55 protein-coding genes and 1 tRNA gene (2 of these 56 only partly in view) are annotated in these 57671 nt (G+C 40.0%); 21 read left to right on the forward strand and 35 right to left on the reverse strand.

All coding sequences use genetic code 11. The annotated features are described in order from the left end of the window. The 3 genes in view from TOL2_RS12760 to TOL2_RS12770 are tightly spaced (at most 18 nt apart) and all read left to right on the forward strand, a layout consistent with a single transcriptional unit that may run on beyond the window. Nucleotides 1–868, forward strand: the 3' portion of a protein-coding gene (locus TOL2_RS12760) for a vWA domain-containing protein (RefSeq protein WP_014957844.1). It extends 488 nt beyond the left edge of the window; the window shows 868 of its 1356 coding nt (coding positions 489–1356); its start codon lies beyond the left edge, outside the window; its stop codon occupies nt 866–868. Between the two features lie 18 nt (nt 869–886). Beyond that, nucleotides 887–2719 carry a sensor histidine kinase gene (locus tag TOL2_RS23655; RefSeq protein WP_014957845.1) on the forward strand — a complete coding sequence of 611 codons (1833 nt, stop codon included), beginning with the start codon at nt 887–889 and terminating at the stop codon, nt 2717–2719. Beyond that, on the forward strand, nt 2716–3525 hold the full coding sequence (locus tag TOL2_RS12770; protein WP_014957846.1) for a response regulator transcription factor: 810 nt from the start codon (nt 2716–2718) through the stop codon (nt 3523–3525). Before TOL2_RS23655 ends, TOL2_RS12770 begins: the two co-directional genes overlap by 4 nt. A gap of 17 nt (nt 3526–3542) precedes the next feature. Here the strand turns inward: TOL2_RS12770 and TOL2_RS12775 are convergent, their stop codons facing one another. The 28 genes from TOL2_RS12775 to TOL2_RS12900 form a co-directional block, all read right to left on the reverse strand. Beyond that, complete coding sequence (locus TOL2_RS12775; RefSeq protein WP_014957847.1) at nt 3543–5612, reverse strand: PAS domain-containing hybrid sensor histidine kinase/response regulator; 2070 nt, start codon at nt 5610–5612, stop codon at nt 3543–3545. A 153-nt stretch (nt 5613–5765) separates the two neighbouring features. Continuing rightward, nucleotides 5766–6239, reverse strand: a complete 474-nt coding sequence (locus TOL2_RS12780; protein ID WP_014957848.1) for a Crp/Fnr family transcriptional regulator — start codon at nt 6237–6239, stop codon at nt 5766–5768. Between the two features lie 33 nt (nt 6240–6272). Next, on the reverse strand, nt 6273–6758 hold the full coding sequence (locus tag TOL2_RS12785; RefSeq protein ID WP_014957849.1) for a Crp/Fnr family transcriptional regulator: 486 nt from the start codon (nt 6756–6758) through the stop codon (nt 6273–6275). 40 nt (nt 6759–6798) lie between these two features. Beyond that, nucleotides 6799–8589 carry a Na(+)/H(+) antiporter subunit D gene (locus TOL2_RS12790; RefSeq protein ID WP_014957850.1) on the reverse strand — a complete coding sequence of 597 codons (1791 nt, stop codon included), beginning with the start codon at nt 8587–8589 and terminating at the stop codon, nt 6799–6801. Beyond that, nucleotides 8579–8851, reverse strand: coding sequence for a hypothetical protein (locus tag TOL2_RS12795; RefSeq protein ID WP_014957851.1), 273 nt, complete (start codon nt 8849–8851; stop codon nt 8579–8581). Before TOL2_RS12795 ends, TOL2_RS12790 begins: the two co-directional genes overlap by 11 nt. 19 nt (nt 8852–8870) lie before the next feature. After that, nucleotides 8871–9008 carry a hypothetical protein gene (locus tag TOL2_RS24900; RefSeq protein ID WP_158406112.1) on the reverse strand — a complete coding sequence of 46 codons (138 nt, stop codon included), beginning with the start codon at nt 9006–9008 and terminating at the stop codon, nt 8871–8873. An 8-nt stretch (nt 9009–9016) separates the two neighbouring features. Beyond that, nucleotides 9017–10498: a monovalent cation/H+ antiporter subunit D family protein gene (locus TOL2_RS12800; protein WP_014957852.1), complete on the reverse strand. Its 1482-nt coding sequence runs from the start codon at nt 10496–10498 to the stop codon at nt 9017–9019. Nucleotides 10499–10536: 38 nt separating this feature from the next. After that, entirely contained in the window at nt 10537–12021 is a 1485-nt protein-coding gene (locus TOL2_RS12805) for a complex I subunit 5 family protein (RefSeq protein ID WP_014957853.1), read from the reverse strand. 3 nt (nt 12022–12024) lie between these two features. Next, complete coding sequence (locus tag TOL2_RS12810; RefSeq protein WP_014957854.1) at nt 12025–12420, reverse strand: cation:proton antiporter subunit C; 396 nt, start codon at nt 12418–12420, stop codon at nt 12025–12027. A gap of 8 nt (nt 12421–12428) precedes the next feature. Then, nucleotides 12429–13253 carry a Na(+)/H(+) antiporter subunit B gene (locus TOL2_RS12815; protein ID WP_014957855.1) on the reverse strand — a complete coding sequence of 275 codons (825 nt, stop codon included), beginning with the start codon at nt 13251–13253 and terminating at the stop codon, nt 12429–12431. Continuing rightward, nucleotides 13250–13495, reverse strand: coding sequence for a Na(+)/H(+) antiporter subunit B (locus tag TOL2_RS12820; RefSeq protein ID WP_014957856.1), 246 nt, complete (start codon nt 13493–13495; stop codon nt 13250–13252). Before TOL2_RS12820 ends, TOL2_RS12815 begins: the two co-directional genes overlap by 4 nt. 2 nt (nt 13496–13497) lie before the next feature. Then, a complete protein-coding gene (gene mnhG, locus TOL2_RS12825; protein WP_014957857.1) occupies nt 13498–13821 on the reverse strand; it encodes a monovalent cation/H(+) antiporter subunit G in 324 nt (107 codons plus the stop codon). Between the two features lie 64 nt (nt 13822–13885). Beyond that, complete coding sequence (locus TOL2_RS12830; RefSeq protein ID WP_014957858.1) at nt 13886–14173, reverse strand: monovalent cation/H+ antiporter complex subunit F; 288 nt, start codon at nt 14171–14173, stop codon at nt 13886–13888. Further along, the gene (locus TOL2_RS12835) at nt 14170–14721 is read right to left on the reverse strand and encodes a Na+/H+ antiporter subunit E (protein ID WP_014957859.1); all 552 of its coding nucleotides are present in this window, start codon (nt 14719–14721) and stop codon (nt 14170–14172) included. Before TOL2_RS12835 ends, TOL2_RS12830 begins: the two co-directional genes overlap by 4 nt. Before the next feature lie 51 nt (nt 14722–14772). Then, the gene (locus TOL2_RS12840) at nt 14773–15243 is read right to left on the reverse strand and encodes a response regulator (RefSeq protein ID WP_014957860.1); all 471 of its coding nucleotides are present in this window, start codon (nt 15241–15243) and stop codon (nt 14773–14775) included. 162 nt (nt 15244–15405) lie between these two features. Further along, nucleotides 15406–16287: a universal stress protein gene (locus TOL2_RS12845; protein ID WP_014957861.1), complete on the reverse strand. Its 882-nt coding sequence runs from the start codon at nt 16285–16287 to the stop codon at nt 15406–15408. A gap of 34 nt (nt 16288–16321) precedes the next feature. Beyond that, nucleotides 16322–16714: a response regulator gene (locus TOL2_RS12850; RefSeq protein WP_014957862.1), complete on the reverse strand. Its 393-nt coding sequence runs from the start codon at nt 16712–16714 to the stop codon at nt 16322–16324. Between the two features lie 16 nt (nt 16715–16730). Continuing rightward, nucleotides 16731–18266 carry an ATP-binding response regulator gene (locus TOL2_RS12855; RefSeq protein ID WP_014957863.1) on the reverse strand — a complete coding sequence of 512 codons (1536 nt, stop codon included), beginning with the start codon at nt 18264–18266 and terminating at the stop codon, nt 16731–16733. 11 nt (nt 18267–18277) lie between these two features. Next, the gene (locus tag TOL2_RS12860) at nt 18278–20359 is read right to left on the reverse strand and encodes a PAS domain-containing sensor histidine kinase (RefSeq protein WP_014957864.1); all 2082 of its coding nucleotides are present in this window, start codon (nt 20357–20359) and stop codon (nt 18278–18280) included. 49 nt (nt 20360–20408) lie between these two features. Beyond that, nucleotides 20409–21920: a sodium:proton antiporter gene (locus tag TOL2_RS12865; protein ID WP_014957865.1), complete on the reverse strand. Its 1512-nt coding sequence runs from the start codon at nt 21918–21920 to the stop codon at nt 20409–20411. 463 nt (nt 21921–22383) lie between these two features. Next, nucleotides 22384–23742 (reverse strand): tetratricopeptide repeat protein, encoded by a 1359-nt coding sequence (locus tag TOL2_RS12870; protein ID WP_014957866.1) that lies wholly within the window; start codon nt 23740–23742, stop codon nt 22384–22386. Nucleotides 23743–23891: 149 nt separating this feature from the next. Further along, entirely contained in the window at nt 23892–25424 is a 1533-nt protein-coding gene (tnpC, locus tag TOL2_RS12875) for an IS66 family transposase (protein ID WP_014957867.1), read from the reverse strand. A 44-nt stretch (nt 25425–25468) separates the two neighbouring features. Continuing rightward, on the reverse strand, nt 25469–25816 hold the full coding sequence (gene tnpB, locus TOL2_RS12880; protein WP_014956143.1) for an IS66 family insertion sequence element accessory protein TnpB: 348 nt from the start codon (nt 25814–25816) through the stop codon (nt 25469–25471). Then, the gene (gene tnpA, locus TOL2_RS12885) at nt 25813–26133 is read right to left on the reverse strand and encodes an IS66 family insertion sequence element accessory protein TnpA (RefSeq protein ID WP_014956142.1); all 321 of its coding nucleotides are present in this window, start codon (nt 26131–26133) and stop codon (nt 25813–25815) included. The genes tnpB and tnpA overlap by 4 nt, the downstream gene beginning before the upstream one ends. A gap of 272 nt (nt 26134–26405) precedes the next feature. After that, nucleotides 26406–26585, reverse strand: coding sequence for a transposase family protein (locus TOL2_RS26010; RefSeq protein ID WP_083863618.1), 180 nt, complete (start codon nt 26583–26585; stop codon nt 26406–26408). A 487-nt stretch (nt 26586–27072) separates the two neighbouring features. Then, nucleotides 27073–27149: transfer RNA gene (locus TOL2_RS12890), tRNA-Pro, on the reverse strand. A gap of 101 nt (nt 27150–27250) precedes the next feature. Next, nucleotides 27251–27907: a response regulator gene (locus tag TOL2_RS12895; RefSeq protein WP_041279485.1), complete on the reverse strand. Its 657-nt coding sequence runs from the start codon at nt 27905–27907 to the stop codon at nt 27251–27253. Next, nucleotides 27894–30098: an ATP-binding protein gene (locus TOL2_RS12900; protein ID WP_041279486.1), complete on the reverse strand. Its 2205-nt coding sequence runs from the start codon at nt 30096–30098 to the stop codon at nt 27894–27896. Before TOL2_RS12900 ends, TOL2_RS12895 begins: the two co-directional genes overlap by 14 nt. Before the next feature lie 261 nt (nt 30099–30359). On the opposite strand from TOL2_RS12900, the gene TOL2_RS12905 reads away from it, so the two are divergent. The 6 genes from TOL2_RS12905 (at nt 30360) to TOL2_RS12930 (ending at nt 34414) form a co-directional block, all read left to right on the forward strand. Further along, nucleotides 30360–30746, forward strand: a complete 387-nt coding sequence (locus TOL2_RS12905; protein WP_014957870.1) for a roadblock/LC7 domain-containing protein — start codon at nt 30360–30362, stop codon at nt 30744–30746. A gap of 61 nt (nt 30747–30807) precedes the next feature. Continuing rightward, nucleotides 30808–31413, forward strand: coding sequence for a GTP-binding protein (locus TOL2_RS12910; RefSeq protein ID WP_014957871.1), 606 nt, complete (start codon nt 30808–30810; stop codon nt 31411–31413). 10 nt (nt 31414–31423) lie between these two features. Then, nucleotides 31424–33064 (forward strand): hypothetical protein, encoded by a 1641-nt coding sequence (locus tag TOL2_RS12915; protein WP_014957872.1) that lies wholly within the window; start codon nt 31424–31426, stop codon nt 33062–33064. A gap of 17 nt (nt 33065–33081) precedes the next feature. Further along, nucleotides 33082–33612: a hypothetical protein gene (locus tag TOL2_RS12920; RefSeq protein WP_014957873.1), complete on the forward strand. Its 531-nt coding sequence runs from the start codon at nt 33082–33084 to the stop codon at nt 33610–33612. After that, nucleotides 33599–33940 (forward strand): hypothetical protein, encoded by a 342-nt coding sequence (locus tag TOL2_RS12925; RefSeq protein WP_041279488.1) that lies wholly within the window; start codon nt 33599–33601, stop codon nt 33938–33940. The genes TOL2_RS12920 and TOL2_RS12925 overlap by 14 nt, the downstream gene beginning before the upstream one ends. A gap of 198 nt (nt 33941–34138) precedes the next feature. Further along, nucleotides 34139–34414, forward strand: a complete 276-nt coding sequence (locus TOL2_RS12930) for a hypothetical protein (RefSeq protein WP_014957875.1) — start codon at nt 34139–34141, stop codon at nt 34412–34414. A 27-nt stretch (nt 34415–34441) separates the two neighbouring features. On the opposite strand, the gene TOL2_RS12935 is transcribed toward TOL2_RS12930, so the two are convergent. After that, nucleotides 34442–35668 (reverse strand): DUF4388 domain-containing protein, encoded by a 1227-nt coding sequence (locus TOL2_RS12935; protein WP_014957876.1) that lies wholly within the window; start codon nt 35666–35668, stop codon nt 34442–34444. Nucleotides 35669–36009: 341 nt separating this feature from the next. On the opposite strand from TOL2_RS12935, the gene truA reads away from it, so the two are divergent. Then, nucleotides 36010–36753 carry a tRNA pseudouridine(38-40) synthase TruA gene (gene truA / locus TOL2_RS12940; RefSeq protein ID WP_014957877.1) on the forward strand — a complete coding sequence of 248 codons (744 nt, stop codon included), beginning with the start codon at nt 36010–36012 and terminating at the stop codon, nt 36751–36753. Here the strand turns inward: truA and TOL2_RS12945 are convergent. The 3 genes from TOL2_RS12945 to TOL2_RS12955 all read right to left on the reverse strand — a co-directional run bounded on the left by TOL2_RS12945 (nt 36744) and on the right by TOL2_RS12955 (nt 40281). Further along, the gene (locus TOL2_RS12945) at nt 36744–38528 is read right to left on the reverse strand and encodes a chloride channel protein (protein WP_041279489.1); all 1785 of its coding nucleotides are present in this window, start codon (nt 38526–38528) and stop codon (nt 36744–36746) included. The genes truA and TOL2_RS12945 overlap by 10 nt on opposite strands. A 5-nt stretch (nt 38529–38533) precedes the next feature. Continuing rightward, nucleotides 38534–39844: an aminotransferase class I/II-fold pyridoxal phosphate-dependent enzyme gene (locus TOL2_RS12950; protein WP_014957879.1), complete on the reverse strand. Its 1311-nt coding sequence runs from the start codon at nt 39842–39844 to the stop codon at nt 38534–38536. 164 nt (nt 39845–40008) lie between these two features. After that, complete coding sequence (locus TOL2_RS12955) at nt 40009–40281, reverse strand: PxxKW family cysteine-rich protein (protein ID WP_014957880.1); 273 nt, start codon at nt 40279–40281, stop codon at nt 40009–40011. 215 nt (nt 40282–40496) lie between these two features. On the opposite strand from TOL2_RS12955, the gene TOL2_RS12960 reads away from it, so the two are divergent. After that, complete coding sequence (locus tag TOL2_RS12960; RefSeq protein ID WP_014957881.1) at nt 40497–41480, forward strand: KpsF/GutQ family sugar-phosphate isomerase; 984 nt, start codon at nt 40497–40499, stop codon at nt 41478–41480. Further along, entirely contained in the window at nt 41477–42796 is a 1320-nt protein-coding gene (locus TOL2_RS12965; protein ID WP_014957882.1) for an ATP-dependent 6-phosphofructokinase, read from the forward strand. Before TOL2_RS12960 ends, TOL2_RS12965 begins: the two co-directional genes overlap by 4 nt. Here TOL2_RS12965 and TOL2_RS12970 read toward each other — a convergent pair. Together TOL2_RS12970 and miaA are read right to left on the reverse strand one after the other, a co-directional pair. After that, a complete protein-coding gene (locus TOL2_RS12970) occupies nt 42786–44447 on the reverse strand; it encodes a penicillin-binding protein activator (protein WP_051012380.1) in 1662 nt (553 codons plus the stop codon). The genes TOL2_RS12965 and TOL2_RS12970 overlap by 11 nt on opposite strands. 139 nt (nt 44448–44586) lie before the next feature. After that, nucleotides 44587–45498 carry a tRNA (adenosine(37)-N6)-dimethylallyltransferase MiaA gene (gene miaA, locus TOL2_RS12975; protein ID WP_014957884.1) on the reverse strand — a complete coding sequence of 304 codons (912 nt, stop codon included), beginning with the start codon at nt 45496–45498 and terminating at the stop codon, nt 44587–44589. Nucleotides 45499–45654: 156 nt separating this feature from the next. On the opposite strand from miaA, the gene TOL2_RS12985 reads away from it, so the two are divergent. The 8 genes from TOL2_RS12985 to TOL2_RS13025 all read left to right on the forward strand — a co-directional run bounded on the left by TOL2_RS12985 (nt 45655) and on the right by TOL2_RS13025 (nt 53890). Continuing rightward, nucleotides 45655–48747 (forward strand): CoB--CoM heterodisulfide reductase iron-sulfur subunit A family protein, encoded by a 3093-nt coding sequence (locus TOL2_RS12985; RefSeq protein ID WP_014957885.1) that lies wholly within the window; start codon nt 45655–45657, stop codon nt 48745–48747. Between the two features lie 15 nt (nt 48748–48762). Further along, on the forward strand, nt 48763–49185 hold the full coding sequence (locus tag TOL2_RS24640) for a hydrogenase iron-sulfur subunit (protein WP_014957886.1): 423 nt from the start codon (nt 48763–48765) through the stop codon (nt 49183–49185). Nucleotides 49186–49198: 13 nt separating this feature from the next. Beyond that, complete coding sequence (locus tag TOL2_RS13000; protein ID WP_014957887.1) at nt 49199–50158, forward strand: 4Fe-4S dicluster domain-containing protein; 960 nt, start codon at nt 49199–49201, stop codon at nt 50156–50158. 16 nt (nt 50159–50174) lie between these two features. Next, nucleotides 50175–51227 (forward strand): 4Fe-4S dicluster domain-containing protein, encoded by a 1053-nt coding sequence (locus tag TOL2_RS13005; protein ID WP_014957888.1) that lies wholly within the window; start codon nt 50175–50177, stop codon nt 51225–51227. 19 nt (nt 51228–51246) lie between these two features. Further along, nucleotides 51247–52092, forward strand: a complete 846-nt coding sequence (locus tag TOL2_RS13010; RefSeq protein WP_014957889.1) for an FAD/NAD(P)-binding protein — start codon at nt 51247–51249, stop codon at nt 52090–52092. A 123-nt stretch (nt 52093–52215) separates the two neighbouring features. Beyond that, complete coding sequence (locus TOL2_RS13015; protein WP_014957890.1) at nt 52216–52533, forward strand: TusE/DsrC/DsvC family sulfur relay protein; 318 nt, start codon at nt 52216–52218, stop codon at nt 52531–52533. A gap of 92 nt (nt 52534–52625) precedes the next feature. After that, nucleotides 52626–53081 carry a siroheme decarboxylase subunit alpha gene (gene ahbA / locus TOL2_RS13020; RefSeq protein ID WP_014957891.1) on the forward strand — a complete coding sequence of 152 codons (456 nt, stop codon included), beginning with the start codon at nt 52626–52628 and terminating at the stop codon, nt 53079–53081. Further along, a complete protein-coding gene (locus tag TOL2_RS13025; protein WP_014957892.1) occupies nt 53078–53890 on the forward strand; it encodes a nitrilase-related carbon-nitrogen hydrolase in 813 nt (270 codons plus the stop codon). Before ahbA ends, TOL2_RS13025 begins: the two co-directional genes overlap by 4 nt. Nucleotide 53891: 1 nt before the next feature. Here TOL2_RS13025 and TOL2_RS13030 read toward each other — a convergent pair whose 3' ends face one another. Continuing rightward, nucleotides 53892–54752, reverse strand: a complete 861-nt coding sequence (locus TOL2_RS13030) for an MlaA family lipoprotein (RefSeq protein ID WP_148278113.1) — start codon at nt 54750–54752, stop codon at nt 53892–53894. A gap of 435 nt (nt 54753–55187) precedes the next feature. Here TOL2_RS13030 and TOL2_RS13040 point away from each other — a divergent pair, with 435 nt between their 5' ends. Further along, nucleotides 55188–57671, forward strand: partial view of an acyl-CoA dehydratase activase gene (locus TOL2_RS13040; protein WP_014957894.1) — the 5' portion only. Its footprint extends 1755 nt past the window's final position; only the first 2484 of its 4239 coding nucleotides appear in the window; it begins with the start codon at nt 55188–55190; the stop codon falls past the right edge of the window.

Genomic DNA, 57671 nt, shown 5'->3' on the forward strand with positions numbered 1-57671 from the left:
CCTTGAAAATGAATATGTCCACCGCATTGTCCTTTTATCCGACGGGCTTGCCAATGTGGGCCCAAGCACACCCGAGGATCTGGGCCGGATGGGAGCTGCCCTGATCAAGGAAAACATCTCCGTCACCACTGTTGGTGTTGGAGTGGACTACAATGAAGATCTCATGGCACGGCTCTCCCAGAAAAGTGACGGCAACACCTATTTTGTTGAGTCAGAATATGATCTGCCTGCCATCTTTGCAGCGGAGCTGGGAGATGTACTCAATGTGGTGGCGAAAAATGTAAAAGTCATTATCACCCTGTCCGATAATATTACGCCTGTGGGCATCATCGGTCGGGAAGGCAGGATAAGAGGCAACCGGATAGAGCTGTCCATGAACCAGCTCTATGGAGGCCAGGAAAAATATGCCCTGGTGGAAGTGAGACTGCCGGCATCCAAGTCTGGATCAAAACAAACTATTGCCAGGGCTGATGTATATTATGAAAATCCGTTCACCCAAAAACAGGCTCAATCCACAGGCACCAGCCAGGTCAAATTCAGCAACAACCCCAAACAAGTGGCTGAATCCGCGAATATTGATGTGGTTAGGGAGTATGAGCGTAACCTCAATGCCATGGCCCAGGAGAAAGCCATTGAGTTCTCCGACAAAGGACAAAAAAAAGAGGCTGTTGCAGAACTGAAAAAATCTGCAGTCAAGCTCAAAGCTGCTGGTGCAAGATACCAGGATGAAGAACTGCTTGAAGAAGCAAAAGCAATTGAAAACCAGGCCCGGCAAATAGAAGCCGAAGGAATGAGCAAAAAAAGCCGCAAGGTTCTGCGAACCCAATCCTTTCAAATGAAGAATCAACAGCTTTTAAAAAAAGAATAAACATGGTACTGGATTAACATGACAAGCAAACGGACCATTCTCTTCTTCTGGGCACTGTTTTTAGTGCCCACTTTGATTGTGGCCGGCCTGGCCTTCAAACTGCTGTTCCATGAACAAGAACGCCTTAACCGATTGGCTCTGAACACATTATCCAGTCAGGCGCAAACCATTGCCGACACCATTCATATAACAGCCCAGGCCGTTCAGGACAACATGGGACTGTCCCTGCTACAACTTGCCCCTGACCGGCTGTCAATGCAGCTCAAATTCTGGGAAGCCTCCAACCCTCTGGTTCGCAACTTTTTTGTGCTGCAAAATGACAAGGGGCTGGCATACCCTGTTCCTGGTATGGGGTCAACCCCGGAGGAGAGGCGGTTCATAGACAGATATGAGGCGCTGTTTTCCGGCAGACTTGCCTTTGATTATAATGATATGCCGTCCAAAGATGAGGCCGGGTTTTTTTTTGAAAAACCACTGGCACCTGTCCATAACGATCTTTACTCTGGAAAAACACCTCTTGTATCTGCTGCATCAAAGAATACTGCTGAACAGCAAAGCCCCTCTGCAAGACAAAACCTTGTGACCCTGTCAAGATCCCCTCTGCGGGAAGTGCCTCGGCAGGAAGATGAAAAATCCCTGAATAAAAACAATACAGACAAAAAAAACTTGTTCGAAAAAGACCGGATTGAAAAAACCGGTTGGATTCCCTGGTTCAGTGAAAACCGCCTGTTTATTCTGGTGTGGGCACAGCAACAGAAAAATGATGACGTATACGGTGTGGAACTTGAATTAATGACCCTTTTATCACGGCTGGTGGTGGATTTTCCCCCTCTGCCCCAGGAGAATGCAGCACTGGTACTCATGGATGGCAACGGCAATGCCCTTCATCAATCCGGAAATTTCCAGATACCGGCAATTAAAAAACCAGATATTTCCCTTGCAGTATCACCTCTGTTGCCCCACTGGAAAATCACGGTATTCATGAATGACAAAAAAATGGGGAACACCCTGGGATTTTTTTATCTCTCCTGCGTTCTTCTGGGTATTTTTCTTGTTGCCATCATCTCCGGCGGTGCCCTACTCACACATATGACCCTGAAAAACATGAAAGATGCCCGTCAAAAAACCTCATTTGTTTCATCAGTGTCCCACGAGCTGAAAACCCCTCTGACCAGTATCCGCATGTATGCTGAACTGCTCCGGTCCGGACGGATTACTGCTCCTGAAAAAACAGACCGCTACCTGTCGGTGATGGTGACAGAGACCCTTCGCCTAACACGGCTGATCAACAATGTACTGGATTTTGGAAGGCTGGAACAGGGAAAAAAACAATATCACAAAACAACCTTTGATCTTGGGATGCTTCTAAAGCATATCATTGATGACCACAGTATCAGGATACAAAAGCACGGCCTTGAAATAATCCGCCAGTTCCCAGCCTGCACTGCCGACGATTTCATGATCTTTTCCGATGCAGATGCACTCAAACAGGTTATTCTCAACCTCATTGACAATGCAATAAAATATGCAAGACAGGGTGGATTCATCCGGTTTGTTCTGGAAAAAGCGCGTACTAAAACAACGGGTATAGCTGGAACAACTGGTATAAAAGAGAAGATGATTTTATTAAAAGTTTGTGACAATGGTCCGGGAATTCCAAAAAAACACCACAACACCATATTTGAAAAATTTCACAGGGTGGACAACTCATTAACTGCAACTCATCCGGGTTCTGGTCTGGGTTTGAGCATTTCCAGACAAATCATGCACAGCCTTGGAGGAGATCTGGTGCTTGAACAAAACCAAACCGGTACAGGATGCTGTTTTACAGCAAGGATAAAACCCGCATGACAACCATACACATACTTGTGGCAGAAGATGACGACAATATCCGCATGGGACTTGTGGATATTCTGGAAAGTGAATCCTATCAGGTGACCCAGGCACAAAACGGTGAAAAAGCTCTGGCACTATTCCGGAACAATACCGTGGATCTGGTACTTCTGGACATCATGATGCCTGAAAAAAACGGTTATGATGTTTGCCGTGATATCAGGGCCATGGATAAGCAGGTCCCCATCATAATGCTCACGGCAAAAGGCGAAGAGATGGACAAGGTAATCGGACTTCACTCCGGGGCTGATGACTACATCACAAAACCATTCGGTATCCATGAGCTTCTGGCGAGGATCACTGCGGTCTTAAGACGCGCCGGGCTTCAAAAGAACGCTGTAGCCCATGCTGAGACCACAAAAGATGCGACCACAAAAAATTTTGATGCCTGCAAAGAAATCTTTATGTTTGGCGGATACCGGGTAAATCCCAAAACATTCAAGCTGACTACAAGATATTCAGAAGAACCTCTATCTTCATCACATGACGGTAAATTGGACATGAAAGCCCCTGTTGAAATTGTTGAAATTGAAATTTCCAAGCGGGAATTGAAATTAATTCAATTTTTTTATCAACACACAGGACAGGTTTTAAGCCGGGACACCCTGTTGAATGAAATATGGGGGATCAACTATCTGGGCACCACCCGGACTCTTGATCAGCACATTGCCAAACTGAGAAAAAAGATAGAAAACACACCGTCCTCCCCGAAATTTATCACCACCGTCCACGGGGTCGGATACCGATATTCAGAACAATCTTGACACATTTTAAATCATTTTCAATCCAAAATATTTCGAATTGCCTGTGCAAGATCTTTCATGCCTACAGGCTTCATCAATAATCCTTTGCCACCCAACTCTTCCACATTTTTTTGTGTTATGGTTTCACTGAATCCAGTACAAATCAAAATGGGTATATCAGGCCTTATCTTTATCAATTCAGAAGCAAGTCTATCTCCGCTGAGTATAGGCATCGCCACATCTGAAATCACAAGATCAAACTCATTAGGCGCGGCCCGAAACACTTCAAGAGCCTCAACACTGCTGGTCAAAGAGGTGACTTGATACCCCATCCGGGTCAATACTTTTTTTTCAAATGCAATAATGGCAGCCTCATCATCAACAAGCAAAATTCGTTCAGTTCCGCCTTGAATGCTTGACAATGGAATCTGAATTCTTCTATTTTCAAATATTTTTTTTTCTTCCGGAAAAAAGGCCTTAAACTCCGTACCTTTACCGGGTTCACTATATACTTTAACTGTACCCCCCATTTCCGTAACAATGCCATGTACAATCGCCAACCCTAATCCAGTGCCTTTTCCCTTTTTCTTGGTGGTAAAAAAAGGATCAAAAATTTTTTCAATGATATTTTGTTGAATACCCACACCGGTATCCTTTATTGTTAAACAGACATAGCTACCGGATTTTATTTCCGAATTTTCCTGTTTTCCTGAATTTATCGGGCCAGCATCTTCAGATTCAATCCTTTTGAGACTTATTGTTAACACTCCGCCTGTCTTTTCCATAGCATGATATGCATTGGTTGTAAGGTTCATGATAATCTGATGCAGTTGTGTAGGGTCGGCTTTTACAGCCCCACACATATTGTCAATATTTTGTCTTATTTCAATGGTAGACGGTATTATGGATCTTAAAAGCTTTAAAACTTCCTTTACTATATGTTGTATTTTAATGCTTTTTAATTCAGCTGATTCCTGGCGGGAAAAAGTAAGAATCTGTTTCACAAGATCTGCAGCCCGTTTTGCACTATCATGAATTTCATTAATACTTTCTCTAAACTGGCTGTTTTCCGGCATATCCGTCAATAAGATTTCCGCATGACCCAGGATTGGGAAAAGAATATTGTTAAAATCATGGGCAATTCCTCCGGCAAGCGTGCCAATGGCCTCCATCTTCTGTGACTGTCTCAGCTGGGCTTGAAGGCGTTCTCTTTCCGCCTCGGATTGCTTTACCGCAGTCAGATCAATATCTATGCAGAACATTTCTTTTCCAGCTTGAGTGCTGTTCATCACATGAGAAGAAAAAACAGGAACGTCATTTCCAAACTTATCCACAAGCACCAGTTCCCCTGCCGGTATTTTTTCGTCTTTTTCAATCCAGAGTCCATGCAGCCGCTTGACCTCATTTTTCATTGCAGGCGGTATGACAAGGTCTTCAAGCTTTTTTCCCAAAGCTTCTTCTTTGGTATAGCCATATAATTTTTCGCTGAACCTGTTCCAGAATGTAACCCGTCGTTTTTCATCATATCCCTGGATGGATATTTCTGATACTTCTTCAATAATCTTACGAAATCGTCTTTCACTGTTTTTTAATGCATTGTTGACTTCAATGTCTTTTGTGACATCACGACCACATCCAACCGTACCGATCATTTCTCCGGATTTACTGTAAAACGGAGCTTTATGAACATCAAGAACTATATATTTTCCTCTTACCCGGCCGTCTTCCAGAAAACGTCCGGGCTTATTGCTCTTTTTCACCACTGCATCCGAATCCAAACAAATTTTACCAAAGGTATGGTCAAAGCCATTTTCTTTTTCACGGTGAGCAAAAAACAGATCGGTTTTTCCCAGGGGCTCACTGGTTGATTTTCCATGCAGCAGGTTATCGCAAATTGACTGGTTCGCAAAAAGATATCTGTCTTCCATATCTTTTGCCCAGATCATATCAGGAACATTATCCGTCATAAGTCGCAAAAGTGCGTGAAGCTCCTGAAACTTTTCTTTATCCTTAACCAGACTCTTTATTTGATTTTTCTGATCAGAGACTTCACGTTTCAAAAGAAACAAGTGTTGTTCCAATTCTTCATAGGTTGGTTTTTTTATCATGGAATTCACCCTTTCGTATTTTCCCGTCAAAAATGCGTCAAGAGTATTATCCGTTTATAAAAAATTTAAACGAAATTACTTGTCTTTTGGTCCGTCCACTGCGTTGCAGCAAAAATCGAATAGTCAAAGACTGTTAATTAAATTAACTATCAGTTATAATTGTTTAATTTCAGGATACGATGCCAGGGTTTTTAAAAACTGGCGGGTATGCCGTTCAATTCTTAACTTAAAAAGCTGAGCTACCTTAAACATCAAGGTGTGCCCGATTTTAAAATCTTCCACAAACAATTTATGCAGTTGGTCAGACGGAATGGTAACAATCGAACATTTTTCAGCACAAACTGCAGCAAAAGAACTGGAAGGATCCTCAGTTAAAGCAGCCACCCCAAAGGTTCTTCCAGGCATTACTTTGTCCAGGGTCAAGGTTTTTCCTGAAGCGGTTTTAATGCTTAAATAAACCTTGCCGGAAACCAGCATATATAAATGCGTCAGTTTATGATTCTCGTCAAACAGGACTGTGTGTTCATCAAATGTTTCAAGATTTGCAATCATTCCTACTTTTTCAAATACAATATCAGGCAGATCCTTAAAGAAAAGTATTTTTTTCAATACGTCTTTTTCAACCATTTTAAAGGCCCCAGCTAAAAATATGTTGTTCTATTAACTATCGGAGATATCATCTTCTATATCCCGGTGTTTACCAAGCGTCTTCAGGATCATCCCGGCCCGCACGTCCATGTATCGTTTGTATTGTTCTGAAACTTCCAGCATCATATAATATGCCAGTTCATGATTTTCTTCAAACAATTGAATCATCCTCGGCCCGGAAATGGTAATCAGTTCGCAGGGTTCCTGGCAAACCGCAGTATAAAAGGCATTTGATCCTTCAATGATTGAATACACACCAAAGCAGGCTCCGGCCTGGATATAATCAATAATAACATCTATCTCGGGCGTGAGTTCTTTTTTGACCGCCACCTGTCCCATAAGCAGCATATAAAATGTATCAACTTTCTCGTGTATGGTTATCAGCTGGGTATCGGTCCCGAAAATACTCAATTGCGCCTCTTTTGCAATAATCTCAAGTAATTTTTCAGACACATTCTTGAATATGTTAATGCGTTTCAAATCTTCTATTTTTACCATTTAAAGCCTCGGTTCTTATATTAATTAATACTGAAAACACCTAAATTAACACATAAAGAAAAAGAATAAACGTAACGGTCACGGCAGCACCAATACCAATGGGCAATGTCCCCTGAAGCACATCATTATACAGCCTGTACTTTTTTATCTCCAGCCGCTTATCACGATAACCGATGAGCAGCCAGAAATTCACGGCAACAAATAAAGACACATTTGCACCGGCTCCCCCGAAAAAACGGGCAACCCCTGATGCACTGCTTCTGACAATGGCTTCACACCAAGCATTTAATGGATTTAGCCACTTGTCAAGGGTAGCATAAATTGATCTTCCCAATTTTCGGTAAATCCAGTCTGAATCCACATTTATTGCCCGCATTTCTGCGGGATAAATTCCGGAAAGAAGCAGCAGCGTAAAAGCAAGTGCCGAGAAAAAAAGCAATTGTGTCTGGGATAAAACGTGAGAAATGGTATAAGGATGGTAATCCACGGGAAAGGGCAGAATATCATACAAAGGTTTGGGATATGTTCCTATGCCCACGCACAAAACAGCTGCAATCCCCATTGCAATCAACATGTTTTTGGGCGCTTCTTTTACCCGGTGCCCGGCATCATGGCCGAAAAAAGCAAAAAACGGTATTTTTATTCCTGCATGGTGAAACACACCTGCCGACGCAAACAAAAGAACCAGCCAGACAAAAACATAAGCACCCTGCCCTGCAATGTGCGACCCGCTTGCAGCAGCTTCCATAACCATTGATTTACTTACAAATCCTGAAAAAAGCGGAAACGCTGAAATGGACGCAGCCCCTACACAACAAAAAAGACAGGTCCAAGGCATGCTCTTGTAAAGCCCTCCAAGATCCGTGGCATTGATCTTGCCTGTGCGGTACATCACAGCGCCCATGGACATGAACAAGAGCCCTTTAAACAAAACATCATTGAAAACATGGGCACAGGCCCCGTTAATGGCCAACTCCGTGCCTATACCGATCCCCACTACCATAAAACCGACCTGGTTGATCAGGCTGTAGGCCAGAACCCGCCTTAAATCATTTTCAATCACCGCATAAAAAATCGGGAATGCCGCCATGCCCACACCGATCCAGATCAACGCCTCTGTACCTGGAAAGAGTCTTGCCAAGGCATAAACAGCGGTTTTTGTTGTAAATGCACTTAAAAAGACTGTTCCGCCAATGGTGGCTTCGGGATAGGCATCCGTTAACCATGGATGAAGAACAGGCCAGGCACAGTTAATGCCAATGCCAAAAAAAATCATATAGGATGCCGGGCTGGACAAGGTCAATTTTAACATTTCAAGAGAGCCTGTTTGTGTCACATGAAATACAATGCCGGCAAGCAGAACAAGACCGCCAAAGGCATGAACCAGAAGATATCTGAAGCCTGCGGCCTGGGCAGATGGTGTCTTTCTGGCCCAGATCAGCAGAACCGATCCTATGGTCAGCATTTCCCAGAAAACAAAAAACGAAAACAGATCACCGCTGAAAACAGCGCCAAGAGCTGCTCCTGCATAAAAAAAACCAGCCACATACTCCACGTTATTTTTAAAATTGAGAATATAAATAACCGTGATAAATGAAATAATATGGAAAATATAGCCAAACAACAGGTTCAGCCGGTCAATATGCAGCAAAACAAGCTTAAACTCACCAAAACCGATCAGGTGCATATCACCCATGGGAAGATAAAGAAGGTTGATAAACCCGGCAACAGGTAGCAGCAACATATATATGGATTTTGCCTTGCCCCTGAACAAAGGAATAAAAAAACCGCCGATCATAAAAATAAAGGCCGGGAGAATGCTATTTGTCATAATAATCCTCCTTTCTTTTTACCAGGGGTCTTAACACATATTTTGACACCAGTACCAGTATCACACAGGCCACAAATCCGTAAAATGCATAAAAGCCCCAGAATTCCTCCCATTTATAATTCACATGCCGGTGAATCACATGAGCCTTGGCAAGGAAAATATAAAAAACATCCAGAATCAGAAGAATGACCACAAAACTGAAAAAAAATGTTAACAGTCTTTTCACGTTCCGAGGATTATCAAACAGATGCTTTTTTTCCATGAGCAATACCCCCGATTCTTTAGAAGCAAGGTTGAAATAAAATATAGGCCATATATAAAAGGCTTACGCCAAACACAACTCTGAACACGCTTTTATAGCCGGGTACAGGGTCATGTTTAAGTTCCATGAGTTCTTTTTTGTCTTTGAGGTTTGTCATAAACGAAATCAGCCTCCTAAAAATCCTTTGACGGCAAGTTGTGCCAGGTTTAAAAACGGTTGAGGAGCAAAAAAGAGAACAAATGAAATAAGTGCTGTAATCACAAGTGGCACCACACACATCATGGGTGCTTCATCCATCTTATCCTCAAACATTGATTCCTCTTTTGTGCAGAAAAACGCTTTATAAAAAACAGGCATAAAATATGCTGCATTCAACAATGAACTGGACAGAAGAACAAACAGCATTATCATCTGATCTCCCTCCAGGGTTCCTAAAACCAGATACCATTTACTGATAAACCCACCTGTGGGCGGCAGCCCGATAATGCTTAATGATCCGATAAAAAATGCGGTCATTGTAATCGGCATTCTTTTGCCCACCCCCACCAGCTGACTGATATACTTTTTTCCCGTGGCCACAAAAATCGCACCAGCACAAAAAAACAGGGTGATTTTCCCAAAGGCATGCATGGCAATATGCAGCATGCCGCCGGTCATTCCCTTGGGTGATAACAATGTCACCCCCAGGATAATGTAGGATAATTGCCCAATGGTGGAATAGGCCAGCCTACGTTTAAATTCATCCTGGGTCAGTGCAATGCAGGAACTTACCAGAATTGTAATGGAAGCAACGGCCGCCACCACAGCGCCCAAATTAAAGGATAAAAGAAAATCAATACCAAAAATGCCCGTGATTACCCTGACAATTGAAAAGGCACCAACCTTGACAACTGCCACTGCATGCAAAAGCGCACTCACGGGTGTGGGTGCAACCATGGCAGCCGGGAGCCATGAATGAAACGGCATGATACCGGCCTTGGCAAAGCCGAAAACAAACATCAGCAGCAAAACTGTTGCCGAAGGTTTGCTGATCTGGTCCGTAAAAATTCCTCCGGCAGCAAATTCAAGGGTTCCTGTCACATGATAACAATAAATCATGGCTGGCAGAACAAGGCCGATGGAGGTTCCTAAAATAAAAATCAAATACTTGCGGCCCGATATTTTTGACTTGGCATCCTGGTGATGGGTCACCAAAGGATAGGTCGCAAGGGACAGCATTTCATAAAAAAGATACAATGTCAGCAGATTTGCGGAAAAAGCCGCACCAATTGTAGCCGATATTGCCAGGGCAAAAAAGGACACAAACCGGGTTTGCCCATGTTCATTAAGACCTCTCATATATCCTATGGAGTATATGGAGGTGATAATATATAAAGATGAGGCCACCAGGGCAAACAGCATTCCCAGGGCATCGACCCGAAAAGCAATATCCGCACCAGGTGCAATTTCAAACAAAGTCAATACAATCTGCTTTCCTTGTAAAATCTGGGGAAGCATGGAAATGACAATCAAAAATTTTATGGTTCCTGCAATAAATATCCATGATTCCCTTACATTGGGTTTTTCCGAAGAAGAGAGCAAAAGGGGTATGACGCAAAGAGAAACTAAAACTGCCAACAGGGGTTTAATTGAGATAATGGTTTCCATTTATTGATTTGCCTTTTTTATAATCATTTCATTTAACTTTATTTTAGAAAAGGGAGGATAACCGTATTTACAATTGTTCCTGAAAAGAGTCCGACCACAATCAGGGAAAGACTGACAAGACCGGATACAATCAGCATGGATACAGGTGCTTCTTCAAGTGTGACTTCGCCATAAGAGTCACCATGTCCATGTTCTTCAGACATGGACTCAAAAAAGCAGATTTCAAAAACCTTAAAAAACAGGACAGCACAGATCAGGCTGGATATGATCAGGGCGGCGGCAAAATGATACGCGCCCGACTCAAATGCGCCCAAAATCAAATACCATTTGCTGAAAAATCCACAGGTTGGCGGCACTCCTATGATACTGAATGCTGCCAGAACAAATCCTGCCATGGTCCACGGCATTTTTCCGAACAGACCCTTTAAATCAACCAGATCAACGGTTTTTAACCGACAAACCATATTGCCTACAGCAAGAAAAAGGGCAAAGGTCATCAGGGCATCATTTAATATGTGCAAAACAGCACCGGTCATACCAAGCTGGTTCCCCATCCATGCCCCGCCAACCATGTAACCGATTTCACATACAATGATATAGGTGAGCATTTTTTTTAAATTTGTCTGGGCAAGTGCCATTACACCACCTGCCAGGACTGCCAGAGTAGCAAGCCACACAACGGCATCGGCAAGGTTCAGGGTTTTAAAAATATAATCAAGACCGAATACCGTTATCATCAGACGTATCATCACATAGACCATGACCTTTGTCATCAAAGGCGCCACCACCCTTGAAAAGGCAACGGGTGAATAGGCATAAGCATTGGGCAGCCACACATGCATGGGGAAAAGTGCCATTTTGATCCAGACACCGATCATGCACAAAATAAAGGCAACCAGTACCGTGGATGATCCATTAATACCTGTAAGGATATTGGCAACGTCCGCCATGTTCAAAGACCCGGTTTTAAGATACAGGTATCCCACTCCCAAAAGATAGAAGCTGGCACCAATAACCCCGATAAAAACATAGTTCAAACTTGCCAGAGGCCCTCTGTCCCTATCTCCAAGGGCAACCATGGCGTAACTGGTTAATGAAGTGATTTCTATGAGAACATAAAGGTTGAACAGATCCCCTGTGGCGCTTACGCCTAAAAGTCCTGTAACAAACAAGAGATAAATGGTGTAAAATGATCCGGTCCTGTCCGATGTTTCCTGTTTCACGCTTTGATAGCTTGCCACCATATTTAAAAAAGCTATGCCGGATACCAGCAGCAGCACCATGGCATTCAACAGGTCAATTGAGTATTCAATCCCCATGGGAGGTGCCCAGCCGGCCATCCTGTAATGGATGGGTCCAAAAGCAATGATTTGCATCAACACCTTGAATGCAAAAAACATTGAAAGGGCAAGTCCTGCAAGGGCAATGGGGTATGATAACCGTTCTTCGATCCAGACCGCAAGCCCGGCTAAAAGGGCGGCTAAAAGCGGCGTAATAACAATGAGTGCTGGGTAATTATCCATAGTTTATTCTTCCGATATGCGCATCCTGAGTTCATCTTCTTCCAGAGTCTGATACCGCTGGTATATTCTGACAGCCAATGCCATGGCAACGCCAAATGTCGCCACAGAAACAACAATGGCAGTCAGCATGAGAACATGGGGCAAGGGATTTATATAATCCGCCGCATGGATGGCCGCCCCGTGTCCGCCATGAGCATTTTGAATAATCGGTATGGTGGCATCTGTCTTGAATCCTATGGAAACATAAAAAAGGATAATGGCAGTTTGAAAAATATTCATACCCACCAGTTTCTTGATCAGATTGTTTTTTGCAATCATGGCATAAAGGCCGATCATCATTAAAATCACATACAGCCAATAGTTGTATTTTGCCACGATAAGGGGAAGTAAATCCGTCATAGCCTAACCTATAATCCTTCCTCAAGCCTGCCTTCGGAGACGATATTAATATAAATAATTGCCATGACTGCTGTCACAGCAATCCCCACACCGATTTCAACCCCAAGCATACCCAGGGCCCTTACATGATGGGGATCTCCCGGCAACAAAGGTGCAAGACTTGAATAATCCAGAAAATTGCCCCCCATGAGCATGCAGAGAGAGGCAATCCCCACATAGATTAAGACACCGACAGCAGCAAAAATCCCAAGGACTTTTTCTTTAATTCTTTTCACAAGAATTTTAAGGTCATAGGAAATGGCTAAAAGAATAAGGCTGGAACCGAAGATGACCCCGCCCTGAAATCCACCGCCAGGAGAAAAATCGCCATGGGCCACCACATACATGGCATAAATCTGGATAAAGGGAATGAGTATCCGGCAGACCGTTTTAATAATCAGATCCGAAGGTACCCAGTCTCTATCCATATGTTCAAATTCCTTTCCCACCGGTAAAACCTTTTTGCTGTCTTTCACATGCAGGATAACCCCTGTGGGGACGTGGCGGTAAAACCGTTGTTTTTTCTCCCGAAAATCCCTTAGCAAAAGAAAGCAGGCTAATCCGGCACAAAAAATAACAGCTGTCTCAAACATGGTGTCAAACCCACGGTAATCGGCCAGTACAGCTGTTACCAGGTTGGGAACCTGTGTTTGCTCAACCGCGTTTTCAATATAATAGTTTGAAAGGTGAAGCGAAGCCGGGGATTGAGGGTCTCCCCAATCGGGAAAATCTGCTGTCCCATACAGCAAAAAACCGCCTGTCAGACAAACAACAATAAATCCTGTAAATTTCAATCTTTTGTCCTCCTGCTAGTCCTGAAAACAGCTGCAACAAAAAAAACCGTGCTGACACCGGCACCAACAGATGCTTCTGTAAAGGCAACATCCACTGCCCCCATAACAGCCCAGAGCAGGCACATCATAAATGAATATGCACCAAATAAAATGGCTGTTCCCAACAGATCTTTGACGGAGATGGCAGCAATGGCACAAAAAATCACAAAGGTTAACACGATCAAATCAATCAGCCAGTACATGATTAACCCTTTCCTTTCTTCCTGGTCCAGTGTCGTAACCCTGCCCGCATTCCGGCATCAACAATGGAATGTGTTGCAGTGGGACTGGAAAGAAACACAAAAAATACAATTAAAAAGATTTTAATGGAAAGCAGGAGGGATTCAAAGGAAAAATGGTGCAGGTTATACAGGGCAAGCCCCATGACCATTACAAGGATTCCCATGGTATCCAGTATGCCAGCCGGATGAAGTCTGGTGTAAAACCCGGGCATTCTGACAATTCCAACAGCGCCTCCCAGAAAAAAGAACAAACCGATAAGCAAAAACAAAACAACAAGTAGGTTCATGGTCTCTCCAAATTTAACAGTCAATATAACATTCAGTCAGTATATAACATTCAGTATATAATAATCAGTCCAGAAAGGATTCTTCGTATAATCCTTTTCTTTTATGGAAATAGCGTGATGCTGCAAGCACAGCCACAAAATTCAAAAAAGCATAGGCAAGAGCAATATCCACAAACATATCAACGCGTTCATAGAGAAAACCAATAAGCAGTAAAAGAACAACCGTTTTACTTCCAATGGCATTAACACCAACGAGTCGGTCCAGAACCGTGGGACCGAACAATACCCTGTACAAAGAAAAAAGCATCAGAAAACATAATCCCAATGCAACGCTTAGAAAGAAAGTATTCATATTTCTTCTCCAAAAACTTCTGCAACTTTTTTGAGCATAATGCCGGGTAAGCCTTCGGCAGATTTTTTGTCGATGGCATGAACTTTGAACACACCGTCACTGTTTGCCGATACCGTAATGGTTCCGGGGGTCAGTGTGATGGAATTGGCCAGGGTGGCTATGGCGATATCGGATTTTAAATTCGTTTTAAAAGTGATAATTTTGGGATCTATCAGATCTTTGAGCCTCGGGTGAAAGGCCAAGTACAGCAAATGGAAATTAGCTTTAATGATTTCCCAAATTACCCAGGGAATATATTTCGTAAATTTTAAAAAAATAATAACATATCGTGGTTCCAATAAGGGAAACAAAAGATCATAAAAATAGTATGACACAAAAAAACTTGAAATTCCCCCCAGCCATAACAGCAGTGGATCAAATTTGCCGGATAGCACAATCCAGGATAAAAACATTAAAACGAATGTAATCAGAAAAGAAAAGAATACCTTAAAAAAAATATTTGTCGATTTAGCATAACTTTTGGCAACCCCATTGCTGGAAACAGTCAAAGAAACAACCTCCTTTCCCAAAAAAATGAAAATAAAAAGGTTTAAAACAAGCTATTTTTCAACGCCGTACAGCTTGCGAAATTTGCCATACAACTTGCCTAATACGCCTTGTTGTTTTATCCCTTGAGAACCGTCAGATCCAGAGGACAGTTTTTCCTGCTGCATTCTGAAATCATAAGCCGCGTTTATGGTTTTGATAAGCGTATCCATATCCACAGGCTTTGATAAAAATTTAAACGCATTGTATTTGCCGCTTTCCAGGGCATTTTCAACACTCCCATGCCCGGTGAGAACGATGCAGGGCAAATTCGGCTGAAGATCCTTGAGTTGTTTCTGGACTTCAATACCATCAATCCCCGGCATCTGCAAATCCACGACAGCGACGTCGAAATCCTCTTTTGAAGCGACTTCAACACCTTCTTCCCCTGAAAAAGTGGTTTTAACCGTAAATCCGTCAAGAATAAGCCGTTTGGCAAGATAATTCAAAAAGGTCTGTTCATCGTCTATGAATAGGAGTTTCATAATTTATCCTTATTTATCCTTAAATAAGCTATGCTTCTGTTACCAACTCAAGTTGAGCAATACCAAAACCATGATTTGGAGTCAACAAATAATTCAAATTCAGTATTGCCGTTATAATAAAGTTATTTTCGACTAAACCCTATCACTGATAGAAGGCAATTATCAAAAATCTTTTTCACCTGGAATAAGAAGACAGGGGAAAATGGATTTGTCGGCGATATTTTTTGAAATAGATCCTACCCATCGCTCCAAAATAGCCGCTTTTTCACTTGAACCTAAAATAATCATACTGGCCTGGTATTCTTTTGCCGCTTTTTCAATCTCTTTTTGAGGATCTCCCACATATACATGGCCCCTGGCATTGATTCCATCTTGTTCAAGTTCATCACAAAGCTCATCTAATTTTTTTCGTTCCACCTTTCTGACTTTCTGAACTTCATGAGTATCCGGACTTTTCAAAGCACTGTCTTTTACCACATGCATGATATGAAGTTCACCAATGACATTTTTCATGCCCTTGATATATTCAACCGTCTTTTTACCGGTTTCTGACCAGTTTGTAGCAAACAAAGGCCGTTCAAACAATTTTTCAGGGACAATATTATCTTCCATCATGTGTTTGAATACCAGGATAGGAACTTTTGTGCGCCTGATCAACTCAGTAACATCAGATCCGGCATAAAGCTGTTCTAAAGGCCCTTTATGGGAACGACCGATCACAATCAGATCCGGCGACTCTTTTTTAACAACTCTGAGAATCTCAGGAATCAGACTGGAAACTTCCATGTAAGCACCGACTTCCATACCCATTTCAAATAAATTTTCCGCCCAGTCAATAAACCTGATATTTGCTATTTCTTTTAACTTGACTTCTTCTTCCTTAAGATAGCCAACCCCTCTTTTCATTGCCACCTTGTCTCTTTCAATTACTGTCAGAAAAACGACATGCTCCAGTGCTGCGCGCCGTAACGCCAATAAAGACTTCAGCGCATCATAACAAAGGTCCTCAAACTTTGTTACAAAGAGTAATTTTCTTATTTCCATAATGCCTCCAATCTCATCAGCTATAATCAATTAATCAACCAAGTTTTTTTTTGATTGCCGCAGCCAGCTCTTCCGGTTCAACCGGCTTTTCCAGATAAATGGCAGGTTTGGGAACTTCACCGCCCTTGAATTCATCAAGTACTTTTTGAGACTTCAAAAAAGATCGAAGTGTAATCCCAGTAAACATGATAATGGGTATTTGGCTGAGATCTTCATCTGTTTTTAATTTACGATACAATCGAATCCCGCTTCCCCTCGGCATCAGCACATCAAGAATTACCAGATCAGGATGTTCTTTTTTTATCACTTCCAAACCTTCCACACCATCTTGAGCAACCAAAGGCATATACTGGTTTTCTTCCAGAACTGTGACAACAAATGACCTGACATCCGGATCATCATCTACCACAAGAACCTTTTTACTCATAATCCATCCTCCTTGGTCAATTGATATCAACCCCATTTTCTTTTTCATAGGGAAGTTTAATCGTAAATGTGCTTCCATCTCCCAGGCTGGTTTCAGTTTTAATAACTCCATTGTGTTCTTCTATAAGCTTTCCTGTAACCAGTAATCCCAGCCCTGTGCCCTTCCCCCCTTTTGTACTGAACATGGGGTTAAACAACTGTTTTTGAGTATTTTCATCCATTCCACAACCATTGTCTTTAACTTCAAAACACAAGTAATTGTCTCTATCTTTATACGTTTTAATCTTTATTTCATGAATTTTGGACGTATCTTCATCTTCAAGACAGGCATCAATAGCATTGTTAACAAGGTTAAGCAATGATCTATGAATGGTTTTCGGGTCTGCTATCACCTCGCCTATTCCTGTGTCAAGTTCTTTTAAAATGAGAACACCCTTTAATTCTGCAACAGCAACTACCAGCTCAATAACATCATTGGCAATAGCATTGGGATCGCACACTTCAAATTCCGGCTCCCGCTGCTTGGAATAAGTTAAAAGATCCTGAGTCAGATCCCCGACTCTTTTGATATTTTTTTTTATGGTTTCCCAACCGGTTTTGAGTTTCTCTGTATTATTTTTTTTAATCCCCACATCAACAACATAGCTGCCTCCTTTAAGCCCGATTAGGATATTTTTCACATAATGGGCAAGGCCGCTTACTGTCTGCCCTACCGCAGCCAGCCGTTCCGACTGGACCAGCTCTTTTTCAAGCCGTTTGATCTCCGTTAAATCCTGGAAAAAAGTAACTGTTCCAACGAACTCTCCTTTTTCATGGAGTACATTGCTGGTATATCGAATCGGAATCTGCCTGCCGTTTTTTGTGTTGATCGTATAATCCTTCCATGGCCGTGTTTTCCGGCTTTTATCCGTTTGGGCCTGGAGTTTAAAAATTTTTGCTATTTTAGGCATATAAAGATCGTCAATAGTCATTTTATTTCTGACATCCTTTGCAGGGCGACCAAACATCTTTGCCGCCTGAGGATTGTAAACTACGACAAGCCAGTCATGATCAAATGCCACAATGGCATCATTGGAGCTTTTGATCAACAGCCTCTGAAAATTTGATTTACGTCGAATTTCTTCGGTTGCTTCTGCAATTTTAATTTCAAGATTTTCAGTATATTCCGCCAGTTTTTCCCTGATAGCAATCTTTGTTTTTGCTCTTTCAAGGGCAATGGCCAGAGCCTCGTCCCTAACCGGTTTATTGATAAAATCACTGGCTCCAAGCTGAAGTGCCTTGATGGTTGAATCAATATCACCATGCCCTGTGACAATGATCACTTCTTTTTCAGGATCAATATCCTTGATCTTTTTTAACAGTTCAAGCCCGTCCATTCCCGGCATTTTTATATCCGTGACCACGATATCGGGCCGTTGGGATTCAAACACCTCAAGTCCCTGCTCACCATTATAGGCAGTAAATGTTTCATACCCGTCACTTCGAAGAGAAATGGAAAGCAGCCTGACAATAATTTCTTCATCATCAACAATTAATATCTTATTGGCCGACATAGTTTATTTCCTTATTCAATTGCTGGAAATTTGATTATAAAAGTCGCACCATTGCCATATACACTCTTGATATCAATGGTTCCCCCATAATCTTTTATGATTCCAAAACTGATACTGGTGCCAAGACCAGTCCCTTTACCTGTCTCTTTTGTAGTAAAAAAGGGTTCAAATATTTTTCTTTTAACCTCATCTGTCATGCCAAGTCCGGTATCAGACACCTTAGTTACAACCCAATCTTCTTGAACATATGTTTTGATTTGCAGTATTTTTTCCACAGGTACATCACCATTCTCAGTTGTTTTAGCTTTTTCAGCTTTTTCATCCATGGAATCAATGGCATTGGTCACAAGGTTTATAAACACCTGCTCCAGACGATTATGCTCTGCACGAATTTGAGGAATATCAGGATCAAGGTCAAGATCGACTTTAATGGAATGAACCATCAGCTGATGTCCCAAAACCTTGAACACGTCATTTATGGGGTCATTAATCACAAGTTTTTTCAAATCTCTTTCAGATTGCCTTGCAAAATCCCTGACATGCTTGATTACACCGGCTGCCCTGGCAACATTCTCAATAATATCATTGGCCATCATCACCATTTCATCGTCAGGAATTTTAAGTCCCTTTTTAATCATTTTCAAAATCAGGTCGGCACAGATCTGTATGACATTTAACGGCTGATTGATTTCATGGGCCATACCGGCTGCCATGGTTCCCAGGGTGGCCAGTTTCCCTGCCTGGATCAACTGGGTTTCTTTTTCAACACTCTCGGTGATATCAGTTGCTGATGCAATCAGCACATCCCGGTGACTATAGGTGGCAGTCACAACCTTGACATTAACAAAAAATGATTGTTTGTTTTTCTTAAAATGCTTTTTCTTTGTGAACAAAATGGAGTTTTTTTGGACAAGCCCCTCAAGGCCTTCTTTAATGGTTTCATCGGATTTATCCCCTATATCAAGAAAATCCATTCCTAAAAGTTCTGTTTTTGAGTACCCATACTCTTCTTCCACACGGTGATTCACATCCAGAATCTCAAGAGTTTGCCGATCTATGATAAATATTGGGTTGGGGTTGTTGTTAAACAGGGACCTGTATTTTACTTCTGATTTTTTATATTTTTCATAGAGCCTGGACAATTCCTTGTCCTGCAACTCCAGTTCTTCCTGGGTTTTTTTGTCTTCTGTCAAATCTTTTAAGGTCTCAATAGCCCCCATCACCTTTCCGTCCGGCGATTTTATAGGGGCTGCGGTAAAAAAAATCCATTTTCCATTTTCTCCGAGATGAGGAAAAAACTCTTCGGCTTCATACGCTTCTTTTATCAGTGCCGATTTTCTCCAGGCAGACCCATAATATTTTGTCACCTCTTGTTCCGACATTCCGCCTACTATCACATCAGCCATGGTGGGTCTCTTGGCCGACCTGAAAGGAACCCACTGCCGGTCTGTTCCCACAAGTTCATAGGCATTGTGTCCGGTCAGTTCTTCACAGGCCCTGTTCCAGTGGGTAAGGATGTGTTCATTATTGATGATAAAGGTCGGAATCATGCTGCCCTGAATGATCTGGGACATCTCTTTTTCCATCTCCAGAAGCCCTTCTCTTTCAACCTTAAGGTATTGGTTTTCTTGTTCAGCATTTTTTTGAACTTGAGTTAAAAACTGATCCAGCAGTTCTAAAATTTCATTCTTGTCTATTTTATTCGCCTGAATTCTTCTTTTAATCTTAATCTTGTCTTCTTCTGCTTTTAAAAAATTCAAAAAGGACATGGCCCGGTAGGAAGTAAGATCAAAAATGCTGACGCATTCAGTATTCACTTTTTCCAGCATGCAGCCCAAAATTTCATCATTCTTTAGTTTTAAAATAACATCAATACCTGAAAGGCTGCACACTTCATTATAATCCGTGGTTGTCAATATCCCTTTTTTTTGGGCATATTTTATTCCTTCAGCCTGTTTCAAAGTATCTGCAACCACAATAACTTCAGGGGACAATTCTTTTAATCCAGGTCCCAGCAATATTTCAAGAATTTGTTTGCACGGACTGTTTCCACCTATTATTGCTAATTTTAATCTTTTAAGATCAATATTCATTGGCTGTCTTACTCCTTTTCAAGCTATCAGGTACTGTATCACCAGTATATTAAAAGAAAATAAAGGTTACAATAACAAAGGTTGGGATTAAAAAAATTAAAGAATACTTCAGGATATATCCGAAAAAACTGGGCATTTGTGTCCCAGCCTCGGTTGCTATGGATCGAACCATAAAATTGGGGGCATTGCCTATATAACTGCATGCACCAAAAAAAACAGCACCGGATGAAATTGCCTTAAGATAAATTGCATTTTCAGTCATCAGCAGAGGAACAGCAGTGCTTTCTGTCAGTCCTGAATAAAAACTGCCAAGGGCTGTATTAAAAAAGGTCAGATAAGTTGGTGCATTATCCAGAAATGCCGATAACATACCTGTAACCCAAAAATAGTGAACCGGTTTTTTTACAGCATTGATCAAAAATGCAAATTCTCCATTTGGCCCCGCTTTCAACAATAAAAGGCATGGAATCATAGTAATAAAAATACCGATAAACAGATAGGCAACTTCTATTATCGGGAACCATGAAAATTCGTTTTCCTCCCTGAGAACCGTGGGTGTCGCCAGAAGTGAACCAATTCCCAGAGCAATGAGAAGCCCATCCCTTACCCAATCTTGTATTGCCCTGTGAACCCCAAGAGTTGACACTTCTCCCAAATCCAGGATACCACTCATCAAAACAGAGCCAACAATTCCACCCAGAAAAATAAAATTATAGGTTCCAACCAGTCTTAACGGTTTTTTCTCACCATCATCAGGCGTAGAAGCACCCTCCTTTTTGTAATAATATGTGTCAATCACAAAATAGATGATAAGGAGGATAATGGTGGCTAAAATCATATGGGGTAAAATTTTAAAGGTCCAGAAAAAACTGACTCCATGAAGAAATCCCAAAAACAACGGCGGATCACCAAGCGGTGTCAATGCGCCCCCGATATTGGCAACCAGGAAAATAAAAAATACGACCATAAAAGTTTTATTTTTTCGATAGTCATTTGCCCGTAAAAAAGGCCTGATCATGAGCATGGCAGCCCCGGTTGTACCCATCCATGAGGCTAAAATCGTACCGATCAGTATAATGCCTGTATTCACAATGGGCGTCCCCCTCAATGTTCCCCGAAGCAAAATACCGCCGGAAACAGTAAACAAAGCCCATAACAGGATAATAAAAGGGACATAGTCTGCCAGAAAAATGTGAAGGATTTCATAAACGGCAAGACCTTTATAGGCATTGATAAACGGCAGTGCAAGACTGGCCGCCCAGAATGCGGAAATCTTACCAAAATGATGGTGCCAGATATTGCCGGCAATCAGCGGCAACAAGGCAATGGACAACAGCATACCGGCAAAGGGAATGCAGCTGTAAAGCGGCAGTGTCTCCCCCAGATTAACATGACCGTGTCCACCCTTATCCTGTGCGTGATCTGAAACATCTGCAAAAGGATGTGAAACTTCGGGTATATCATTATTTTTTTCGTCAGGATGGTCTTTTGCAGCCGCAGGTGTAAAAAAAAAGAAGAAAATAAAAATGAATATTAATACTGCCAACCTATCCAATTTCATCAATACGTTTCCTCCTGGTTATTTTTGGGTGTAACGCAACCTTTGAGTCTTTGAGTCTTTGTTTGGTCAATACCATGCTAATTTATTATTATAATTTTGAACCAGTTTTCCTCATAAAATATCGCAAGTTTATAAAATAAGATGTATTCATTTGACTATTTGATTTAAAGGATAATGTCAAGACGAAAGAAAAAATTTGAAATGTTACAGACACATAAATAAAACAACACAACGCTTAGAAACTAACAAAGAGCTTTCAGAGAACTCGGCACTGGTTCAGTTGGATAGACAATCTATCTTATTGAAAATATTAAACGAATTGCTTTGACACATCCTATTTCAACTAAACCAGTGCCTATTCCATTTTTAATATTTCTTACCCGTCCTGTTCAGTTCAGTTTAAATTTTGTTTCAACTTGAGTCGACATCTATACAGACACATAGGTACCCTATGAGGTCAAAATCAAAGACTTTTTTTTGAGAGAAGCTTTTTAGCAGAAGAAAGTTGTTCTGGTGATAATATTTTTGCGATTTTATCTCGTGCGGTGATCGCCTCTTTTAATCCTTGAGAGGCTGCCAGGCTCTCCAAAACATATGCCATTTCATAATTCTGCAAGACACCTTGACCTTTTAAATACATTCCGCCAAGTGAGTACTGCGCATAAACATTATTCTGATCGGCGGCTTTTTTTGCCCAGAAAAAAGATGCTTTATGATCTATTTCAACCCCCTGTCCCAAAAAATACATTATGCCAAGTTTGTATTGAGCCATGTGATCGTTTTGTGCGGCAGCCTTTTCGAACCAATCCACGGCTTTTTTGTAATCCTTTGAAATATACTGACCATCAACGTATAGCTCTCCAAGGGCTCTTTGCGCCTGGCTATATCCTTGCTCGGCAGCTTTTCCAATCCAAAAAACAAACTTCTCGTTGTCTTGTGGAACGCCTATCCCTTTGAAGTACAACTTTCCAAGAACAAATTGAGACAATGCATGACCACCCTCAGCTGCTTTCTTAATCCAGAAAGCTCCTTTTTCAGCATCCTTTTCAACACCTTTACCTTCAATGTAATTTGCACCAAGAGTATACTGAGCTTTTGAAACACCATCTATGGCAGCCGATTTAAAATAAGAACAGGCTATCTCCTCACTTTTTTCGACCCCCAATCCTTGAGCGTAGAGTATGCCAAGTTCATATTGCGCCTTTCCATAATGGGTAACCTTGATCTCACGAGCATCAATAATACAATAATTTAGAGGCTTACCAATGCGATAAGATCGGTCGGTTTTTTTAAACCAATCACGCGCCTGTTTATAATCCTGAGGAACCCCCATCCCTTTGGCGTAAAACAATCCAAGATTGTACTGAGCTACGACGTGATCTCCCTCCGCAGCTAGTTTGGTCCAATATACTGCTTTTTTGAAATCTTTTTTAACTCCCTGCCCCTTAACATACATATTCCCGAGCAAATATTGATACTTTGTCCGGTTGTCTTTTGCAGATTTTGCACCATGTTCAATCCAATGAGCTGCCATTTCATAGTCAGGAGTGTCCCCATCATGCAAATAGTGGCTTATCATGGCGGCGATAGCCTTTTCGTATCCTTGTGAAGCAGCTTTTTCGATCCAATTCCATCCATCAATATTGTAATTTTCTTTTAAACGTAGCAATCCATATCTGTACTGATCAACATCTAATCCGTTTAAAGCAGAAGGATGAATAAGCTTTTTTGTTAGCTCTAAATCCTGGCCTGATATTGCCGATTCTGGAATTAAAAAAAATGTGGCAATCATAACAAATACAACCATTAAAAGCTTTTTCATAGTTTTTCCCAATGACTGGCAGTGTCTATTTTTTGTGTGTGGCTATCCATAACCAACGCGCAAAAACCATATCAAATTAAAGATAAAGCTGGCCCCGTGTCAAGACTTATTTGTAAGCGATGTTTTAACCCCACTCAGGGGGCGGAAGGTCAAGCCAACTGTTTTTTATCGACATTGTATGGAAGCAACGCCTTAAAATCATCTTCCGTCATAGCCTCAGGCAAGTGTTCAAACAGATATTTGAGATACCAATATGGCTCCAGCCCATTTGATTTGGCTGTTTCAATCAAGCTGTAAATCAGTGCACTGGCCCGGGCACCCTTAACGGTGTCCGAGAAAAGCCAATTCTTTCGTCCGACCACAAAAGGTCGGATGGCATTTTCAACCAGATTGTTATCAGGCCTGATGATTCCGTCGGTCGTGTATTGGATGAGCCTGTGCCATTGGTTGAGAGTATAATGGATCGCCTTGCCAAGCAGACTTTTGGGAGGAACTTTTTCCACTCTTGCATCAAGCCATTTCTTGAACTCTTCTAAAATTGGAACCGCTTCTTTTTGCCTCCGAGCATATAATTGGTCAGGCGTTAATTCCTGCACCCGGGCTTCTTTTTCAATTTTATAAAGCAGACTGATATACTTTAAAGCGGTGCCGGCATTGCCCGATGAACTCTTTTTATTCCCTGCAGCTTTTGTTACATTTTTAAATCCCCTGCGGGCGTGAGTCCAGCATGCCACATGAATGATATCTGTTATTTTGTCCAGAAAATCATATCCTTTATAGCCATCCGTCTGAACAATGCCTTTGTATCCATTCAAAAATGATGCGGCAACATCTCCGGATCGTGTCGGATGATATTGGAATTGAATAATTGGCATATCAGGCGGACCACCTCTAAAAATCCACATATATGATTTTGATTTCCGGGGGCCCTTTAAGACCAGAAGAGGTGTTTCATCAGCACCAATCATCGGGCTTGCCAGTATGTCCTTTTGCATCATGTCGATTAGAATATCACAGGCGTCAGCGACTTTCATGGCCCATGTACACATGGTCGACCGGCCAAGTTCAATACCGATCCTGGTAAATTGCTTTTCCTGACGGTAAAACGGCAGGGCATCTGCAAATTTTGCGGTCAGAATATGTGCCAGAAGGCCCGGGGTAGCAATGCTTTTGGGGATAATCTGTTCAGGCATCCTGGCAATTGACACGGTGGGGCCGTCGTCTTCCACACCTTCACAATTTTTGCAGGCGTATTTATACCGGATGTTTCGAAGTACCCTTACTTTGGCAGGGATATAGTCCAGTTGTTCTGACTCTTCCTGGCCGATGCGTTCCTTAAGGCAACCGCAGTTGCACTGTCTTTCATCCTCGCTGAGTTCATGTATAACATCTATACGGGGAAGATCGGCGGGTAAAGGCTTGCGGCCACGTTTTTTACGGGTATGTTCACCAATCGTTACGTCTTCCTCCTCTTTTTCCAGGATAGGAAGTTCGGGTTCAGGCATATCGAACAGAGACATTTGCCCGTCATCTTTAGGCGTTTTCTCTGATTTGCGACCAAAGATCATATTCTGAAGTGATTTAACCTGCTCTTTAAGGATTTGATTCTCATCAATCAAATCACAAGTAATTTTCTTCACTTCATCCAGATTCCGATTACCTTTTACCTTGCCTTTAGTCATGGACTGTATATACCATAACCACGGGCTTTTTCATAGTTTTAACATCAATAAATCATGGAATATTTCAAGGGTTTATGTGCCTGATTTATATTCAGGCCGTCAACTAACCAGGACAACTCTCGACTGGTAATATTCATGACATCGTCAGATGTTTTCGGCCACTTGAAACGGTCTTTTTCAAGACGTTTCTGCCACATACAGAAGCCATTTTTATCCCAGTATAAAATTTTTAAAATGGTCTGCGTCCGGTTGCAGAATACAAACAAGTTGGAGGAAAATATGTCAAGTTGCATCTGTTCACTGACAATGACGGACAATCCGTTAATAGCTTTGCGCATATCCGTTGCGCCTAAGAATAGATAGACCTTGGTGTCTGACGGAAAATTCATCATTGGACAGCCTTCAATACAGAAAGCACCTGCTCAAGGGTTTCTTTCTTAAAACCGTCAGGGATTTCCACTTGCAGTTCCCGGCCTATATTCAGTTTTAGCCCTGCTTGACAAAAGTGAGTCGGCACAGGAACCTGAACCAGTCCTGTGGGCTGATTTGGTTTACCGAATTTAATCTTCCAATAGGTGAACCTGTTCGGCCTCAGGCCATTCTGGCGGCAGTACTCTATTTGGGACAGGCGGGATTCAGTCCATTGATCGATATGTGTTTTCCAGAATATTGCCTTTTCTTCGTTTATTTTCTTCCACGATTTGCTCAATACACACCTCCTTTTTGAGAAGAGATATTAAGCGAAATCTGGAGGCCTTAGTAGATGGGGTTTAATTACCGCTTACACTTATTTTGGCCTGATCCATATTTGGTGTGTTTTAAAATTTCTACGCCCCTTACCCCAAAAATCAGGGAGGTATCAGTTCAACAGCATGTGAGCAAAAGCTTACTGAGTATATTATCTTTGGGGCGCTAAATTGTCCGCTCTGTAACGTCATGAGAATAAACTGAGGCTTCTTTCTCGTGAAGATCCTGCATATTTCAGCTGGGAGTCGCTTTAAGTTTATCCAGAGCTAATGATAAGATCGGCATAAGATAATGAATCCAAGAATTTGCCTTCGGCAGGGAAATTCCAAACAATTGCCCTTGCATAGTTTGGGTTGCATATTGCTTTGTGTAGATCAGGATAAAAAGAAGCTGAGCCGCAATACTTGAAAATATCTAATTTTTGTAAATGGTTGGTTTCTTTTCCTTCTCTATCGGGGCATTGACGGGAACCACATCTGGTCTGTTTTATGTCAAACTGCGTATAATTTGAAAAAATTTCTTCAGCTTTATAATGATGAAACTATCAGCGAAGAAAGCCTTATGGAACTTGGCTTGTTTGGCTGATCTGTCTTTATTGTGTTTGTCTGCTAGCTGGCCGTTGGCCGGAAGTGGACAGGTGTGTACAAAATACGATAAATTTAACCCCAAAAACAATCCGAACATCTGACTGGACTTTTTTCAAGCATTATTTTAACAAAAGTATTTAAGGAGTCGATAAGCATATTATCTTCATATGAAAAAAATCAGCAGATACTTTGTATGGGGTACCTCAGATCCTGGCAGAAGCTATTGAGGAAACACAGAACACTAAACCTGTAGCCAGTTGCGTTTTGCCATAAAAAAGAGCTTTCATAAAACTCTGAAACCCCTCTTTAATACTTGGTCGGGACGGCTGGATTTGAACCAGCGACCACTTGTCCCCCAGACAAGTGCGCTACCAGACTGCGCTACGCCCCGAGCATTTTTGCTGAACAAGGCGACTTTTACCACCCTTTAAAAAATGTGTCAAGAACTAATGTGTCAGTTTGCCAAATTAAAATCAACAAATATCAACATAATCATATCAAAGAAGAGGTCACACCCTCTATAATGGCAAACTTTGTCAACTCAGGCACGCTGTGGATATTGAGTTTGGCTTTCAAATGTGTTCGATGGATATCTGCTGTTTTGATACTGATTTTTAATTTTTTTGCAATTTCTTTTCTCTTGTGCCCTTCTGCAATCAATTGTAACACCTCTCTTTCTCTTCTGGACAACGATGAAAAGGCTGAAACTCGTTTATGCTTAAAAAGATTTCCATCATTACCTTTAACCAAGTGTCTTATCTCGTGGTACAAAAAAATCTTTCCAGACAAAACAATTTGAATACATTTAAGCAGTTCTTTAAAAGAACAAACTTTTAAAATATACCCTGAAGCCCCGGCATTCATCATTCCGGTAATATAAATTTTTTCCATGTGCATGGAAAGTGCAATAACTTTTATTTCAGGATGCTTGGCAAGAATTTGTCTTGTTGCTTCCATTCCGTTAAGCCCCGGCATACTAACATCCATAATGATAACATCAGGCTGGTAAAGAGTTGCAAGTTCAATGGCCTTGTAACCTGAATCCGCCATTGCAACGACTTCAAAGCTTTTTTCCCTTTCCAGGGAAATGCATAGCCCCTCCTGTAAGATACTATGGTCATCCGCTAAAATAATCTTAATTTTTTTCATATTCACTGTCTTTGTTATAAGAAACGGGTACGATCAAATAAATTCTTGTTCCTTTTCCAGGTTTTGAATCCAGTTGAATTTTACCCCCGAAATTTTCCATTCGCTCTGCGAGGCTATGTAATCCAAAACCATGAGAGTCCTTTGACATTACCATATCCACATCAAAACCGACCCCCTTGTCTTCAACCCTTACTTGGATTGCATCCTGTGTATTTAATATTTCAATTTCAGCATTTTTAGAACCCGAGTGCTTCAAAACATTTGAAATCAGCTCATTTACGGCCCTGTATAAAGTAATCTTAACAGCCTGATCCAGACTCACCTGATCTTCAATATTATTTATATAATAGATATGACTGTGGTGCTTTGCATTTATTTCTTCTATTAAAAACCCCAAAGCAAGTTCAATATCAAAATCATCCAAGATCGGAGGGCTGAGCTGATAAATCAAGGAACGGATTTCTTTGATAGCCTGCTCAAGATACGCCTGAAGTTCTGAAAAATCCATTTCATCCATGCCTGTGCCGGATTCCCGAATATTCTTTAATTTAAAAATACTAATTGCAAGGGTTTGAGTCACACTGTCATGAAGATCTGACGCAATAGCCTTTCTTTCCCTCTCTTCAGTATAAACAAGATACTCATTCAATCTTTTAAGTTGACCGGTTCGTTTTGCAACTGTTTTCTCAAGATCATTTTTAATTTTACTGAGTTGTTCATTACTCTTTTCAAGTTCATTCGTTCTTAATCTGATCCGATGTTTCAGTTCGAGAGCATGTTCATTTTCTATTTTTCCTGAAATCCTTAATTTTTCCGCCATCAAATTAAATGACTTGAAAAGCTTTCCTACCTCATCTTCTCTGCCGGTTTGAGGGATTAAAGTGAAATCACCGCTCGCAACTCTGTGGGTGGCTGCGATAAATTGTTCTATAGGAGATATGAATATCCGTATGGCAAAACATACCAGCATCACAGAAATAACAATAATCAATAAACAATAACGAATAAAATCTGTCCATATTGCAGAAAGGCTGTTTTTCAGAGCAAATTCTGTTTTATTAACTGATGTAATAAGATCGGCTTCCCTTGTCACCAGGACAAGATACCATTCAACTGATTCCAGACAGCCAATGGCCAAAAGATATTTTTCATTATTTATCACCAGTTCAACAACTCCCCTGTGGAAATCAGGCTCACCTGGAGAAATCCTTTGAATTGCCTCAATTGAAGAATCCTTTAAATTGTAGTTGAAAATATCACTTGAATTCTTATCATGACGCAAATCAATATCCAATCCAAAGAGATCAAAAAACTCACTGGGAAATGCAATAATTTTACCTTCCCTGTTCTGGAGAAATGCAAAAAGAATATTCATATCGGCAATAACTGCACCTTCCGTTAAGTCACGGACAATATGTTCTACCGGGATATCAATACCGGTGGCACCTTTTAATTCACCAGTTTGATCATAAATAGGTGTTGAGGCTGTCAGCAACAATCCATCAATTACGTTACTTTTATAAATATTTGTCCATTGGGTATCACGATATTTGATCTCCTGTTTTGTAAAAACAGTTACCGGCTCACTATCTCTTAGATCAAATTCATTTGAAACCAGAAAATTATAACATGCATTTTTCGATTTTGCGTCCAAGGCATAATAACACCCTATGCCTGAAATTGTAACAATATGAGTTGCAAAACTTTCACGAACCAGTTCCTTTGTTTTCATCAAGATGGGCTCAAAATGGGACAATGCATTCAGCTCATTTTTTATTTCATCGCCAATAGCGTCTTTTCCCCAGTAACAAATAACAACAGGCTCCTGTTGAGGATTTAAAAAAATCCGGCTCTCTTGAGTCTTTTGAAGATTTAGCGTCTCTTTTATCGGCACTTTGCATAACACATCAATGTTATGGTAAACACTTGTGGCATTACTGCCTAGCAAGGCAGATGCTGTTTTTATCCTTTTAAAAATCTCATCATAGGTATCAGCCTGCTCAGCTGCTATTCTTGACAAATAAGAATTGGACATATCTTTTATTTGTTTTTTATTTACAGCATAGGCATAGGTTCCAAACTCGGTGAGAGATAATTTGGCGATATAAAAAAAAGGAACTATGATTAAAAATAAAATCAGGCAGATAAAAACAAATAATTTCCTGGACAATGAAAAGCCGAATCCGAACACATTACACCTTTACATGATTTACCATTCAATCGAATTAATACACTTATCGCAAGTTTCGGGTTTCAACAAGGAAAATTTAAACTGTCAATTCATTAACTCCTCTTCAATTAAACCTGAAGTTCTCCAATTTATTTTTAAAGGATTGATAATATATTGTTTTATGATTGCAATACATATTTTTCACAAATACAGGCCTTAAATCCCCAAAAAAAAATCACTAATATTATTGCACTATTCAGTATTTTGCGCTAACATCCGGCCATGTTTAATCAAACTCAATTATACGCTATTGATAATGTAATCCATACCAACCTTATAGAGTCTGGACTGGATCATGTTATCTTTATGGATATGGCCGGAAATACCATTGCCAAGCATGATAATGGAAAAAGCCATTTGGATTCCACTGCCTTTGCCGCTCTTGCTGCCGGTAATTTTGCAGCGGTTGATGCAATGGCAAAGCTGGTGGGTGAATCCGAATTTTCATTATTGTTTCACAGGGGAGAGAAATCAAGTATTCATTTCAGCAAAGTCAATGATGAAACCCTTTTGATTACAATGTTCAACAAAGACATATCATTGGGACTGGTGAGATTAAAAGTGACTGAAACCATCAAAAAAATCAATACTATATTGGCCAATGACTGATCACTCATCAAAACACGATAAAATTATCTTACCATTTGGTTTTATTTAAGAGGGATAAGGTTTGGCGCTGATCAACTTAAAAACCAGGGAAGTTCAGATTAAAATTGTTTATTATGGTCCCGGCAGAGGTGGAAAAACAACCAATCTTGAATATATCAACAAAACTTACCGAAATCAGATAAAAACCGAAATGGTCAGCCTGAAAACACAGGATGACCGAACTCTGTTTTTTGATTTTTTACCTTTTGACGTGGGTCAAATAAAAGGATTTGACGTTACCATTCAATTATACACAGTTCCCGGACAGGTGAAATATAATGCCACCAGAAAGCTTGTATTACGGGGTGTTGACGGCGTCACCTTTGTTGCAGATGTTCAAAAAGAGCAGCGAAAAAAAAATATTGAATCTCTCAATCAATTATATGAAAACCTTAACACCCACAATATTGATCTGTTTAAAATTCCCCTTGTCATGCAATACAATAAAACAGATCTGAAAAAGTCAAATATTCCGATAATATCCTCCCAAACCATGCAAAAAGATCTGAACAGCGTTTTACGAGCCCCTGCCTATGAGGCCAGCGCCTTAAAAGGGGGTAACGTTATTTTGACCTTGAAAAAGATCATATCAATAACTTTGGCATCAATTCAAGACCAGCTTTTTTAAGGAGGTTTTTTTGAATTCTCTAACTGAGCTTAAAAAAATCATACAGTCCCTGAATGAAAACATTACAGATGAGGATATCGGCGCATTTCAAAAACAGATTTTACAACTTGAACTGCAACAAGGAAAGCCACCGATTGTCAACTCTTTTTTAAAGATGATGCGATCGTTGGGAAAATATCTGGGGTCAAAAAAAAACAATGCGCATGCGGATTCTATACCGGTATTGAATTCAATTGTAGAAAAGCTTGATAAAATAACAAATAACTCGAATCTTGAAAAAGATGAAATCAACCAAATATTATCCAAAGAGCTTCAGAAGTACAAATCTCTACAAAACAAAATTGCATCAGGCTCAGTATTTACGGATAATGAATTGAACGATCTGAAAGAAGCCATTTTAGCAATTGACTGGGAAATTTCCGAAATCAACTTGAAAAATTTCGAAAAAATTGTCACACACTTATTGTCAAAATCAAAAAATTATAAAATCCAGCGGGCTTTTTTAAAGATCATCCACACTGCCGGACTATATATCGGCATCCTTAAAGCAGATGCCCCAACAGACTCAATATCTTTTTTACGCTCTGTTTTTGAAAATCTTGAAAAAATTGTTCATACGCCCGACATGGCATTAACGGATAAAAAGCACCTCCTGGAAACCGATATCCAACGGTTTTATGAAATCAAACAAAAATTTTCCAACAAAAAAAATCAGCTATATGTAAGAGCAGATAATTCCGATGATGACTCTATACAACCGGCTCTCTCCCATATTAAGCAGACAGGTATATCTGCTTTAGATGATGACATCATACCTTTAATCACGCTTCCCGAACAAGACGATAACCTGCTGCCAGGAAACAGACCTGATCCTGATCCCCTGGCACCGCCGGCATCAACAAACAAAAAAATATCAGTGGCAGGTCCAAGAAATGTCATGGATGATCTTTTTGCTACAAAAGAGTCTCCGGCAGATGAATTATTAGATGCCATTCATCTGCTTGACGTTAATAAATCAAACCCGGATCATGCTATGAGAATGATTGAACAGACAAGAGATAATCAATCCAACGGGATAAAAAATTTTACAGCCCGGAAAATAAATACTGAACCGATACCTGAAATCGAGAGTCGCTTAGATGAGTTCTTCAGCCTGGACACCCCTGAAGACAATGAGGTCACACCTAACGATCAGGAAGATCAGACTATTGAATTATGCACAATTGAAGATAATGATCCGGCAGACGGTATCGTGCCTTTCCAATACGAGGATGATTCCTTTGAAGAATACACGCATAACGCAGATAAAAATAACCCAGTGAATAATGAGCCTGATTTCAAACTTTTGACCCGACTGAAATCCGTCATTGAAAACCCGGAATGGCTTAAGGATGAATCCGCTATGATGTCAATCAAGCAAGACCTTTCTTATTTTGAAAGCCGCTGGCAAACTAATCTTGAAAAAACGTGTCTGGTTAAAATCATTGCATCACTTGTTACGCTGTTGAAAAATCAAGGTGAATCAAATGAGGAAATAGACCAAATGAAAAATGAGGCCAAAACCAATGTATCAAACAAAGACTCTTCAGATTCCCTCCAGAAAAAGACAAAGGGAATTTGGAAAAAGTTCAAAGGTATGTTTACCTCTTAAAACTGCAATAACGTCAAATGATTTTCTTTTGTGAAGATTGTGGGGAAAAAAATATTTTATCCCCCACACAGTTAAAAGACGGACAAGCCGTGTTCAGGTGTAAGTATTGCAGCTATCTGAATTCATACCGCACCAAATCTGCAGGAAAAGTGTATTCAAAACAAATAGATGAAGATTTGAATTTGTTTGGAAATTTACCTGAAATTATTGGTTTTTTTTTCTTTCACAGAAAAACCGGGGTTTTAAAAAACAATATGCCCGGTATTCTAAAAAAAACAGACCTGGATATTCTGGGGAAAATTTTAACAAACAGCTATTGGGTCTGTCACGCTCAATACCAGGATGTTCATGAAATGGTATTAATCATATCAAATAAAAATATGATTGTTAAAATAATTGACAGCAATCTGGCTTTTATCATTGCCTGCAAAATTTTTCCGTTATCCAAAAACAGTATGGATCTGTTAAACCGACTGGTAGACCAACTGGTAAATCAGTTGAATTTATACGTCAGAAAAAAAAAGGACAATCAAAATGTCAACCCTTAAAGAATTGATACAAATTGCCAACTTAACAGGTGTGGATCAATATATTTTTGTAGACCAAAAAGGAAAAATTGCAACCCATAATATTCAAGATCCCAAAAAAACGGCTGACATGGTTTTTTTTTGTGGCAAACATCTACACGCAATTGGTAAAACCCGATTAAGCCATGTTATTTTTTCCAGGAAAAACCAAAAAGATTTTTTTATTTTTCCTTTTGGTGATTACTATCTTGGAGTGATAAAAAAAAAATCAATTGACAATTTTGTTCTAACGGAAAATATAATAAAATTCACAAAAGATCTTCTTGAGCTTGAAAAGAAGACTCAATAACGCCCATGGCAGATTGACGTGCCGCAACAAGAAAGGAAAGAAAACTGATTTTAACAGGTTAAGAGTTCTTTTGTGTAAACTGAGACAGGCAAATCTGGCCATTTTGTACTATAATCTGGTTACCTTGATTTGACCACAAAGAAAAACATGAAAGTCTTTGTTTGTGTTTTTCAAAACTTTTATATAAAGAGGAGTGTTATGACAGCACAAACCATTATTCTGATTTTCACCCTGATAATATATCTCATTATTATATTTGTTTTTAATACGGCCCGAATCAAATATGCCGGTGGAAAAGTCGGAACCGTCATCAACCTGATCCTGATAACGGTGTGCTTATTGTTTATTGCCGATTATGTTATCATTTTTGATCAATTAGTTGATAATGATATACTTGAAATTATCAAGGCATTGTTCAGAACAGCTGCGCTCTCCTTTTTAGCCTATGGCGGGGCAAAAGTGGCAGCATCTTAGCAATCAACAACCATCAGGAGGCGGGCATCAGGAAAAAAAGGAAAAGATACCTCTTTTGGAGCCGCTTTTTTTATCTGTTTTAAACTCAGAAGAAAGTTGTACAATAACATTTTTCATATTATTGACAATTTTACTTTTTTCTTTTGACCCGGCTTGATATTTTTTTACATATCCAAGTACATTTTCAATATCATTCAGAATTTTTATCAGGGGCTGTGATCCCAGAATTTGCCCTGCCTTTTTTAATAGCTGGGTACAATATTCAGTAAATCCCAAGATTAAAAATCCTTTTGGATCTTCAATAAATTTCATTTGATCCAACGCATTGGTAATGGCCTGAAAATTTGAATTTTTATGTTTATCCGGGTGATATTCTCTGAAGACGTCTTTAAATTCAATAGCAAGTCCAGGCTTGATTTCTTCAAACAAAGAATAACTTCTGTCCCCGAGTTCATCAGCAATATTTTTACTGATGGATTGAAGAATATCATTAAAAACCGTCAGTATAGCGGAAAAATCTTTTTCCCCGCCCTGATCATCCAGTTGAATCTCTTCTTTTTGTTCAATCAAGCCGGATGAAATCACGGAAAAAAAGATTTTATATACAGCAAATTCATCATATCCACTTTCAGTTATGATTTGACGGACCGACCGGGTTCCGTCAATCAAAGAAAGAACCCGCCACTCATTTGCATTGAGCTTTATCTCATCCTTGCTTTGCACCTTTCCCGACATTTTAAACACCATTTTATCACTAGGGATGAATTCCTTTAGAACTGACAATTCATCAATACGCCGGGATGCTTCAAGAATCAGTTTCATGGGATTGAGCTGGGTGACAATCATGCCCTTTAAGTTCAACCTAGTATCTTTATATTCAAACCTGCCTTTTTTCCAGAAAAGAAGATTATATAAAATAGCTTCAACCTGCCGGGTATTATACTTTTTCAAGGTATCAACCGAAATATATCCTTTTTCTACAAGTATTTTGCCCAGATGCATCTTTTCCTGTCTGGCAAGGGCAAAACATTTTTGAAGTTGCTTCGCTGAAATGATTCCGTCATTTCGCATCAGAGACCCCAGTCTTGCCTCCTTAAAAGAGGCTGATGCATAAATAATTGTTCCCTGCTCAAAAAAAACCCGGCTTTCCTCATCATCACAGGTTACTGTCAGCACTCCTGTTTTCTGATCATTACACAACAGCTGAAGGATACTTGCCAGAGTTAATCCTTCAAAATCACCCTGAAGATTCATAATGTCCTTTTTGTATCTTTCATTATCCTTTTTCCAGTCCAAAACCTTTTGATATGCTTTAAAGACCGCCAGTGAAATACTATGCCATAATATTTGGGCGAATACAATATCATCCTCCTTGATGGCATTAGTTCAGACACACCTGATATAATGACTCTTCAGAATACGACATCCCCATATAACTGCCACGGGCAAACTTAGCCATTTTATACTATAATCTGGTCACCTTGGTTTGCCCACAACAAAGATTGAAAGTTGCTGTTTGAATTTTTGAAGACTTTCATATAAAAAAAGATTAAAAGAAGTAGTTAAACGATATCATATTTATATAATTGGAAATAATGAAGAAAAATTTTAAAATTATTGTTGAATACGATGGTACGGATTTCTTTGGCTGGCAAAGACAAAATGACAAGAAAACCATTCAGGGTGAACTTGAAAAAGCCTTAAGCATGATCCTGAACCAGGATGTCAGAATTTCAGGATCAGGACGAACAGATGCAGGTGTTCATGCATTTGGTCAGGTTGCAAATTTTCATGTCAATACCGGTATATTGCCACAGAATATTAAAAAAGGAGTTAACAGTGTAATCAAGCAACCCATTGTGATCAGGGAATGCCAAATTGTGGATAATGATTTCCATGGCAGGTACAAAGCTGTTTCCAAGGAATATCATTATTTTATTTTGAACAGGGAAGATCCTTGCGCCATAGGCAGGTCATATCAATGGCATATCCGGCATCCTCTCGATATTGAGGCTATGAATCAATGCTGCAATGAGATTACAGGGGTGTTTGATTTTAAATCTTTTGAAAACACAGGAAGTCCAAGATCTTCAACCATCCGGGAAATCTTTTTTTCACATATCAGCGTGTTGGATAATAATAGGTTGGTATTTAAAATTTGTGGCAGTGGTTTTTTAAAATATATGGTACGAAATTTAATAGGAACCATTGTTCTTGCGGGATTAAATAAAATCACGGTTACTCAGTTTAGAAAAATACTTGAAACAAAAGACAGGACAAAAGCAGGTCCGACAGCACCTGCTCATGGATTGTTTTTAAAAAAAGTAAATTATTCGTGATCTTTTATTTTTTGGATATGATCATTGTAATGAGAGATGATATCACGCCTGTAGATCAAACCGATCAGCTTGCCTGAATCATTTTCTTCCACAACAGGCAAGGCATCAATATTTTTTTGAGTCAGCTTTAAGAGTACGGTGTTCAGATCTTCGGACGGCAAAGTATAAATCAGATCTGACACCATGATATCTTTCATGACAACCAGTTGTTCTATATGGGGGGTAAAAATAATTTCCCTGATATCAGTAGAGGAAAAAATACCGGAAAAATGCCCCTTGCTGTTGATAACGGGAAAATAGTGCTGTTTTGTACTTGAAAAAAATTTTTTAAATTCACTGAACGGCATATCTTCATTCACACATCTGACTTCTTTGATCAAGTGTCTTAAACTTCCAACTTTCATGGTTTGAAGGATATCCATCATCACCTCTCCTGCATGGACAGGTGAATCAATCCTGGATTTAACCTGATTTTCAAAGATCGTCCATCTCCTGCACAACAAATAACAAATGGAACACACCATGAGACTTGGCAACAGCAAGTGATAGGAGTTGGTCATTTCACTGATAAAAATTATTGTTGAAATCGGCGTATTGGATACTGCTGCAAAAAAGCCGGCCATACCGACAATAACAAAGGAACCAGGGGTAGTGACAACCGAAGGGATCAGCAGGTTAAAGATTTTCCCGACCGCCCCCCCCATGGCGGCACCAATAACAATGGACGGACCAAACACACCTCCGCTGCCGCCGGACCCAATGGAAAATGATGTGGTAAATATTTTTCCCAGGGCCAGTGCGATCAAGGTGGGGATGGCTACCTGGTTGAAAATAGCCTCTTGTGCAATCCCATACCCAAATGCAAGTGTATAAGGAAGAAAAAAGCCGATAACACCCGTGATCAATCCGCCAATGGCTGGTTTAAAATGGTTGGGGATTGAAAACTTCTTGAACAGATCAATCACCCCGTAAAATACTTTAATGTACAAAACAGCAGTGAGTACAAGAATAACGGCCAGGACAAGATACGGCCCCAATTCCAATGGATTTTGAAATTTAAATCCAGGCGAATCAAATAAAGAACCCCATCCGAAAACAATACAGAAAATACAATAGGCGACAACAGAAGAAATACCCGCAGGAATGATAACTTCCGATTCAAAATCAGGGTCACGGTAGAGTACTTCAGCAGCAAAAAGCGCGCCCGCCAAAGGGGCTCGAAAAATACTGCCCACCCCGGCACCGATACCGGCAGCCATCATGATCCGTCTTTCTCTTTCGGAAAGCTTGAATTTGGTGGCCAGAAAAGATCCAAACCCTGCGCCGATTTGCGCGATAGGCCCTTCTTTGCCCCCGGAACCCCCGGTTGTCAATGTGATGGTGGATGCAATGGTTTTGATTATGGGAATTCTGCCCCGGATCAGTCCGCCTTTATGATGGTATGCATCAATGGCGGCATCAGTTCCGTGGCCTTCTGCCTCCGGGGCGAATGTGTAAACAAGCCAGCCGCTGACAACACCGCCTAAAGCAGGCAGTATGAGAAGTATCCATTTGTTGAACGGCGTCTGGGTATGGGGTAAAAAAAGGTGTTCTCCTGCCGGAGATGTTGGTCTGTATCCGGCCATCATATCCAGGAAATAATGCATGCCAAATCCGCACAAATAATGAAAAACAATGGCACCGCACCCGGCAATAACACCGATTAAAACGAAATAGAATAGCCACTTACCGGCAACTGCAATATCTGCCGAGCCTATCTTTTCTCCCACACCCATGGGCATTAACCTTGTCTGAGATCATTAATACCTTTTAAAATGATATCAAATAATATTTCAACATCACTCTCCTCAAGGCAGGAGAACGCCACCCGGATATTTTTTTCTCCAAGGGCAATCAAACCTGTGCCATAATTTTCAAGCAGATGAAGTCTTAATTTTTCAGCATTCACATCTTTGAGGCGGATACACATGAAATATCCTGAATTAAAAGGATAAACATCAAAGGCATCCTTAAATTTAGGGTTTTTTAAGACCTCTTTCATTTTTAATGCCCGGGTTTTGAGAAGTTCAAATTTCTCCTGTTTATAGGCATCATAATTCATGTCTTCCATGGATTTTAAAAGAATGGTCTGGCTTAAATGGGATGCATTGGAAATATTTCCACGAATACATCCTGCTGTCTTTTTTTCCAGCGCTTCCAAAACTGTTTCATCATCGCCATACACACCATAGGTAATAAATCCTGTCCTGAAACCCCAGACATAATCTTCTTTTGTGGCACCATCCAGTTTTACCGCCACAAGGCGTTTGTCCGCACCAGCCAATTTGGAAAATATGGATTCCTTGCTGGTTTCTTCTTCAAAAAACAACCCAAAGTAAGCATCATCACACGCTGCGACCACATTGGTTCCCTGCCGGGCAACGTCAATTAAAATACTTGCAACTTTGTCTGCTTCAGCTACACTCAAAGAATATCCGCTCGGGTTATGGGGGAAATTCAAAACCGTTACAATTTTATCATTTTCCTTGGCCTGCTCACGGATCACCTGTTCAAACGATTCAACATTAAATCGAGTCAACTTATCGTCATATGCTTTGTAATTAACAATGCGCGCGCTGTTTCTGATACAAAAACTCATATTGTAATTGCCCCACATCATGTCAGGCAAAACAATCACATCATTGGAATCAACCCACACATCAGACAAAATGCTTATCCCATGGGTGATACCGGAAGTGACAACAGGAAGGCTGATGTTTTTATTTTCAAGAGATGGATTTTTTTTGTAAATACCAGACTTCCATTTTTCTCGAAGATTAAGAACCCCATAGGATGGAGCATAGGATAAATAATCGTCCGGATCAATATCTTTGATATATTTTGTAACTGACGGCAGACTCAATACACTGGCGCCTTCTTTGGCAATACCAATGGTTGCATTGATTTTATGTGCGTATTGTTTGGCTTCAGCACTCTGGCTCAGGATGCCTTTTGGAAAGAAAAGTGCTTTTCCCATATTGGAAAGCATTTCAAAAATGTGGGGGTTGGACCCATTAATAATATCGTTTAGTTCTTGTGCAATTGGATTCATAGTTCACTCGTTAAAAATTCAATCTCTTAAAATGGTTATTGGATAAACAAACCGCAAAAACAATTTATTGATAAAGCTTTAGAAACGTACTTTGACCTAAAAAAAACTCTGCAGCTTTATCAAGACTAAAACCACAGAGTTTAAATAAAACTGATATATAAAGACTATCTTCTTTTAGATGCTTTGATCGGGTTGATTTTTTGTTTTTTCGTTACTTCAACGGTTTTAACATGAGTTGCAATATTACAATTGCCGTTTTTCCATTTTAATGATGGATCAGGAGCAGCAGTACAATAAACACCGGTTTCAAATTCTCCTGTTCTCTGACATCCGTTGCATTCGTCAATAATGGGTAGACAAGCGCCTTCATTGTAGCTACAGCCTTTTGATGTCATGAATACGCAGTCGTCACCTTTTCTAATAGTTGTACAAATCATAATAATAATCCTGTATCTTAATCCTGTAGTTTGAATTTCAAATAGTCCCTTCAAGGACTATAACCTTAACTAACTATCACAACATCAAAAAACTGTCAATGTTTGAGATTGTTTGCCTGAGTATTTTTTTATATGAAAAATGATTTGAGTATTGTATATAAAAAAACAATGCAGCAATCTTTTCAACAAAACAAAGGATTAGATAACGTTCAATCATGATAATAGAAAAAGCAAAAGAAGTATTAAGAATAGAAGCAGAAAGTATTTTAAAATTAACCCGGAATATTAATACCTCTTTTGAAGATCTGGTTAATATTATTTGCAGTTCTACTGGAAGGGTTGTCATCTCTGGAATTGGCAAATCAGGACTGATCGGCAAAAAAATTGTTGCCACACTTATCAGCACCGGGACAAATGCAATGTTCCTGCATCCGGTTGAAGCGCTTCACGGTGACTTGGGAATGGTGAATAAGGACGATGTGTTTATAGCTATTTCAAACAGCGGTGAAACCAATGAATTGAACCAATTACTCCCGGTAATCAAGCAAATCGGGTGTAAAACGGCAGGATTCACAGGAAAAACCAATTCCAGCATGGCAAACTTTTGTGATATCGTCATTGATACAGGGGTTGAAAAAGAAGCCTGTCCCTTTAATATGGCTCCGACTTCAAGCACAACAGCCCAGCTTGCCATGGGTGATGCCCTGGCTGTTGTATTGATCACCAAGAAAAAATTTAAAAAAAGCGACTTCATGAAATCCCATCCCGGAGGTGTTTTAGGGAAACGTCTTTCCTGCAGGGTTGGTGAAATCATGTTTGAGGCATCGACCGCACCGGCTGTATTAACAGGATCTTCCATGGGGTCGGCCATCGAAGAAATGGATAAATTCAGATTGGGTGCAGTGATTGTTATGGACAAGAACAAAACGCTTAAAGGAATTATCACTGACGGAGATATCCGTCATTATCTGGCCAAAACACAATATGATTTAGCAAGCCAACCTGTTGACATGATCATGAGCAAAAACCCGCACACATTAACATCGGAATCTTTTTTATATGATGCATTAAATATTATGGAAAAATATCAGATCACAGTGCTTCCCATTGTTGATAAGAAAAACAGGCTTGACGGACTTTTACATTTACACGATATCCTTGGAAAAGGATCTTTTCAATTTAATGGAGGGCATAAATGAAAAATTTTGATTTTTGCACGGATATTCCCACTCTTGGAGAAGCAAAAATTATATCTCCGCTTAAAAAGCATACCAAACCGGGTGAACCTGAAAAAAGATTTATTTCAGATGATGCAAGGGTAATTGTTGACGTGCAGATAAATCGCCTGGAATCTGATTTAAAAAAAAACAGCAGCTTTGATCAGGCCGGGCCAAGAGAAAAAATATATTTTGATCCAAGCAAGCTCAAATGTGCCATTGTAACCTGCGGCGGATTATGTCCTGGATTGAACGATATTATCCGGTCTATTGTCCTGGAACTTTACCACATCTATAATGTTAAAACGATTTATGGAATCAAGCACGGACTTCAAGGATTTATTCCTGATTTTCAACACGATGTAATGAACTTGAATCCTGATTCAGTATCAGGAATTCAGAATACTGGAGGATCAATATTGGGTTCCTCCCGGGGAACTCAGGATATCGGTATGATTGTAGATTGTCTTGAAAGAATGACTATCGGCATTCTGTTCATGGTGGGCGGTGACGGGACATTAATGGCATCGAAAAGAATTGTAGAAGAAATTGAACAAAGGAATTTAAAGATATCGGTTATAGGAATTCCCAAAACAATTGATAATGACATTTACCTGGTATCCAGATCATTTGGATTTGATACTGCGGTTGATGTTGCAACCCTTGCCATCAAGGGGGCACACAACGAAGCGATTGCATACCCCAATGGAATCGGTTTGGTAAAACTCATGGGCAGACATTCCGGATTCCTGGCTGCAACGGCTGCACTGGCCCAACAGGATGCTAATTTTGTTCTCATTCCCGAGGTTGATATTTCCCTGGATGGAAAAAACGGTTTTTTACAGGCCCTTGAAAATCGAATACTCCATCGAAAACATGCGGTTGTTATTGTGGCCGAGGGTGCGGGTCAGAAATTATTTGATAAACAGCAAAAAAAGTTTGATCCTTCCGGAAATATTGTTCTTCAGGATATTGGCCTTTTTCTCAAAGAAAAAATATCACAATGGTTTAAGGCAAAAAACATTCCCATTTCATTAAAATATATTGACCCGAGCTATATCATCAGAAGCCTGCCCGCAAATGCCAATGACAGTGTTTTTTGCGGTTTTCTCGGCCGGGACGCAGTTCACGCCGGAATGGCAGGAAAAACCAAATTATTGATCAGTTTCTGGAACAACCATTATGTTCATGTACCAATGGATGCTGCATCAGGAAAGCGAAAGAATCTTGACCCCCAGGGAAAACTCTGGCAGTCGATTCTGGAAGCAACTGGCCAGGATACTTTTTTTACCGACTGATTTCGACAAATTTTCCCTTTTTAATCGTCATAAGAAAAAGCTCCCTATGGGCAACTCCATTTGCATCAAAAATGGTGTTGCCGGTCACGCCTTCGAACATACGCTTGCCTTGCAGGGTATCCTTCAGCGTCTCCCGGGAATCAACCGTTTCGTCCATGGCTGTCAAAAAAAGAATGGAAGCCGTATCATAGGATATGGCTTCTAAAAACTTTGGCTTTGTATTAAAGACCGCTTTGAATTTTTTTACAAATTGAGTTGTCTTTAAATTTTGACTGTTGTCAAAAAATCCGTCAGTTATGATAACTTGCTTGTTATAACCCTTTGCATCTTTCAAAAGACTTTCATGATGCCACAGATTTGTTCCGACAAGATACATGCCTGTAGCATCGTTAAATGAAAGTTGTGGAAGTATTAAGTTGATATTTGAAGGAGAATCAGGAATAAAAAGGGCTTGAAAATCAATCTGAATTTTTTCTTTTGGATTATCATCCTCTTCTGATAGCGGATTGTTTTCAAATTCAACAGCTTCAGGTTTTAGAAAATCCGGAACCGGGAAAAACTGTCCGGTAAGCTTTTGTATCGGCTTGGTAAAATCTGTTTTTTTACCGTCATATAGCTCTATACCAACGACTTCTCCACCATATTCATCAACAACATCCCAAAAAAGTTCCATATATTTTTTGCCGTATTTTTCGTTGGGATAGAGAATTGCCACTTTTTTTATTCCAAGTTCCTGAAACAGATAAGCCCCAAGGGTTCGTACCTGCATATCAGGAGTAATGAAGTTTGAAAATAAATATTCTCCCTGCAGGGGAAACTCGCTTTTTTGTGTTAACGCAATCATTGGTATTCCAAGTTTTTCAGCTTCCCGGCCAGCCGGATTAACTGTTAACAATGGCCCTATTATCCCTGCAACGTTTTTTTGATGTAAGTCTCTTACCCCTTCAATGGCAATATCCGGGTTGGCCCTGGTATCTTTTATAATGAGTTTAAATTCCCTGGAGTATTTTTTTGACAATTCCTGTATGGCCAATTGAATTCCGGCCAATGCCCTTTGACCAAAAACAGCATATTTTCCTGTCAAAGGCAAAAGGCACCCAATCGTATCCTTATGAAAAAATGTTTTTTTTATGACCGCCACAAGATCAGCTGCATCATTATAATAAGGGTGATCAGGATATTGAAACAAAAAAGTTTCAAGTATCTCTTTTGATTTAACAGCATTGTTTTCCAAAGCAAAATTAAGCCCTGTCCAATACATTAACAGGGGTTTGGGAATATGGATATTTTTTGTATCCAGAAGCTCTGCTATGGTTATTGCCGGTGTTTTTACCAGAACCGATTCAATGCGGGATATCAGTTGCGGTGTTTCATCTTCAGTTGCCTGGGCAAGCGCCTGGTCATAAACAAACAAGGCGTCCTTGTAACTTCCCCGCAAAAAAAATTTATCTGCTTCGGCAGATAAAATTTCAACAAGTGATATTTTTGGCTGATCCTGTTCTGTTTTGTCTTTTGCCGGTTCATCCGCCTCTACCGGGAGTTTGTCTTTTTCAAAGGGAGGCTTTCCAGGCAGGTACGAACAAGCAGACAACCACAATATAATATTGAAAATTATGAAAAAATTAAAAAATTTTGTATGATTAGGCTTCATATTGTTAACACTTATTTTATTTATTATCTCAACTTTCAAAGTTAAGTTCGAGCAGACGGGAGGTCAGGCAAGCCTGGCCTCCATCCTTTAACTTATCCTTGTGAACCTGTGGCGTATGGACTATATGAAAAACAAAAGGCTATGTCAAAAATTGTTTGATCAGTTTTTCAGCCAAATCAACCTGGGACGGCTCAAACCAATGGATATCTTTATCCTGACGAAACCATGTAAACTGACGTTTTGCATATCGCCTGGTGTCACGCTTTAATAGCCTGACAGCTTCTGTCCAATCCACCTCATTTTTAATGAACATGCCCATATGTTTATAACCGATGGACTGCATGGGTTTCAAGTCAAAGGAATATCCCATTTCAGCCAGAGTGGTGACTTCGTGGAGCAACCCTTGCTCAAGCATCAGATCAACCCTTTTATTAATGCGGTCATATAATTTTTCCCTGTCCATGAAAAGGCCTATTTTCAGACTGTTGTATCTTAATTCATCAAAATTATGAGTATCTTGCCGGTCTGAAATCAGACGACCTGTTGTTTGATACACCTCCAATGCCCTGATAACTCTGAATGAATCATTGGGATGTATTTTTTGAGCAGCTTTGGGATCACACTTTTCAAGTTTTTCATAAAGACTTTGGTTGCCTTGTTCTTCAAGTTCGGCAGTCAATTGTGACACTGTTTGTTCACATATGGGTTTTGACCGGAACAAACCATGCAACAAAGCCCTGATATAAAGACCTGTGCCTCCAACAATGACTGGAATTTTTCCGCAGGCGGTAATTTTTTCAATGGCTTGATCTGCGTTTTTTACATATAGGCCTGCATCAAAATCATCTTTTGGATCGATAAAATCCACAAGATGATGCCGTGCCAGTTTTAATTCTTCGGAGGTTGGTTTGGCAGTACCGATATTCATATGCTTATAAATCTGCATTGAATCCGCACCGATAATTTCCGCGTTAAAACGCTTTGCAACCCGTATGGCAACTGTTGTTTTGCCAATTCCTGTGGGACCGCAAATGACAATAATTTTCTTCATAAACAATATATATATTCATTCAATAAGTGTTGACAACCTTTGTTTGATCGCTTTATAACATAATACTTTGGCTAAGAAAATATAAGCTTTATAAAATCATAAACAATTTAAATAATTAAATAGATATGATCTTTATAGAAACAGGAGAATGTTAATATGAGTAATAAACTAACCGGATCTGTAGTTGTGATTGGTGGCGGTATTTCCGGCATGCTTTCAGCTTTAGACCTTGCAAATTCCGGGTACTACGTTTATTTGGTGGAAAAAGGTCCCTCAATAGGCGGCGTTATGGCCCAGCTGGACAAGACCTTTCCGACAAATGACTGTGCAATGTGAATTATCTCACCCACACTGGTCGAGGTCGGCCGGCATTTAAACATTGAGCTTTTAACGCTTTCAGAAGTTATTGATGTAAAAGGTGAGAAAGGTAATTTTCAGGTAGAAATTTTAAAAAAGCCGAGATATGTAGATGAAAATCTTTGTGTCGGCTGTGGCGCATGTGCGGAAAAATGCCCTGGAAAATTTGATGATACCTACAATGCAGATCTAAAAAAAAGAACGGCTATTTATGTTGAATATCCCCAGGCCGTACCATTAAAATATGCCATTAATCCGGATGTCTGCTTAAAACTGACAAAAGATAAATGCGGTACCTGCGAAGAAGTCTGTCCTGCCAATGCAATTGATTATACACAAACCGAAAAGAAACTAACCATTGATGCAGGATCAATTATTTTTTCTCCTGGGTTTACACCCTTTGATCCGTCAAAATTTGATAATTATCAATATGCAAAATTTCCCAATGTTGTAACATCCATGGAATTTGAGCGAATTTTGTCGGCAACCGGCCCCACCATGGGACATGTGACAACATTTCCGAAATTGCCGGTCAAACCTAAGAAGAAAAAAGACAAACTGCTGGCTGAAAAAAGAAAAGATCCCAAAAAAATCGCATGGTTTCAATGTGTGGGGTCAAGGGATATCAACAAATGTGATAACCCTTACTGCAGTTCTGTCTGCTGTATGTATGCAGTAAAAGAGGCTATTATAGCCAAAGAGCATGCAGGCAGTGATCTTGACTGCTCTATTTTCTTTATGGACATGCGGACACCTGGCAAGGAATTTGAAAAATACTATCAGACTGCCAAAGAAAAACACGGCATTAATTTTATCCGCTCCAGGGTTCATTCAGTCACTGAAAATCCTGAAACCCACGACCTGGATATACGCTATGTTGATGAACTGGGTCAAATTATTGATGCAACCTATGACATGATTGTTCTTTCCGTGGGGCTTGAAATTCCGCCTGAAACAAAAGAGCTTGCCCAAAAACTGGGTATTGATCTGACACCCAGCGGATTTTGCAAAACCGACTCCTTTGAACCGGTTTCAAGTTCCAGAGATGGTGTTTATGTGTCCGGTGTATTCAACAATCCAAAAGATATTCCCGAATCGGTTCTGGATGCCAGTGCAGCAGCATCGGCTGCCGGGGATGCCCTAAGTTCTGCCAGAGACACCCTGACCAAGGCGATTGAAAAAACACCTGAAATAAATGTCGTGGGAGAACGACCCAGAATCGGTGCGTTTATTTGTGATTGCGGCTCAAATATCAAGGGTGTTGTGGACTGTGCAGCCGTCACGGAATATGCAAAGACTCTGCCCTATGTTGAATTTGCCGATGAAGCCATGTATGCCTGCAGCCAGGATGCCCAGGATAAAATGGTCGAATATATCAAAGAAAAAAATCTTAACCGGATTGTGGTTGCGGCATGTACGCCAAAAACACATGAGCCGCTGTTCCAGGAAACACTTGCCAATGCAGGGTTAAATAAATATTTGTTTGAAATGACCAATATTCGTAACCATAATTCCTGGGTACATAAAAACAATCCTGAACTTGCCACTGAAAAAGCCAAAGACCTGGTACGCATGGCAGTTGCCAAGGCGGCTTTAGCCGAACCATTAAAAGAAGAAAAAATCAATGTAAATGATTCTGTTGTGGTTATTGGTGGCGGACTGGCAGGCATGACCTCTGCAAAGAGTCTTGCAACCCAGGGATATCAGACGCATATTATTGAGAAAAAAGAACGGCTGGGAGGTGAAGCTCATAAACTTTATAAAACCGCCCAGGGTGAAAATGTTCAAGCCAAACTTGATGAGCTGATCAAAGAGATTGAAAGCAATGACAATATAACGGTTCATTGCAATACCACTCTTGAAAGTGTTGACGGATTTGTCGGCAATTTTAAATCTACTTTGAAGAATGCTGATAAAGAATTTGAACTTGAGTATGGTGTGGCTGTTCTGGCTACGGGTGCCAAAGCCTTTGTAACAGATGAATATGAATACGGAAAAGATGAGCGTATCATCACATCCCTTGATCTGGATAAGATGTTCAAGGAAGATGATGCCAGGCTTGATGCCGTGAATTCTGCGGTTTTTATCCAGTGTGTGGGATCACGACAACCTGATCGCCCCTATTGTTCAAGGGTCTGCTGTACACACTCCGTTGACAGCGCCATTGAACTCAAAGAACGCAAACCTGATATGGACGTGTTTATTCTTTACCGTGATATCAGAACCTATGGGGAAAGAGAGCTTTTATACAAAAAAGCAAGAGAACTAGGGGTTATTTTTATCAGGTATGATGTGGAGAATAAACCAGCCGTCAGAATTGCCGACGGAAAGGTTTTGATCAAAGCAACGGATCATGTGTTGAACCAGCCCATTGAAATTGAAGCCGATCTGCTCACCCTTGCAACTGCAATCGTTCCAAGAAGAGATGAAAAATTGGCCAATTTTTATAAAGTACCGCTCAATGACGAGGGTTTCTTTGTTGAAAAACATGCTAAATTAGGTCCTGCGGAATTTGCAACTGATGGTGTATTTGTCTGTGGTTCAGGCCATTATCCAAAACCCGTCAACGAAGCAATCACACAGGGAAGAGCATCCGCATCCAGGGCGCTTACCCTTCTTGCAAAAAAAGAAAGTCTGTTTACCAGTGGAACCATTGCAAGTGTTGATCAGATGAAATGCAGCCAATGCGGAGTTTGTGTATCCATTTGTCCCTATTCGGCTCCAGGCTTTGTAACGGAAGGAAGGTTTGAGGGAAAAGCAGAAGTCAACCCGGTACTGTGCAAAGGATGCGGACTGTGTGTCGCTTCTTGCAGATCCGGCGCTTTGCACCTCAGAGGCTTTGATACAAATCAGATTTTTTCACAAATATTTGCACTGGGTGAAGTAGGTTAAAGGAGATCATAACGAATGGCTGAAAAAGATATTAAAATTGTAAGCTTTCTATGCAACTGGTGCAGTTATGGTGCAGCAGACCTTGCAGGTGTCAGCAGGATGGAATATCCGGCTGATATTCGGGTTATACGAATTCCCTGCTCCGGCAGGATGAGTCCTAAATTCATACTTTCAGCATTGAGAGAAGGCGCGGATGCCGTATGGGTTTCCGGCTGACATCCGGGTGAATGTCATTACCTGGATGGTAATTATTATGCACGCAGAAAATTTGCACTCATGGGAAATCTTTTGGAACATATGGGAATTGAACGAGACAGAGTCCATTTTTCTTGGATCTCGTCTGCCGAGGCAACCAAGTTTGTAGATGTGGTTAAAGAGATTTCAGATAAAGTAAGGGCACTTGGGCCAAATAAGAAACTTGTAAAGGACTATAATTAATAAAGGTAAGTTTATGAATACCTGTATAAATAAAATCAGGGAACTTTCTTTGGAACTTCTGGATAAAGGAGAGGTTGTTAAAGTTATTGGTTTTGCAAACGGAACCATTCCCATGGCAACAAGTCCTATTACCATTTCATCAAAACAAGATGTTGAAAAATTGGTTTTTAATTCAACATGCGGACTTAATCTTGCTAGTTATATAAAACAAAGTATTAAAAATAAAAAAGACAAAATTGCGATTATCGCCAAAGGGTGTGATACAAGAAACATTGTCACCCATATTGTCGAAAATCAAGTCAGCAGAGACCAGGTGCATATCATTGGTGTACCCTGTAAAGGAATGGTAGATAAAAACAAAATTGCATCCTTGTTCGAGGATGAAATCATCGAATTCACAGAAGACGGTGATACATTGAATGTTAAATCTTCCATAAAAGAAGAAAAACTGGAGAAAAAGGATTATCTGAGAGAAAACTGCAAGCTTTGCATGCACAAAAATCCAGTGATTTATGATGCGCTGGCAGCAGACCTTGTTGAAGAACAAAACCTTGATAATCCTTATCCTGATGTTGACAAAATCGAGGCAATGGATTCGGATACAAAATGGCAGCATTTTCAAGATCTGACACAAAACTGTATTCGATGTTATGCATGTAGAAATGCATGTCCCTTATGCTATTGTCCCACATGCTTTGTGGATGAATCAGGCCCCCAATGGGTTGGCAAAGGCCAGGACAAAACAGATGTAGACACTTTTCATTTTTTAAGAGCGTTCCATTGTGCCGGTCGCTGTACGGACTGTGGTGCATGTGTGGAAGCCTGCCCCATGAATATTAATGTCAGGGACTTTACAAGAAAGCTGAATAAAGATGTTTTTGAAATGTTTGGCTGGGAAGCAGGGCTGGATATTAATAAACGTCCTCCCCTGGACGCATACAGTCCGGATGATCCCAACGATTTTATCAAGTAAATAAAAAGGGTATACAATGAAATTTATAAAAATTGATAAAAAAGACTGGGCCAAGGGCATTGAAAAATCCAGGGAAACCTATCAGCTTTTTGGTCCTGTCAAAGATAAAAACGGCTTTTTCATCAAAAGTCTTGAAAAGGATGTATTGCCAGACATGGAATATCATGATTCCGTGATGTCGGCAAAATCGGTGCTGTTCCCGCAAACGGAAAAAATGCTTAGCGCGACCCTGGATGAATCTTGTGAAGATCATCACATAATGAAAAACATTCAAGATGATTATTCGCCAAGAGCAGTTGTGGGAATCCGGCCATATGACGCAAAAGCCGTGGAGCTGGTAAAACTTAATTTTGATACCGAGGATTACCGTGACCCTTATTGGTGTGATGCATATGAAGCAACAACCTTTGTAGGTTTGGGCATCAACAAACCCGGGCCTTTTGATTTTTCAACATCCACAGGTTCAGGGCCATTTTGTGAAGACGGGCTTGATGTCCTTCTGGCAGATCTTGATGACATGTATCTGGCAAAGGTTCTTACGGATAAAGGGGACGCCTTTCTGGGAGCCTGCGGGTTTGATAAGGTTGTCGATGAAAAAGAAAGTGGAGTGATGTTTGATGTTTTGAGAAAAGAAGCTGAAAAAAACATTACTTCTCAAATTGATACGGATAAATTAAAAGACAAAACCATTCTTGAGCTTCATGAAGCACCTTTCTGGGATGATCTTGCATTTTCCTGCATCAATTGCGGCACCTGCACATATGTGTGTCCCACCTGCTGGTGTTTTGACATACAAGACGAAACCAAGCAAAAATCAGCCACCAGGTTCCGTAACTGGGATACCTGCATGTCTCCTCTGTTTACACGTCACGCAACAGGACATAATCCAAGGGAGTCAAAAACCCAGAGGGTCAGACAAAGATTCATGCATAAACTGAAATATTTTCTTGATAAATACGACCAGGGGATCATGTGTGTCGGATGCGGCAGATGTGTTAAAAGCTGTCCGGTTAATATCGATATCCGTGAAGTGTGCAACCGTATGAACTCGTACGAAAAACAAGATTAGCGGACAAAGGAGGAAACACATGGAAAACCCCTATATACCGTATCCAGTTCGCATTGATGAAATTGAAATTGCAACTGAAGACAAGTCCTTGAAAACGTTTAAATTTGTTTTTTTAAACAAGGAGGATGAAGAAAAATTTTCCTATCAGGCCGGACAATTTGCTGAATTGTCTATCCCTGGCATAGGAGAAATTCCCATTGGAATCGCATCATCTCCCGTTGAAAAAGGATTTGTAAAATTCACAGTATTTAGAACAGGTGTTGTCACCGCCCACCTTCACAACATGAAGGTGGGAGATATAATGGGAATCAGGGGGCCTTTGGGCAATTGGTATCCCTGGGACAAGCTGGAAAATAAAAATGTGGTTATCATTGGCGGCGGATTTGCATTTACTACCTTAAGATCTTCCATTATTTATATGCTGGACCCTTCCAACAGAAGCAAATTTAAAAATATTGACGTGGTTTACGGTGCAAGATCTCCAGGCATGCTTTTGTACCGGGAAGAACTTTTCGAATGGGAAAAACGCGATGATATCAACATGCATATTACGGTTGATGGAACCGATGACCCTGACTGGAAATACCACACCGGATTTGTTCCAACAATTGTTGAGCAAAATGCTCCTAAAGCGGATGAAGATACTTATGCCATTATCTGCGGACCACCGATCATGATTAAATTTACCCAGCCTGCATTAACAAAGCTTGGTTATCAGGAACACCAGATTATAATGTCCCTGGAAAACAGAATGAAATGCGGAATCGGCATGTGCGGCAGATGTAATATCGGGAAAGAACTGGTTTGTAAAGACGGTCCAGTCTTTACTCTTGAAGAAATCAACCAAACCCCGAAAGAATATTAAATCAACTTGATTTTATATTGACAAGTAACCATTGCTTAAGATATGTTTAGCATTCAATTATTGAAGCTAAGACAGTATGTCTTAAAATGATAAGAAAAAAAACCTTTTACAGGAGGAAATTAAATGGCAACAATTGAATTTAACGGGAAATCTTTCGAAATAGATGAAGATGGATTTCTTCTTGATTACAATCTTTACAACACTGAATGGGTTGATTATGTAAAAACTCAAGAAGGTATTGAGGAACTTACTGACGAACATTGGCTGCTTGTAAAAGTTCTTCAGGACTATTACGAAAAAAATGGTATTGCTCCAATGGTTAGAGTTCTTTCAAAACTGACCAAGTTTAAACTGAAACACATCTATGAACTATTCCCGTCAGGACCTGGAAAAGGTGCATGTAAAATGGCCGGTCTTCCAAAACCAACCGGATGTGTATAGTAAGTCAGTATTCTATATAGTTGATTAGCTTTTAAAGGCTCTGCATAATAGTTGCAGGGCCTTTATTGGTTCTGGTTCAAGGAGTATAAGCTATGCCGGCAATTGATGATCAAAACAAAAAAATCCTTAACATGATCCAGGTTGATTTTCCCATTCATTCAAGACCCTATAAAATCATTGCGGATAAACTCGGCCTTTCGGAAAATGAATTGATCCAGCGGATCAGTCAAATGAAAAAAGATATGCTGATCAGAAGAATCGGCGGAAATTTCAGTCCTGACCGGCTCGGATACCATTCAACACTGTGTGCTGCCAGAGTGCCTGAAGAAAAAGTTGAACTATTTACAAAAACCGTCAATTCATATTCCGGTGTAACGCACAATTATAAACGGGATCATACCTTTAATATCTGGTTTACATTTATTGCGCCTTCAGTTGAAATAATCGAGAATAATTTAAAAGAAATCATCAAGGCAACCGGTGTTGAGACCATATTGAATCTGCCTGCGACACGAGTTTTCAAAATCAGTGCCAATTTTAAATTATGAGCTCTGTTAAAGCGGCTCTTATCGTTCAAAACTGTATTGCCGGAAATTTTAAAAAAAATCTTGAATCAAGCCTTTCCTTTATATCATCAGCCGCCCTGCAAGGTGCTGATATCATTGTTTTTCCAGAGATGAATCTTACCGGATATGTTTCAGGCCCTGACATTGTTTCCATTTGCCAACCCATAAGTAAAGATATTGTGACCTTGTTTTCAAACATGTCACAAGATTTAAAAATTACTATCCTGGTTGGTTTGGCAGAAAAGACACCTGACAAAAAAATATATGCTTCTCATCTGGTGTTCAAACCTTCAGGATCATTTGAACGTTATAGAAAAATTCATACTTCACCGTTTGAAAAAAAATACTTCACCCCTGGAGATAAAATCCCAGTGTTTAAATCACAAGGGCTTAATTTCGGTGTTCAGCTTTGTTATGATGCCCATTTTCCGGAATTATCACTGGCCATGGCTTTAAAAAAGGCAGACATAATTTTTATTCCCCATGCTTCACCCAGAGGCAGCTCACAGGAAAAATACGATTCCTGGCTTCGTCATCTAAGGGCCAGGGCATTTGATAACGGCCTGTATATTGCCGCATGCAATCAAACCGGTGACAACACCAAGGGTTTGTTGTTCCCGGGGATAAGCTTGTTGATCGGGCCGGATGGAAACGTCATATATAAATCAATTGATGGCGCTGAAGGTATCCATATGATCCGGATAGAAAAAGAGCTTTTAAACAAGACCAGGTCCCATAAAATGAAATATTTTCTACCAAACAGACGCTGTGACCTGTTTAACAATATTTAATTCAATTTTTTATTTTTTCTTGCCGATGCTGAATATAGGCATCCCTTATTGCGGCATAGGGATCAAGAGCTGCTTTCTTCAACGCCTCATAATCTCCAATATGAAAAGAGGTATCGTTAATTCTATCATAGGCTTTAAGGCCCCAGGAAAGTTCCCATGGTTCTAAATAATCAATTGGGGTTAAAAAAGAATCTCCAACACGACCGAGCGCATCCCTGATGGTTGATGGACCTAATACGGGAAGCATCAGATAACATCCATTGCCAATAGAATAGTAACCAAGTGACTGGCCCAGGTCTTCATCTGATGTGCGCAGATTGAATTTGTTCTGGGCGACCTGGCCAAAGCCTAAAACACCAAAGGTTGAATTGACTAAAAAAATATCAAATTCAGTTCCTGCTTTCTTTATTTTGCCTTGTAAAACATTATTGACAAACCGGACCGGGAAAACAAGGTTATGGAAAAAATTTTTCATCCCTTTGCGCACCAAATTGGGTGTAATGGCTTTATAGGCTGAAGCAAGTGGTTTTATTGCTGCAAAATATAGAATATCATTTAATGCATACATCGTGTAATTAAAATAATACAATGGATCGGCAATTAATTGAGGTTCTTCTATATTATCATAATCCTCAAGAAATAATTCATCCAGATCATCTTTTTTTTGTATGGATTGGTTGATTTGAGCAAAAAAAACACTGTTATCTTCATTTGTTTCAATGAGTTGTCTGGAAGCAACAAAAATGGAATCATACGGCAAAACAACTGATATTTTTTGGTTGCTCTGAGCAAATCCACTGGAAATCAAGATAAAAACAAATAAAATAGAGGTTAATATGGAAAAAGAATATTTTTTTTTCATTATGAGCATAAGTTCCTTTTTTTATCTTATTGATTTTTATATAAAAGTTTTCAAAAATCCAAACAGCGACTTTCATGTTTTGTTGTGGGCAAACCAGGATGAAATACCAAGTCTGCCATTAGAAGTTACGAACACGACATTTATATATCTTCTAAGGTTTAAAAATTCAAGACGATAGCTGTGATAGTAAAATTATTATTCTAAGAATATGCAATTTTATGAAGCAAGTTTTATCAATAAAGATTGACACATATATAAAAAACCAATACGCATACAATGCTTAATATATAAAAATTAATACCATAAAACATATACAGGACAGGTAACCATATGGCCCAGAAAGTCACATAAATCATTCCCTATTTATTTCATGAATGGATGGATGCTTTAAAGGGTTTTTAAATTATAGAATCAGGTAAAGGAAAAATTGGAATAATGAAATCACATATTCTCGGCATTGATGTAGGTTCTGTGTCTGTTCATATTGTCGTGATAAACCGGGAAGGCAATTGCATCCATACCGGCACATGTCATCATCATGGAGAAGTAAAACAATGCCTTTCAAACTTGATTGAAAAAATTGATATAAGCCATATACATAATATTGCAGTTACCGACGAAACTCCTTCCTTTATTGATGCAACCCGGTCTTATGATGAACAATTGACCCTTATACAGACTGCTCGATATTATCATAAAAAACTTGACGCTGTTTTACACATTGGCGGTGAAAAATTTTCATTGAGCAGATTTGACGGAGGGCATACTTATATTGGCACAAAACACAACACCTCCTGTGCTGCCGGCACGGGAAGTTTTCTTGATCAGCAGGCCCGAAGATTAAACCTGTTGGGCGGCTCCCGGGAACTGAGCCAAAAAGCCCTTTTAAATTCAAATAAAATTCCTTCTATTGCTACCCGCTGTGCAGTATTTGCCAAAACAGATCTTATCCATGCCCAACAGGAAGGTTATGATATTGAACAAATCTGTGACGGTCTGTGCCATGGTCTTGCAAAAAATATCTCCAACACCCTTTTTAACGATCTACATGTAGGTGAAAAAATTATTTTTTGCGGTGGTGTTTCGCAAAACATATCTGTTAAAAATCATCTTGAAAAAATTACCGGTCACAAATTTATCATTGATTCAAAAGCAGTTTTTTATGGCGCAATGGGTGCTGCGCTGTGTCTTCTGGATGACATGCGCAATCAAAAACAAATCAAGCAAAAAAACTTTGCGTCAATTAAAGATTTTTTTATTTCATCAAAAAAAGAAAAAATTCTTTTATATCCTGCTCTTTTGCTTTCGCTTTCACAATATCCGGATTTTAACTGTTTTTCCTCCTATGTTCATGACGATGTGGAAGCCGATATTTATCAAAATCCAGCCAAAATAGACACAGCACATGGATATCTGGGCCTGGATGTAGGATCAACAAGCACAAAGAGCATACTGATCAATCAAGATGGAATACCTATTGTCGGTTTTTATACAAAAACCGCATCAAGACCTGTGATGGCAGTTCAAAAAATCTTCAAAGCCCATGACTTGTTTTTTAAGACATATGGAATCGAAATGACCATTATTGGGTGTGGAACTACAGGCTCCGGTCGACGAATCAGTGGCAAAATCATAGGTGCTGATATTGAACCCGATGAAATTACCGCCCATGCGAGAGCAGCCGTTAATTTAAATAAAAACGTAGACACCATTATTGAAATTGGGGGACAGGATGCAAAATTTACCCTGCTTAAAAACGGCATGGTCACCTCCTCTGTCATGAATACAGTATGTGCTGCAGGAACAGGCAGCTTTATAGAAGAACAGGCTTTAAAACTTGAGTGCCCCTTATCAGAATATTCCAAGCGAGCAGAAGGGGTTGTGTCGCCTGTGACCAGTGACAGATGTACAGTTTTTATGGAAAGGGATATCAATTATTATTTTGCCCTTGGATATCAGAAAAATGAAATACTGGCCTCGGTTTTACATGCTGTAAGAGATAATTATCTGACAAAAGTAGCCAATATCGCCCAAATCGGAAATTGTATTCTTTTTCAAGGGGCAACTGCCAAAAACAAGGCGCTGGTTGCGGCATTTGAACAAAAATTAAACAAGCCTATCCATGTATCAAAACATTGTCATTTGACAGGTGCGCTTGGAGTTGCATTATTATCAAAAGAAAAACTGATCAAAAAATCCTGTTTCAGGGGATTTCAACTTTGGAAACAAGAGATTCCGATCCGCCGGGAAACTTGTGAAATCTGCACCAATCATTGTAAACTGACCATCGCTGACATTGGTGATGAAACCCTTGCATATGGTTTTTTGTGTGGCAGAGATTACCAGACAAATAAAATGATTCCAAAGCAAAACACCCATGATCTGTTGAAACTAAAGAAACAAGCCATTCCAAATTACAAAAAAACAGCTGTTAAGCACGATTTTATCATGGGTATTCCCAAAGCACTTCACCTTTTTGAAGACATTGATTTTTGGAGCCACTTTTTTTCCAGGCTGGGAATTAAAACCGTAACAAGCTCAAAGCTTACACACCCCGTAAAATTCGGGAAAAATTTTACATCAGCAGAGTTTTGTGCGCCGGTCGTTGCTCTGCATGGTCATGTCAAGTATCTGATGGATATGGCTGATTACATTTTTCTGCCATTTTATTTTGAAGAAAAACCTGATGAAAAAAACATACGCAAACAGCAAAGACGCAGGCAGCATTGTTACTACACTCAGTTCAGTCCATCTGTGATATCATGTCTTTCAGATTTTGATCAAAAAAAGATAATATCACCTGTTGTCAGATATCTGTACACCAATTTTCATACCAAGCTGGAATTATACAAGTCTTTAAAAAATATATCTGCCGGGTTTTCATTCTTTGATATCTCAAACGCATATGACAATGCAGTG

This window comes from Desulfobacula toluolica Tol2 (assembly GCF_000307105.1).
GTDB classification, from domain to species: domain Bacteria; phylum Desulfobacterota; class Desulfobacteria; order Desulfobacterales; family Desulfobacteraceae; genus Desulfobacula; species Desulfobacula toluolica.

Bases quoted from the DNA above. Each gene is read 5' to 3' on its own strand.
- TOL2_RS12935 (WP_014957876.1), bottom strand. From the start codon at position 35,668: ATGAATCTTCAGGGTGATTTTGAAGGATTAACTCTGGCAAGTATCCTT.
- tnpC (WP_014957867.1), bottom strand. From the start codon at position 25,424: ATGACTAAAGGCAAGGTAAAAGGTAATCGGAATCTGGATGAAGTGAAG.
- TOL2_RS12770 (WP_014957846.1), top strand. From the start codon at position 2,716: ATGACAACCATACACATACTTGTGGCAGAAGATGACGACAATATCCGC.
- TOL2_RS12955 (WP_014957880.1), bottom strand. From the start codon at position 40,281: ATGATTTGTACAACTATTAGAAAAGGTGACGACTGCGTATTCATGACA.
- TOL2_RS12905 (WP_014957870.1), top strand. From the start codon at position 30,360: ATGTTTAATCAAACTCAATTATACGCTATTGATAATGTAATCCATACC.
- TOL2_RS12810 (WP_014957854.1), bottom strand. From the start codon at position 12,420: ATGACGGATTTACTTCCCCTTATCGTGGCAAAATACAACTATTGGCTG.
- TOL2_RS12800 (WP_014957852.1), bottom strand. From the start codon at position 10,498: ATGGAAACCATTATCTCAATTAAACCCCTGTTGGCAGTTTTAGTTTCT.
- TOL2_RS12795 (WP_014957851.1), bottom strand. From the start codon at position 8,851: ATGGAAAAAAAGCATCTGTTTGATAATCCTCGGAACGTGAAAAGACTG.
- TOL2_RS12790 (WP_014957850.1), bottom strand. From the start codon at position 8,589: ATGACAAATAGCATTCTCCCGGCCTTTATTTTTATGATCGGCGGTTTT.
- TOL2_RS23655 (WP_014957845.1), top strand. From the start codon at position 887: ATGACAAGCAAACGGACCATTCTCTTCTTCTGGGCACTGTTTTTAGTG.
- TOL2_RS24900 (WP_158406112.1), bottom strand. From the start codon at position 9,008: ATGACAAACCTCAAAGACAAAAAAGAACTCATGGAACTTAAACATGAC.
- TOL2_RS12845 (WP_014957861.1), bottom strand. From the start codon at position 16,287: ATGGAAATAAGAAAATTACTCTTTGTAACAAAGTTTGAGGACCTTTGT.
- TOL2_RS12840 (WP_014957860.1), bottom strand. From the start codon at position 15,243: ATGAAACTCCTATTCATAGACGATGAACAGACCTTTTTGAATTATCTT.
- truA (WP_014957877.1), top strand. From the start codon at position 36,010: ATGAAGAAAAATTTTAAAATTATTGTTGAATACGATGGTACGGATTTC.
- TOL2_RS12965 (WP_014957882.1), top strand. From the start codon at position 41,477: ATGAAAAATTTTGATTTTTGCACGGATATTCCCACTCTTGGAGAAGCA.
- TOL2_RS12780 (WP_014957848.1), bottom strand. From the start codon at position 6,239: ATGGTTGAAAAAGACGTATTGAAAAAAATACTTTTCTTTAAGGATCTG.
- TOL2_RS12865 (WP_014957865.1), bottom strand. From the start codon at position 21,920: ATGAAATTGGATAGGTTGGCAGTATTAATATTCATTTTTATTTTCTTC.
- TOL2_RS13015 (WP_014957890.1), top strand. From the start codon at position 52,216: ATGGCAACAATTGAATTTAACGGGAAATCTTTCGAAATAGATGAAGAT.
- TOL2_RS12960 (WP_014957881.1), top strand. From the start codon at position 40,497: ATGATAATAGAAAAAGCAAAAGAAGTATTAAGAATAGAAGCAGAAAGT.
- TOL2_RS13010 (WP_014957889.1), top strand. From the start codon at position 51,247: ATGGAAAACCCCTATATACCGTATCCAGTTCGCATTGATGAAATTGAA.
- TOL2_RS12950 (WP_014957879.1), bottom strand. From the start codon at position 39,844: ATGAATCCAATTGCACAAGAACTAAACGATATTATTAATGGGTCCAAC.
- TOL2_RS12785 (WP_014957849.1), bottom strand. From the start codon at position 6,758: ATGGTAAAAATAGAAGATTTGAAACGCATTAACATATTCAAGAATGTG.
- TOL2_RS12930 (WP_014957875.1), top strand. From the start codon at position 34,139: ATGACAGCACAAACCATTATTCTGATTTTCACCCTGATAATATATCTC.
- TOL2_RS12830 (WP_014957858.1), bottom strand. From the start codon at position 14,173: ATGAATACTTTCTTTCTAAGCGTTGCATTGGGATTATGTTTTCTGATG.
- TOL2_RS12850 (WP_014957862.1), bottom strand. From the start codon at position 16,714: ATGAGTAAAAAGGTTCTTGTGGTAGATGATGATCCGGATGTCAGGTCA.
- mnhG (WP_014957857.1), bottom strand. From the start codon at position 13,821: ATGAACCTACTTGTTGTTTTGTTTTTGCTTATCGGTTTGTTCTTTTTT.
- TOL2_RS12925 (WP_041279488.1), top strand. From the start codon at position 33,599: ATGTCAACCCTTAAAGAATTGATACAAATTGCCAACTTAACAGGTGTG.
- tnpB (WP_014956143.1), bottom strand. From the start codon at position 25,816: ATGATGAATTTTCCGTCAGACACCAAGGTCTATCTATTCTTAGGCGCA.
- TOL2_RS12820 (WP_014957856.1), bottom strand. From the start codon at position 13,495: ATGTACTGGCTGATTGATTTGATCGTGTTAACCTTTGTGATTTTTTGT.
- TOL2_RS12870 (WP_014957866.1), bottom strand. From the start codon at position 23,742: ATGAAAAAGCTTTTAATGGTTGTATTTGTTATGATTGCCACATTTTTT.
- TOL2_RS12805 (WP_014957853.1), bottom strand. From the start codon at position 12,021: ATGGATAATTACCCAGCACTCATTGTTATTACGCCGCTTTTAGCCGCC.
- TOL2_RS12775 (WP_014957847.1), bottom strand. From the start codon at position 5,612: ATGATAAAAAAACCAACCTATGAAGAATTGGAACAACACTTGTTTCTT.
- TOL2_RS12945 (WP_041279489.1), bottom strand. From the start codon at position 38,528: ATGGGTGTGGGAGAAAAGATAGGCTCGGCAGATATTGCAGTTGCCGGT.
- TOL2_RS13030 (WP_148278113.1), bottom strand. From the start codon at position 54,752: ATGAAAAAAAAATATTCTTTTTCCATATTAACCTCTATTTTATTTGTT.
- miaA (WP_014957884.1), bottom strand. From the start codon at position 45,498: ATGAAGAAAATTATTGTCATTTGCGGTCCCACAGGAATTGGCAAAACA.
- TOL2_RS12855 (WP_014957863.1), bottom strand. From the start codon at position 18,266: ATGTCGGCCAATAAGATATTAATTGTTGATGATGAAGAAATTATTGTC.
- TOL2_RS12895 (WP_041279485.1), bottom strand. From the start codon at position 27,907: ATGAAAAAAATTAAGATTATTTTAGCGGATGACCATAGTATCTTACAG.
- TOL2_RS13000 (WP_014957887.1), top strand. From the start codon at position 49,199: ATGAATACCTGTATAAATAAAATCAGGGAACTTTCTTTGGAACTTCTG.
- TOL2_RS12970 (WP_051012380.1), bottom strand. From the start codon at position 44,447: ATGAAGCCTAATCATACAAAATTTTTTAATTTTTTCATAATTTTCAAT.
- TOL2_RS12860 (WP_014957864.1), bottom strand. From the start codon at position 20,359: ATGAATATTGATCTTAAAAGATTAAAATTAGCAATAATAGGTGGAAAC.
- TOL2_RS13025 (WP_014957892.1), top strand. From the start codon at position 53,078: ATGAGCTCTGTTAAAGCGGCTCTTATCGTTCAAAACTGTATTGCCGGA.
- ahbA (WP_014957891.1), top strand. From the start codon at position 52,626: ATGCCGGCAATTGATGATCAAAACAAAAAAATCCTTAACATGATCCAG.
- TOL2_RS12920 (WP_014957873.1), top strand. From the start codon at position 33,082: ATGATTTTCTTTTGTGAAGATTGTGGGGAAAAAAATATTTTATCCCCC.
- TOL2_RS13005 (WP_014957888.1), top strand. From the start codon at position 50,175: ATGAAATTTATAAAAATTGATAAAAAAGACTGGGCCAAGGGCATTGAA.